The organism is Proteus sp. fly-1067 (genome assembly GCF_040139345.1).
Taxonomy (GTDB): domain Bacteria; phylum Pseudomonadota; class Gammaproteobacteria; order Enterobacterales; family Enterobacteriaceae; genus Proteus; species Proteus vulgaris_B.
Window position 1 is genome coordinate 57,672 of record NZ_JBEEUL010000014.1, and the last position, 43,332, is coordinate 101,003.

Consider the following 43,332-nt stretch of genomic DNA (forward strand, 5'->3'; position numbering starts at 1 on the left):
AAGAACTTCATTATATTCGATAAAATATAGTCAATATTGTTATTTTTTATCTTATTAGAACAAAGAAAAATCTATATTATCTCTGCCCGGCCTGCATAAAACATCGCATTATTCAGGGGTTGAATTTAAAGGAAATGGATATGAATCAAAACCAATTTAGACAATATACAGAAAAGAGAGGCTATCGTTGGTGCTCACTTGCTGTTGTATTGGCGTCTGCGTTGGCACTGAGTGGGTGTGATGACAAAGCTGATGAAAGCTTGTCATCAACAGACAAAGCGCAAAACGTACAAACAACTGAGCAAAAAAACACAGCTCAAAATACACCAGATACTGCCACTCAAAATAGCGAAAGATCAGCAGTTACAACAAAAACGAATAATGAAACTGCATTAAAAAGCAAAGAAGTTCGTGATGAATTGGCTATGCGTTTTGCAGGAAAAGATGTCACTGTATTAGATGCATCAGAACTGCAACGTGATGGTGCAAGTACTATGGTGGTGACTTTCTCTGTACCACTTGATCCAGACCAAAAGTTTGATAACGTTATTCATCTTGTTGATACCAAAAAAGGAAAACTAGAAGGTGCGTGGGAGTTATCAGACAACTTGATGGAGTTGCGTTTTCGTCATTTGCCACCATCAACAGAATTGAATTTAACCATTGATGATAAAATCAAAGGTATTAATGAACGTACATTAACAACGCCTTTTAGCCAGAAATTAACCACAGAAGAAATTTTCCCTTCAGTTGGATTTACCAGTAAAGGGTCGTTATTACCATTTGATGCTGCCGAAGGCTTACCTATTATTGCCTTAAATGTGGATCAAGTAGATGTTAACTTTTTCCGTGTAAAAGATGAGCAATTGGCTCAATTTTTAACGCAATGGGAAAGTCGTTCTAACATTAACTATTGGGAATCTGATGAATTTTTATCTCAAGCTGATTTGGTTTATACCGGTCGTTTTGAGTTAAATACAGAAAAAAATACCCGTGAAAACGTATTGTTACCATTAAAATCAATAGATGCTCTGAAAAAAGAAGGTGCCTATATTGCTGTAATGCAACAAGCTGGTAAATATTCTTATACGGTGCCAGCTACGGTATTCACTTTTAGTGATATCGGATTGTCGATGCATAGTTACCTTGATTCGTTAGATGTTTTCACCCAATCACTTAAAAATGGTTCTGCGTTAAATAAAGTAGAAATTCGTTTATTAGATGAAAAAGGTGGTTTAATCTCCAAAGCGCAAACAGATAGCCAAGGACATGCCACACTTGAGAAAAGTGATAAAGCGCGTTTATTAATGGCTATTCGTGATGGTCAAACTAGTATGATTGATTTGCGTAAACCTGCGCTTGATCTTTCTGAGTTTGATATCGGAGGCCCTCAAGGTTATAGCAAACAGTTTTTTGCTTTTGGCCCTCGTGATCTTTATCGTCCAGGTGAAACTTTAATTGTTAATGCGTTACTGCGCGATGGCGACGGTAATCCAATTAAAGAGCAACCCGTTAAAGTGGATTTACTCAAAACAGATGGCCAAGTGTCACGTAGTTTTGTATGGCAGCCTGAAAATGGACTCTATCAGTTAAAATTAGCTATTCCTGCCGATGAAAATACCGGTACACGTACTTTGCGTTTTGATATCGGTGATGGAACGCCTCGGTTCTATGAATTTCAGGTTGAAGACTTTATGCCAGAGCGAATGGCATTAGTCATCACGGGTAAAAAAGGCATTCTACTTAGTGGTAATGATGCTTATTTTGATCTTGAAGGGCGTTACCTTTATGGTGCACCAGCGGCTGATAATCGCTTACAAGGACAAGTCTTCTTAAAAGCCTCTCGTGAAGCGGTCAGTAAATTACCTGGCTATGAATTTGGTGCCGTAAAAGATGAAAATTTCAGCCGTTTATTGGATGAGTTTGAACTTAATTTAGACTCTGACGGACAAGGTGAATTAAGTGTTGATAGTGATCGCTATGCAGAACTGAAATCACCAATTAATATTATTTTACAAGCAAGCTTGCTCGAAGCTGGTGGGCGTCCGGTTACTCGCCGTTATCAGCAAGCTGTTTGGCCTGCCACTCATCTTGCTGGTATTCGTCCAGTCTTCCCTAAAAAAGAAGTTTATGACTACCGTACAGATAAATATAAATCAGGTTACAGTGTTGATGAAAACTCAATGGCTGAATTTGAAATTGTCTATACAGATCAAGACGGTAAAAAACTCCCTGCAAACGATCTTAAAGTGAAGTTTATCTATGAGCGCCATGATTATTATTGGCGTTGGTCTAGTTCGAATGGCTGGGAATCGGGCTATAACGAAAAAGATCTGCAAATGGATGAACAAACCATCAAAATAGCAAAAGATGGCACAGCAAAAGTGGCCTTCCCTGTTGAATGGGGTTCTTACCGTATTGAAGTGGTCGATCCTAAAACAGAATTAGTCAGTAGCTTACGATTCTGGGCGGGATATTCTTGGATGGATAACACTGGTGGAACAGGAGCTGTAAGACCAGACCAAGTTAAACTTAAACTGGATAAAGAAGGTTATTTACCAGGCGAGAAAGTGAAGTTAAACATTGTCGCACCTCATCCGGGCAAAGGTTATGTCTTATTAGAATCAAGTAATGGGCCTTTATGGTGGCAAGAAATTGATGTGCCAGAAAAAGGACTCGATGTTGAAGTGCCTATTAATAAAGAATGGGCAAGACACGATCTCTATCTGACATCTGTTGTTGTAAGGCCTGGTGATACGTCAAAACAAGCGACTGTAAAACGTGCTGTTGGTATTTTACATTTACCATTACAGGATAAAAACCGTCGGATTGATATTTCACTTGATGCACCTGAAAAAATTCGTCCAAATCAAGATTTAAAAATCCGCATTAAAGCGAATCCAGTTGCAGGCCAGCCATTACCTGAAAACATTAATGTTTTAGTTTCTGCGGTAGACACGGGTGTATTAAATATTACAGAGTATAAAACGCCAGATCCTTACGATGCCTTCTTTGGTCGTAAACGTTACAGCATCGATCAATATGATGTTTATGGGCAATTAATTGAAGGGCAAGGTCGTTTAGCGAATCTGCGCTTTGGTGGTGATGGTGGTGAAGCGGCTGCGCTATCTCGTGGTGGTAAAAAACCATTAACCGATGTGCAAATCATTGCTCAACAAACAGCACCTGTAAAATTAAATGCCCAAGGCGAGGGAGAAGTTTCTTTACCTATTCCTGAATTTAATGGCGAAGTTCGTTTAATGGCGCAAGCTTGGACAGCTGATAAATTCGGTAGTCAAGAAGGTAAAGTGGTTATTGCGGCACCTTTAGTGACTCAACTTTCATTGCCTCGATTTATGGCGGGTGGTGATAATGCACTGTTGTCTTTAGATTTAACCAATCTAACGGATGACGCACAATCTATCACGTTAAATTACACAGCTTCTGGTCTGGTAGGATTAGGTGGTGCAGAAAGTAAAACAGTATCGCTGACAAAAGGTGAACGTACCCAAGTTCAGATCCCAGTAAAAGCGAAACATGGCTTTGGTCAAGGCGAATTCTCGCTGTCTATTTATGGTATTAAAGTACCTGGTGAAGAAATTAAACCTTACCACAACACATGGAATATAGGTGTTCGTCCTGCTTATCCGGCAGAAACACTTCATTATGCAAGCACGTTACAAGATGGTGAGACGTGGAGTTTGCCAACAGACGTTTTAAATCGTTTTAATAACTCAACGCTTGAAGGTGAATTATTACTGACAAGCCGTCCTCCATTACAGATTGCACGTTATGTCAGAGAGTTGTTTGCTTACCCTTATGGTTGCTTAGAGCAAACTGTCAGCGGGCTTTATCCTTCTTTATACTCAACAGAAAAAGAGTTGAAGCAATTAGGGATCAAAACGCAAACTGATGCTGATAGAAAAGTGGCAATTGAAAAAGGTATCGCCCACCTGCTGACAATGCAAAAAGCAGAGGGAGGATTCTCCTTATGGAACCAAGATGGACGTGAAGAGTATTGGCTAACAGCCTATGCCACTGACTTTTTATTCCGTGCTTCACAACAAGGTTATGCTGTTCCAGCGGAACCATTAAAACGTGCCAACGATCGCTTATTACGTTATTTACAAGATAAAAGCTTGGTTAACTATGAATATGCGGTTAACCAAGATGCTGCCCGTTTCTCTGCCAGAGCATATGCAGCACTTGTATTAGCGAATCAACAAAAAGCACCTTTGGGTGAATTACGTCGCCTTTATCTTGAGCGAAATGATGCTGGTAGTGGTTTGGCGTTAGTTCAATTAGGCATTGCGTTAAAATTGATGGGTGATAACAGTCGTGCAGAAGGTTTAATTGCAGAAGGCGTGACAACAACTCGTAAATATAATTATGGGTTAGGTGATTACGGTAGCGTTATTCGTGACCAAGCGTTAATTATTGCTTTATTAAGTGAAAATAATCTTGAAACACAATCTCGTGATGCAAGTGTGATTACGTTATCAGATAACTTAACGAGTCGTGAGTGGTTCTCAACACAAGAAAGCAACTCTTTATATCTTGCGGGGCGCTTCTTTATTAATATGTCTGAGCAACCTTGGGAGGTCGCTGTAAATCGTCAAATCCCTGCAATCAGTAGTGATCGCGCGGTGAATGAAACATTAACATCAACGCAATTACAAGAAGGGTTGGAACTAAACAACCGTGGTGGTGCTGCGATTTATTCACGCATGAATATCGTAGGCTATCCGAAAGTGGCTCCAGCACCTTATAGTAATGTGTTAAATGTTCATCGTAGTTACTACGACTTGAAAGGAAATCGCGTTCATCCAAATCGTTTACAAAGTGGTGAAATGCTGGTGGTGAAACTAGAAGTTTCAGCAGATAGAGATGTTCCTGATGCTTTGGTTGTTGATTTATTACCTGCGGGTCTTGAAATTGAAAACCAAAACTTAGCATCAAGCAGTGCAAGCTTGAGTGATAGTGCGGCTGACTTACAGGAGTTTATCGACGATATGGGGCAAGCTAATATTAAACACCTTGAATATCGTGATGATCGATTTGTTGCTGCGGTTTCTGTAGACAGATATCGTCCTACAACATTACTCTATTTAGCAAGAGCAGTTACACCGGGTAGCTATCAAGTACCACCTCCACAAGTTGAATCAATGTATGTGCCTTATTGGCGAGCAATAGGTTCAACAGAAACCAAGATTGATATTGTTCCTTAAATCTTGTAGCCCTTTCTTTGGAAAGGGCTTCTTCCTTTGAGTGATTGAATGAAACTAGGATATAAACGGCTTATTGCTGTTATCATTATTTTTCTATTTGTAACCCCCATTTTAGTCTGGATCGCAGATAAAATTTGGCCTCTCCCTGATCCTGAACCCCAAATAGCAACTATTGTCACGGCGCAAGATGGCACGCCTCTTTGGCGTTTTGCTGATAAAGAGGGGGTGTGGCGTTATCATGTCAAACTTGCAGATGTTTCTCCTGAATATTTAGATGCTCTTATCACCTATGAAGACCGTTGGTTTTATCAACATCCCGGTGTTAATCCAATGGCAATATTACGAGCCGCATGGCAAGACTTAAGCTCAGGAAGAATTGTCTCAGGAGGAAGTACGTTATCGATGCAAGTGGCTCGATTGATTGATCCACATTCTCGAACTTTGAGCGGAAAAATCAAACAGCTTTGGCGCACCTTGCAATTAGAATGGTATTACTCAAAAGACGAAATTTTGGAAATTTACCTCAATAGAGCACCTTTTGGCGGTACTTTAGAAGGTATTGGTGCGGCAAGTTGGGCTTATTTAGGCAAATCACCTGCTGATTTGTCTGCTGGTGAAGCAACATTAATGGCGGTATTGCCACAAGCACCAAGTCGTTTGCGACCTGATAGATATCCTGAACGAGCTCAAGCTGCTCGCGATAAAGTGCTTGATAGGCTGGCAGAGTATCAAATATGGTCACAAGAAAAAGTTGATGAAATAAAAGAAGAACAGGTTTTATTAGCACCAAGACAAACGCCACAATTGGCGCCATTGCTTGCTCGTCGTATGTATAACGAAAAGCGAGCGCCTGTTATAACAACAACGATTGATATTAATATTCAACGACAACTTGAAGATATTGCCAATCAATGGAAATATCAGCTAGCGGATAAAACATCCTTAGCCATTTTAGTGGTTGATCATACAGATATGAGCGTAAAAGGGTATGTTGGCTCTGCGGATTTTAATGACAACTCGCGCTTTGGCCATGTCGATATGATTAGTGCATGGCGCTCGCCAGGTTCAACATTAAAACCTTTTATTTATGCACTTGCATTAGATGAAGGGCTTATTCATGCGGAATCACTCTTACAAGATGTACCTCGTCGATTTGATAATTATCGCCCCGGCAATTTTGACTCTGGTTTCAATGGTGCAGTCAGTGCCAGCGAAGCCTTAAGTCGTTCTTTGAATCTGCCAGCAGTACAACTTATTGAAGTGTATGGTGCCAAGAAATTTGCAGCAAAATTGCGACATAATCACCTTGAAATGCGCTTTCCTTATGGCTCAGAACCTAATTTAGCTCTGATTTTAGGGGGAACCGCAACACGTATGGATGAACTTGTTTCCGCCTTTAGTGCGCTGGCAAGGCAAGGAAAAACAGCACCTTTACGTTTTAAACCAGAACAGATAATCGAGAATCGGGTATTAATGTCACCAGGTTCCGCGTGGATCACAAGGCGTATTTTGGCAGGAGAAGCTAGGCCTCGTCCAGATAGTGCAATTTCGCCTGTAGTTCCTTTGGCTTGGAAAACAGGTACCAGTTATGGCTATCGAGATGCATGGTCTATTGGAGTGAACGCCCGTTATACCATTGGCGTTTGGGTAGGAAGGCCTGATGGTACTCCGGTTGCAGGACAATTTGGTTTTGCAACAGCTGTACCTATTATGAATCAAGTTAATAACTTACTAACAGGCTATTTCTACCAAAATAAACAGCGGCCACCGACAGATCTACGCCCTAGTAGTGTAACCGCTGCAACTATTTGTTGGCCAACAGGTAAGGCATTACCAAAAGAAGATAGCAATTGTAGAGTCAGTCGTCGAAGTTGGATCTTAGATAACACCATTCCACCAACTTTATTAAATGATAGCCAAGAAGGTATTTTGGGGATCAACGAAAAAATTTGGTTAGATAATGAAGGTAAACGCACAGGACCTAATTGCCTTAATGCAACGTTAAAAGATATCGCCTTATGGCCGATAGCATTAGAAGCATGGTTGCCTGAAAAAGAGCGTAGAGCAAAACGACTGCCACCGATTTCTGAAACTTGTCCACCAATTAAAGAGGATATTATTCCCTTGTTTATTTCAGGTATTCGTGCGGGTGATTTACTAAGACCATTACCCAGTGAAACTAATCTCGAAATAACCGTTTCTACGCAAGGTGGAAGTGGTATGCAATGGTGGTTTTTAAATGGTGAACAAATAGGAAAGACTGAAAATGGTGAAACGTTCTCTTATTTACTAGAGAAACGAGGTAAATACCAATTGTCAGTGCTTGATTTAAGTGGTCAAACGGATATGGTTAATTTTGTATTCCGTTAAACTGAAACGATGAGATAAACAAGAACCGAGAGATTTTTAACTAGAATACGCTTTTTAATAAAGATAAAAGAATTATTAATAGCATTTCATTACGGTTCTTTTTTATTCTCATTTTTCAGTTTGAGTATGGGAAACGTTAAAAATGTGATTAGATCGATAATTTATAACTTTTTTGCCACAGTTTTTTAAAAAAAAAGGTTATTCAATCTGTGCAATTCATTTTTATCCTCCTATAATCGAGCCCTTATTTTTTGCAGGGAATGCGGTTTTTGATTCGTTTTTCCATGATCTGCGATAAAAGAGATAACAAAAGTTATCATTAATAAAATAATTTAGAGGTAAGACATGGCTATTCAGCGCACATTTTCTATTATCAAACCAAACGCAGTGAAAAAAAATGTTATCGGTGCTATCTACCACCGTTTTGAAAGTGCAGGCTTTAGCATCATTGGTGCTAAAATGTTGCATTTGACTCGCGAACAAGCTGAAGGCTTTTATGAAGAGCACAAAGGCCGTCCATTTTTTGATGGCTTAGTTGAATTTATGACTTCGGGCCCAATTATGGTTCAAGTGTTAGAAGGTGAAAATGCGATCCAACGTCACCGTGATCTGATGGGTGCAACTAATCCAGACAACGCATTAGCAGGTACATTACGTGCTGATTACGCCGATAGCTTTACTGAAAATGCGGTACACGGTTCAGATTCAGAAGCTTCTGCTGCTCGCGAAATCGCCTACTTCTTTACCGAAAACGAAGTTTGCGCGCGCTAATTTATTAGCATCTCTACGCGAAAAACAGTACAATGCGACGCCCTGTTTGATTATTAACAGGGCGTTTTTTATTATTGTTTAATTATACAAATATATAAGTATCCCATTAGCATCAATGCTAATGCAGGCCGCATAGTGTAACAACGAGGCAATGTCATGACCCAATCTACCACCCCAGCGCCAAGCGCTTCTGTCGCTGTTTCTAAAGAAAATACTGTGAATCAAAAAACTAAAATTAATCTGTTGGATTTAAATCGTAAACAGATGCGAGAGCTTTTTGTCTCTATGGGCGAAAAACCTTTCCGTGCTGACCAAATTATGAAGTGGATGTATCACTACTGTTATGACGATTTTGATCAAATGACAGATATCAACAAGGTGTTACGCAACAAATTAAAAGAAATTGCTGAAATTAAAGCACCTGAAGTTTCTGAAGAACAACGTTCAACTGATGGCACGATTAAATGGGCAATTAAAGTTGGCGATCAACAAGTCGAAACGGTGTATATCCCAGAAGATGATCGTGCAACGTTATGTGTTTCCTCCCAAGTCGGTTGCGCTTTAGAGTGTAAATTCTGTTCAACTGCACAGCAAGGTTTTAACCGTAACCTAAAAGTATCTGAAATCATTGGGCAAGTGTGGCGTGCAGCTAAAATTATTGGTTCATTAAAAGAGACTGGCCGTCGTCCTATTACTAACGTAGTTATGATGGGGATGGGGGAGCCATTACTGAATTTAAATAATGTTATTCCAGCACTTGAAATCATGATGGATGATTTTGGTTTTGGTTTATCTAAACGTCGTGTCACTGTATCTACATCAGGTGTTGTGCCTGCATTAGATAAATTAGGTGATGCCGTTGATGTAGCGTTAGCTATTTCATTACATGCGCCAACTGATGACATTCGTGATGAAATCGTACCAATTAACAAGAAATATAATATTGAAATGTTTCTTGAAGGTGTTCGCCGTTATATTGCTAAATCAAATGCGAACCAAGGGCGAGTTACTATTGAATATGTCATGCTTGATCATATTAATGACAGCACTGAACAAGCTCACCAATTAGCCGAGCTTTTAAAAGATACGCCATGTAAAATTAACTTAATTCCATGGAACCCATTCCCGGGCGCACCCTATGGACGTAGTTCTAATAGTCGCATTGACCGTTTCTCTAAAGTATTAATGGAATATGGTTTTACAACAATTGTACGCAAAACGCGTGGTGATGATATTGATGCGGCGTGTGGACAATTAGCGGGTGATGTTATTGACCGCACAAAACGTACACTGAAAAAACGCCAACAAGGTGAACTAATTTCAGTAAAAGCAGTCTGATACAGTTGGATATCTCTTTCTTTGTGAAGTGTCTTACATAATTGCAAAGTAGAGAGAACAAGGATGAATATATTTAAGGAATATAAAGATGATAAGGATATCATCAGTAATTATAACTATTGGCTTGATGTTATTGACATTAGGTTGTCAATCATCAGCCAATCAAGAACGTGTTGCAGTATCGACACGTTTACAATTAGGTGATGCTTATTTAGCTGAAAGGCAATACCAAGCCGCACAATATCATTTCCAAAAAGTGTTATCGGTGATGCCAAATCACCTTGAAGCTAATTTAGGAATGGCATTAACATCGCAGTTATTGGGAAATTCTATTCAAGCGTTAGATTATTACAAATTAGCGATGAAGTCGAAGCCAGTAAATGTTAATGTATTAAGGCTTTATGGTAATTTCCTTTGTGAACAAAAACTATTAAACAATAATAGTGTGTCAATTGAGGATATACCGCCAGATTATTTGGTTTGCCAGCAAAGTAATAATGAAATATCAAAAAATTCGCGGTGATAACGTTAAGGTATTTGGTACTTTTTCGAGTTCATCAATGTTAAACATCCAATAGCCACAGTGCCTAGATTGCTAATGAATACTGAAAACAAAACCGAAGAAGTGAAATTAACAGCTGGTCAACTTTTACGTCAGGCACGAGAAAAAGTAGGGCTAACACAACAAACTGTTGCTGATCGACTTTGTTTGAAGTTATCGACAGTTCGCGAAATTGAAACAGATTCTGTTTCTTCTGATATTGCACCAACCTTCTTACGTGGATATATGCGCTCTTACGCCAAATTAGTTGGCGTTCCTGAAAAAGACATCCTTGGTTTTATCGACCAACAAGCGCCCGTTAAACAAATTAGGATGACAACCACACAAAATTACTCATTAGGTAAACGTCACAAAAAACGTGAGGGCTGGCTGATGAAAATCACATGGGTGATTGTCATTGTAATGGTCGCACTCGTTGGTGTTTGGTGGTGGCAAGGTCATCAGGCGGATCAACAAGAATTAGTCTCTATGGCATCACAAGACATAGGGCAAAATAGTACACAAGAAAACACTAATACGGTAGATTCTCCATTAGCAACCTTAGATAATACGTCAACATCTGAAGGTGATAATTTACAAGTACCTGCATCGCCATTAGTCGATACTCAGGGGAGTAATGTTGCTACGTCACCAACAATTGAAACGACGACACCTGCACCTACAGAAGTTAGAACAGTTCCATTACCGGTATCACCGTTAACAACATCGACAACTTCTCGTGCAAATTCAACACAAGAATCAACATCATCACAAGCGCCTGAGGTCGCAAACCAATTAGTGTTAATGTTTGATGGTGAATGTTGGTTAGAAATTCGTAATGCTCAAAATAAAATTTTATTTAATGGTATTAAGAAAGCGGGTGATCGTTTGGAATTTGATGGTGAGCAACCTTATAAACTAAAAATAGGCGCACCGTCTGTTACTCGCTTACAGTTTAATGGTGAATCAATTGATTTAAGTCGTTTTACTGGAAAAATAGCAAAAATAACAGTACCGAGCGCTTAATCTGACTACACATTTGAGCAAGCATGGAAGCATGGGAGAATTAATCAATGCATAAAGAATCACCTATTATTCGTCGTAAATCTACTCGAATTAATGTAGGTAATGTTCCTGTTGGCGATGGCGCACCTATCGCTGTACAGTCGATGACGAATACACGAACAACAGACGTAGAAGCGACTGTTCGCCAGATAAAATCTCTGGAGCGTGTTGGGGTGGATATTGTTCGGGTTTCTGTACCTACAATGGATGCTGCCGAAGCATTCAAATTAATTAAGCAACAGGTTAATGTGCCTTTAGTGGCTGATATTCATTTTGACTATCGTATTGCATTAAAAGTCGCTGAATATGGCGTTGATTGCCTGCGTATTAACCCAGGTAATATCGGAAGTGAAGAGCGAATTCGTCAAGTTGTTGACTGTGCTCGTCATTATAATATTCCTATTCGTATTGGCGTAAACGGTGGCTCACTTGAAAAAGACATTCAAGAGAAATACGGAGAGCCTACACCTGAAGCGTTAGTTGAATCAGCAATGCGCCATGTCAATATTCTCGAACGACTGAACTTTGAACAATTTAAAATTAGTGTAAAAGCCTCTGATGTTTTCCTCGCAGTAGATTCTTATCGCTTATTAGCAAAAAAAATTGATCAACCTTTACACCTTGGGATCACCGAAGCTGGTGGAGCAAGAGCTGGGTCAGTTAAATCAGCTATTGGTTTAGGGATTTTATTATCAGAAGGTATTGGCGACACATTAAGGATCTCATTAGCGGCTGATCCAGTTGAAGAGGTTAAAGTCGGATTTGATATTCTAAAATCATTACGTATTCGTTCTCGTGGTATTAACTTTATTGCTTGTCCAACGTGTTCGCGCCAAGAATTTGATGTCATTGGAACAGTTAATGAATTAGAACAACGGTTAGAAGATATTATCACTCCAATGGATGTCTCTATTATCGGTTGTGTTGTTAATGGCCCTGGTGAAGCAGAAGTATCAACGTTAGGCGTTACTGGTGCTAAAACACGCAGTGGTTTTTATGAAGATGGCGTAAGACAAAAAGAGCGCCTTGATAATGGCAATATGATTGATTTATTAGAAGCGAAGATCCGCGCTAAAGCATCAATGCTTGATGACAGCATGCGTATAAACATAAATCAATTGGATAAATAACACTCAAAAAACTGGCTCATTAATCAATGAGCCAGTTTTACTATTGATTTCACGTTGAATACTGATTGATTTCGCTTCTATAATCAGCCTAACAATCAACTAATAACTATTAGAGAAAAAAAGTGGCACAAAAAATCCAAGCCATTCGTGGTATGAACGACTATCTACCTGCTGACACTCGTGTATGGCAGAAAATTGAAAATACACTAAAACAAATTTTAGCGGGTTATGGTTTTAGTGAAATCAGAACACCTATCGTAGAGCATACCCCTCTATTTCAGCGAGCAATTGGTGAAGTCACTGATGTTGTTGAAAAAGAAATGTATACTTTTACCGATCGTGGTGAAGATACGCAAAGCCTGACGTTACGCCCAGAAAATACTGCGGGCTGTGTACGTGCAGGTATCGAACATGGTTTGCTTTATAACCAAGAACAACGTTTATGGTATCTAGGGCCAATGTTCCGTTATGAGCGCCCTCAAAAAGGTCGTTATCGTCAATTCCACCAGTTAGGTGCAGAAGTCTTTGGTCTACAAGGCCCAGATATTGATGCGGAGTTAATTATGTTAACTGCGCGCTGGTGGAAAGCGTTAGGTATTGCAGAACACGTAACATTAGAACTTAACTCTATTGGTTCATTAGAAGCACGAGCTAAATACCGTGAAGCGTTAGTCGCTTTCTTAGAGCAACATGTAGATAAGCTAGATGAAGACTGCAAACGTCGTATGTATTCTAACCCATTACGTGTTTTAGACTCGAAAAATCCAGAAATTCAGACTTTATTGAATGATGCGCCTGAACTTTTCGATTATCTTGATGACGAATCAAGAGCACACTTTGATGGTCTCTGTGCATTATTAGATGCTGTGGGTATCACCTATCGTGTTAATCAGCGCTTAGTGCGAGGTTTAGATTATTATAACCGTACTGTTTTTGAGTGGGTTACCAGCGCATTAGGATCACAAGGTACAGTTTGTGCAGGTGGGCGTTACGATGGTCTTGTGAAGCAACTTGGCGGACATCCAACCCCTGCGGTGGGTTTTGCTATGGGTATGGAGCGCATGATTTTATTAGTTCAAGCGGTTAACCCTGAATTTGTTGCAGATACTAATGTGGCTGATGTTTACCTTGCTTCTTTTGGTGAGAAGAGCCAAAGCGCAGCATTAATGCTTGCTGAAGAAATTCGTGACCAATTACCAACATTACGTCTAATGACGAATCATGGTAATGGTAACTTTAAAAAGCAATTAGGACGTGCCGATAAACAAGGCGCTAAAATTGCATTGATTTTAGGTGAAGATGAAATTAATGCAGGCACTGTTGCAGTGAAAGATTTGCGTTCAGGTGAACAAACAATCGTTGCTCGTAATGAGCTAGCTCAGCAATTGACTCTGTTATTAAGTTAAGGAGAGACTTGTGGAAGTTTATAGCACCGAAAACGAACAAGTTGATGCAATTAAACAGTTTATAAAAAATTACGGTTTAACTATTGTTTTAGCTGCTGTTATTGGTTTTGGTGGTGTGTTTGGTTGGAAATATTGGCAATCACATCAAACAAATCGCTTACAAGAAAGTGCAGAGGCTTTTGCAACTGTGAGTGAAGCACTTGCTAAACCAACCCCTGAAAATATTGCGTTAGCCGACAAATTTGTTACAGATACAAATGATGTTTATGGCGCACTAGCGTCATTAGAACTTGCACAGATTGCTATTGATGCTAATGACTTAGTTAATGGTGAGCGTCATCTGACAACCGCTATTGCAAAAGTAAAAAATGATGCATTTGCAGATATGCTAAATCTTCGTTTAGCTCGAGTACAATTAGCATTAGATAAAACTGATGCTGCTTTGATCTCGTTAGAGCAAGTGAAAGGCAAAGCATGGAATGGAATGAAAAATTATATCCGTGGTGATGTATTAGCGAAAAAAGGCGATAATACAGGTGCGGCAACTGCTTATCGTAGCGCATTAACTGATGAAAATGCGGGTGCTATTCGCTCACTGGTTGAACTTAAACTCAATAATTTATCCAATTAAAGGGATCTTCAGACATGCAACTGCGTAAAACTCTCCTGGTTGGTCTACTAGCATCTGCTTTATTGGCAGGCTGTTCTAGTGAACAGGATAATGTGACAATGTCTCCATTACCTGAGGTGCAGAGCCAATTTACACCTAGAGCTGTTTGGGATAAGTCAGTTGGAAATGGTATTGGTAAATACTATTCTCACTTGTCACCAACATGGGATGGCTCAGTTGTCTATGTCGCTGATCGCCATGGTTTAGTTAAAGCGTTAGATTTGGAAACAGGTAAAGAGCTTTGGTCACAAGATCTCTCTATTAAAACCGGTTTTCTTTCATCCAATGAATCCGCATTACTTTCTGGTGGATTGACTGTTTCAGGTACTCGGGTTTTTGTGGGAACTGAAAAAGCAAAAGTTTATGCGCTGAATACTGATGATGGTTCTATTGATTGGGAAACCGATGTTGCAGGTGAAGCCATTTCAAAACCTGTTGTTAGTGATGGATTAGTGCTTATCCATACTAGTAATGGCTTATTGCAAGGGTTGGATTTATTAACTGGCGAAATATCATGGACAGTTAATTTAGATACACCATCATTATCTCTTCGTGGTGAGTCTGCGCCAGCTGTTGCTTATGGTGCTGCAATTATTGGTGCAGATAATGGCCGTGTCAGTGCAGTTATCCTTTCTCAAGGACAGTTGATTTGGCAACAAAATATTTCACAAATTAAAGGCTCAACTGAAATTAGCCGATTAAATGATGTGGATATTACCCCAATTATTGATGAAAATACTGTTTATGCAATGGCGTATAACGGTAACTTAGTTAGCCTTGATATGCGTTCTGGACAAATTCTTTGGAAACGCGACCTAGGCTCAGTCAATGATATGGTATTGCTAGGTGATAATCTTTACCTTGTTGACCAAAATGACCGAGTTTTATCTGTTCGTAAATCGGATGGTGTGACATTATGGACACAAGAAGATTTATTGCATCGTAATTTAACTGCACCTGCTATTGTTGATGGTTATTTAGTCGTTGGTGATGCAGAAGGTTATCTCCATTGGATTGATACCAGTAATGGTAAATTCATTGCACAAAACCAAGTGAATAGCTCAGGTTTATTAAGTCGCCCTCAAGCGGTACAAGATAAATTGATGATCCAAGCTCGTGACGGTAAAGTTTATCTTTATAGTCGGTAATTTATTGCTGACAAATCTATTTATTTTACGGCTCCTTTAAAGGAGCCGTTTCGTCTTTTTAGTATTTACATGTAAAATACAATCAGAATTATGATTGTATTTTTATGAGGCATCAAAAAATGATACCCGTTATTGCCTTAGTAGGGCGCCCTAACGTGGGTAAATCCACGTTGTTTAATCGACTAACACGCACAAGAGACGCATTAGTTGCTGATTTTCCAGGCCTCACTCGTGATCGTAAATACGGTCGTGCGGAGTTAGAGGGCGAAGAGTTTATTATTATTGATACTGGTGGTATTGATGGTGCTGAAGAGGGTGTTGAAACCCATATGGCATCACAATCATTACAGGCAATTCAAGAAGCCGACGTTGTACTATTTTTAGTTGATGCTCGTGCCGGTTTAATGCCAGCAGACCAAGGCATTGCCAAACATCTTCGTGGTGTTGAGAAAAAAACATATTTAGTTGCGAATAAAACAGACGGTATTGATACTGATACTGCGTTAGCTGATTTCTATTCTTTAGGTTTAGGTGAGATTTTCCCAATTGCGGCCTCCCATGGTCGTGGTGTGGCTCAATTAATTGAACAAGCATTATTACCAATTACAGGAAAAGTGGTTGAAGAAGAAAAAGAGCTGACCGAAGAAGAAGAGAATGCAGCATATTGGGCTGCATTAGAAGCTGAGCAAGAAGCACAAGCATTAGAAGAGGAAGAAGATGACTTCGATCCTTCTACATTACCTGTCAAATTGGCGATCGTTGGTCGTCCTAATGTGGGTAAATCGACGCTGACAAATCGTATGCTTGGTGAAGATCGTGTAGTTGTTTACGATATGCCCGGTACAACACGCGACAGTATCTATATTCCTATGGAGCGTGATGATAAAGAATATATCATCATCGATACAGCCGGAGTTCGTAAGCGCGGTAAAGTGAAAGAAACAGTAGAAAAATTCTCTGTTATCAAAACACTGCAAGCGATTGAAGATTCTAATGTTGCATTGTTAGTTATTGATGCGCGTGAAGGCATCTCTGATCAAGATCTTTCATTGCTAGGTTATATCTTGAATGCGGGTCGTTCATTAGTGATTGCTGTTAATAAATGGGATGGCATGACACAAGACGATCGTGAACAAGTAAAAGCCATGCTTGATCTTAAACTGGGCTTTGTTGACTTTGCACGAGTTCACTTTATTTCTGCATTACATGGTAGTGGTGTGGGTAATCTTTTTGAATCTATTCAAGAAGCTTATGTCTGTGCAACGCGTCGTGTTGGCACATCAATGCTGACGCGTATCATGAAGATGGCAGAAGATGATCACCAGCCACCAATTGTTCGTGGACGCCGTGTAAAAATGAAGTATGCACATGCTGGTGGTTATAATCCACCTGTTGTGGTTATTCATGGTAATCAGGTAACTGATTTGCCAGATAGCTATAAGCGTTATTTGATGAACTATTTCCGTCGTACTCTGCAAGTTATGGGAACGCCAATTCGCATTCAATTTAAAGAGGGTGAAAACCCTTATGCGGATAAGAAAAATAAATTAACACAATCTCAAATGCGTAAACGTAAGCGTTTAATGTCACATTTGAAGAAATCTAAATAAGCTTATTCAAGCTTAAAAATAATAAAAAACGGCGTTCACAGTATGTTGAACGCCGTTTTTTATGCTCATGATTATTATTGTTCAGCTAACATTTTTTCTATCATCTGTTGAGCCACAATCGCTTGTTCACCGCTTGTTATCGGATGAGTATCGTTCATCACACATTGAATAAAATGCTCTACAGCACCAATAAACCCACGTTGTAATAAAATCGGATCCCAATTTTCGGGATGTTTTTCAGTGAGTATTTGTTTATTTTCACTACGCCACATATTCATATTGGTAATTTGATGGATCGCATTTTCATCAATAGCAATGAGTTGTTCTTGCTGACTACCCGCTTTTCTATGCATTGAGGTTGTTATCCAGCAGTCTTCTATTTTTAAATGATGTTCAGCATAAAATAACTCACTCTTTTCTGTTTGAATAATACTGCCACTTGATAATTTTGCATTAGAACCAGCAAACCAAAGTGCAGTATCGATAACATGTAAATAATCATCGAATAAGGTAAAGCGGGTATCTTTTGGTCCGATGCTATCACATCGATGTTTCTCTATTCTTAGTGAAGAGAGATGCGTTATCGTTTGTTTCAATGATTGGTAAAAAGGTGCAAAGCGACGGTTAAATCCCACCATTAATTTTTTATTTTTTTGCGTTGCGAGTTCAATGAGTATCTCAGATTGATGGATATGTTCTGTTAATGGTTTATCAACATAAACATGTACTCCCTCATTTAATAAATATTTTATGATTTCAAAATGGCTTGAAGTTGTACTGTGTACAAATATGGCATCACATTGTTTAGCAAGAGAGTGAAGGTTATTAAAATAGGAAATACGGTAAGCGGCACAAATTGCATTTCCTTTTTCTTGGTTTGGTGAAAATGCTCCCACAAATTCCCAATTAGCGGTTTTGCTCAAAATAGGGAGATAAACTTTCTGTGCAATTGCCCCTAACCCAACCATACCTATCCGTAATTTTTTCATTATTCGCCTTCTTTTTTCAATGTGATATCTAGTTAAGACAAGTAAAAAGTATATATATTGCTAATTAAAGAATAAAAAAGGGAAAATGATAATTATCTTTTTTAAATCAATAGCCTGATATTCTAAAGCTATTCGGTTAAGCGGAGTTGAGTTGCTAATGTCATTTATATTTCGATTTATTGATCGATTTTAGCTGTATGATTTTTTAATTACTTTCGTTATTCTCTGGTGATTGCGTAACTATTTTTTTCATACTTTTAAGGTAACTTGTATGCTTAGAGCCTTTATTCTCTTCACATTTTTGGGATATCAAAGCATTGCACTTAGTAGCAATAACTCGGATAATTTTTCTCTTGGTTTAGTTTCCAATAAAGAAGAAGGGCTTATTTTATATACAGATAAACCCACTTTAGCAGACCAACTTATTTACACCTGTTTTAATGACCCTACCAATAAAAATAACAATCAATGTTTATTACTTCAGGGGAAAGATTTTAATATCACTGATAAATACAATGTAGTTTATGACTCCGTCGATGACAAAATAACCTATACATACCTTTATAATAAAAAGCCAACTCAACTCGTAGACTTTATGGATGAGCTATCAATGTCTGTTATTTATCCTAATAATCCTAATCAGGAAAATAGCATTAAAATAACAGGAGCATTAAATCACTCTGAAATTATCTTTGATCATCAAAAAATCAATATAACAAATTGCTATAGTTCTGAAGGAATTCATATCTTTAATAAAGATGATATAAGCAAATACCACTTATATTATTATTTAGGATTTGATGTTATTTCTGATTGTCCTGATAAGTTATTCGAAGAATAAAAACGCCATCATTCAAATAAGGCGTTACCCCTCATTTTATATTGATTTCATTGATTTTTTTAATTTAATTATCATATAACGATATTGTTTTCATAAAAACTTAATTTAATTTTTCAAATAATAATTTAAAATGTAATTGATTCCTATTCGTCTTAATGAGCTGTTATTTTGAAAAAAACGATTATCATTACATCAATTTTTATGCTTTCTGCTTGTGCAACACCTGAAAAATGGGAAGCAAACACCTGCACACCATCTCCTTTAGATATCGCTAAAAATATGTGTATGCAAGAAGCTAATACGCGATATCCCGCGAGATATGTGGCTTCAAGTCAACCTTCTTTTGCTCCAATGAGAATAAATGGTAAAGATATTCCAAATTCAGGGGCAGGAACATCTTTTCCTTCAGATGCGAATGAATGGCAGCGTAGGGATTATTTTAATACCTGTATGAGAGGGGAAGGCTGGGAAAATAAAAATAAAGTTACCGGATTACTGTCCTTTTTGTTTAATTAATCTTGCCAAAAAGAAAAGTTCGCTTTTTCGTTGATTTAAAAAAAGCCACTTTAAAAAGTGGCTATCATTGAGAGATAGAGCTTGTGCTATACCCACTCTTTTTGGATCAAAAAGTCACTGTATAGCTTTGCTTCAGGAGTATCCGGTTCGGGTGAATAATCATATTCAAAACGGACTAAAGGTGGCATAGACATTAAAATTGACTCTGTTCTTCCTCCGCTTTGTAGCCCAAATAAGGTTCCTCTATCCCACACTAAATTAAACTCAACATAGCGACCACGGCGATAGAGCTGGAATTGGCGCTCATGCTCTCCCCAGGGCATTGATTTACGTTTTTCAACTATAGGTAAGTAAGCATCAAGATAACCAAGGCCGACACATTGAACAAACTCGAAACAATGGTCAAAATCTGGTGTATTTAAATCATCAAAGAAAAGCCCACCGACACCACGGGGCTCGTTGCGGTGTTTAATATAAAAATAATCATCACACCATTTTTTATAACGCGGGTAATAATCTTTGCTAAAAGGGATACAAACAGATTTGGCAACCTTATGCCAATGGATAACGTCTTCTTCAAATCCATAGTAAGGTGTTAAATCAAAGCCGCCGCCAAACCACCAAATGGGATCTTCACCTTCTTTTTCTGCAATAAAAAAGCGCACATTAGCATGAGAGGTTGGAATATAAGGATTAAGAGGGTGAATAACTAATGAAACACCCATTGCTTGAAAACGACGTCCGGCTAATTCAGGGCGATGTGCTGTTGCCGATTGAGGGAGTGACTCACCATAGACATGTGAAAAATTAACTCCTGCTTGTTCGAAAAGTGCGCCATGGGTTAATACACGAGTACGGCCACCACCACCTTCTTTTCTTTCCCAATTATCTTGCTGAAAAGTGGCTTTTTGGTCTATGTTTTCAAGAGAGTGACAAATCGTATCTTGTAGTGATAAGAAAAATTCTTTAACACGATGAATATCAGGTAAATTCATAATAACCTACAATTTTTATCATATTTATTAAAAATAGAACTCCATATCGCCTATGTTCTCATTTTCAAGTTGATTCATAAACCAAACAAGCGATAATAAATTTAGATTTATATGAACAATAACAGGCAAAACCATGGAAATACGTGTATTTCGCCAAGATGATTTTGAGGCAATTATTACACTTTGGGAACGTTGCGATTTAATCTCGCCAGAAAACGATCCTGAAATTGATATTGAAAGAAAAATAAACCATTCACCTGATTTATTTCTGATTGCAGAAGTGGCCGGTGAACTAGTGGGGAGTGTGATGGGGGGCTACGATGGTCATCGTGGATCTTTATATTATTTAGGGGTTCACCCAGACTTTCGTGGCAGAGGCATTGCGAATGCATTGATCTCTCGATTAGAAAAAAAACTGATCGCAAAAGGATGCCCACAAATTACATTAGTTATACCAGAAGAAAATGATGCAACGATTTTTATGTTTGAAAAGCTATTGTATGAAGATCAAAACCAAGAAAGTACAACTTATACTAAACGGTTAATTATCGATCAGGATTTTGATCTCTAACATGTCATAAGCCCTCAATATTTTGAGGGTTATTCTTACTTCTGTATTTGTCCTTTCTGTTTCTCTATTTTTATCCTTACACGTTATTCCCTTATTTTATACGTAAAATCTGATATTGCTTTTTCTGTGGAACAAATCGTGATGTAAAAGGTCGTAACTAGGCCTTCTTTTTCATGAGGTTATTCAGCGTTAAATTAAGCAATACTTTTTTATGCTAATTTATTGTGCGTGTTTTAGTCGGATGATTGAGGTGGGGTAAAGAGTAAGATAAGGTGTGCTTAATAACATCAATATCTATTTTAATGAGTGATGTAAAAGTTTAACGGAGAAATAAATGATACCTAAGTTTTGGTTACCCTTGTGTTTAAGCACAAGCGTTTTGCTATTAAGTGGCTGTTCATCCATGGGAGGAATGTCTTTTTCTGCACTAAATCCGATGAATTGGTTCTCAAATGATACGCTAACCGTTTCTGCTAATGGATTAGGTAATATTACAAGCTCAACAAAAATCACAGAAAATGATATTAAGAATGAATTAGGAAGTCGCTTTCATTATCGTGAAGGCATGGAAATGCAAGGCAATGATATTATCGTTGTTGTTCAAGGTTTAGATGATAATAAAACTCAAGTGGCTTTCTACGGCAAAGAAAAAGGCACAGTAGAGAAAATAGAAGTCTTTGATGCCAAGGCGACGACAGATTGGGGCACAACTATTGGTACACCATTTAAAGATATCTATAAAAAAGCCTTTGGTGCATGTAGTAAAGGCCCTAAAGATGAAAAGCAAAGAACAATTTTATGCCAATCAGAACAAGCTAAATCAGTGAGCTATGTCTTTAGTGGACAATGGGACGGCCCTGATGGATTAATGCCACCAGATGAAGTTTTATCAAATTGGACGTTAACGCAAATTATTTGGCAGAACAAAACACCTGCACGCTATTCCTTATAATATATGGAAGATTTTATAATCAGACTGTCTGATATTTGTTAAAAGGCAAATCTTCGGAAAAAAATATTCGATATAATTAACATTATTCCGAGCGTTTTGATTATTGATTAGGGAAGCAATATGTCTCATGCACAAAGTGGCATTTTAGTCGCACATAGTAAATTTGGTCTTTTTATCGAAGCAATGGTCGTGGGTGAATTAGAATTTCTGCGTCAAGGATGTCAGAAATTTATGCAATCATTATCTGATTTACAAAAGCAATTTCCTGATGCGTCATTAGGCGCAGTTGTTGCATTTGGCTCCGATCTTTGGAAAAAATTATCAGATGAAAACAGTGCCCCTGAGCTAAAACCTTTTCGCCCATTAGGTAAAGGTTTAGCGCCGGCGACACAACGTGACCTACTTATTCATATTCAATCTATGCGCCATGATGTTAACTTTTCATTGGCTCAAGCAGCAATAGCGGCTTTTGGTGATGTGATTAAAGTTGAAGAAGAAATTCATGGTTTCCGTTGGATAGAAGAGCGTGATTTAAGTGGTTTTATTGATGGTACTGAAAACCCACAAGATGATGAACGCTACGGTGTTGCATTGATTAATGATGGTGTAGATGCTGGTGGTAGTTATGTTTTAGTTCAGCGTTATGAGCATAACCTAAAAAAATGGGCTCGTTTTAGTGAATCAGATCAAGAGAAAATGATCGGTCGTACTAAAAAAGACAGTGTTGAACTTGATGAATCAGAACGTAATGTCACTTCTCATGTTTCTCGTGTTGTGATTGAAGAAGATGGTGAAGAGTTGGCTATTTTACGTCACAGCCTGCCTTACGGTACTGCAAGTGGTAAACATGGTTTATATTTCTTAGCTTATTGTGGTCGTTTATATAATATTGAACAGCAATTACTAAGTATGTTTGGTGAATTAGATGGCAAACACGATGACTTATTACGTATGAGTAAGCCTGTTACAGGAAGTTACTACTTTGCTCCATCTTATGAAGCCTTAAAAGCACTGTAAATTGCCGAGTATTAAATAAGTTTTTATTGATGAAATGCCTGCTTTAATCGCAGGCATTTTTGTCTGAATTTTTTTCATATTAATATCAATCGATGTTAATTTAATTAATTAGCTTGTATTTTATTCAATTTTAATAGCTTTCAGTTATATCAAATAACAAAAGCTAACTACACTGTTATAAATAAAGCCGATAAAGTAACCATTAGAATAAAACTTACAATGATGGGTACTTTTGATGAAGAAAAACATAATCAGAACCTTTGCATTACAAGCAACTACGGCATTGTCTTTGGTTGCCAGTAGTTATGCAGGGGCAGCTCAATTACTTAATAGCTCTTATGATATTGCGCGAGAGTTATTCACACAGCTAAATAGTGATTTTAAAACTCAGTGGGATGCACAGCATCCTGATGACAAAGTAACTATCAAACAATCTCATGCTGGCTCTTCTAAGCAAGCACTTGCGATATTGCAAGGGCTACCTGCGGATGTGGTGACATACAACCAAGTGACCGATGTACAAATTCTGCATGATAAAGGCAAGCTTGTTCCAGCAGATTGGCAACAACGTTTGCCTAACAATAGCTCACCTTATTATTCCACTATGGCGTATTTAGTTCGCAAAGGTAATCCTAAAAATATTACGACATGGGAGGATTTAACCCGCGAAGATGTCAAAGTGGTTTTCCCGAATCCCAAAACATCAGGTAATGGTCGCTATACCTATTTAGCTGCTTGGGGGGCTTTTGAAAAAGCCTATGGTAATGATGCAAAAACCCAAGAAGCAATGAAAAAGTTCCTTAAAAATGTTGAAGTATTTGATACCGGAGGTCGTGGTGCGACAACCTCTTTTATTGAGCGTGGACTTGGGGATGTGCTGATCAGTTTTGAATCTGAAGTTAATAATATTCGTCAGCAATATGGTGAAGATGAATATCAAGTTATTGTGCCACCCGTAGATATTCTAGCTGAGTTTCCAGTCGCTTGGATTGATAAAAATGTGCAACGTAATGACACAGAAGCACTGGCAAAAGCTTACCTCAATTACTTATACAGTCCTCAAGCACAAGAGATCATCACGCAATTTAACTATCGCGTAAATGATAAAGCTGTTATGGCGCAAAAAGCAGCACAATTTCCAGCAACGTCTCTATTTACCGTTGAAGAGATATTTGGCGACTGGAATAACGTGATGAAAACACATTTCACAACAGATGGCATGCTTGACAAGTTATTAGCACAAGGACGTCAATAATGTTTACCACAACCAGTAAACGGGTATTACCGGGATTTGGATTAAGCTTAGGCGGAACACTGTTTTATACCTGCTTGATCTTACTATTACCAATGAGTGCACTGGTTGTGCAACTTTCTGATATGAGCTGGGCGCAATATTGGGCAGTCATAACACATCCTCAAATTGTTGCCGCGTATAAAGTCACACTACTTGCAGCTGCGGTTGCTAGTATTTTTAATGCTATTTTTGGCATGTTGCTTGCGTGGATCATTACACGTTATCGTTTTCCGGGTAGACAACTACTTGATGGTTTAATGGACTTACCTTTTGCTTTACCTACTGCGGTTGCTGGATTAACGCTCGCTACGCTGTTCTCAACACAAGGCTGGTATGGCTTTGTGCTAGATAAATTTGATATCAAAGTCATTAACACATGGATTGGGATTGCTGTTGCTATGGCTTTTACCAGTTTGCCTTTTGTAGTAAGAACGGTTCAGCCAGTGCTTGAAGAGTTAGGCCCAGAGTATGAAGAGGCCGCTGAAACTCTAGGAGCGAGCCGTTGGCAAACATTTCGTAAAGTTGTATTGCCTGAATTATCACCTGCATTAATTGCTGGAACCGCGCTTTCTTTTACACGCAGTTTGGGGGAGTTTGGGGCTGTTATTTTTATTGCCGGTAATATTGCATGGCAAACAGAAGTGGTTTCCTTGATGATTTTTATTCGATTACAAGAGTTTGATTATCCTGCGGCTAGTGCTGTGGCTTCTGTGATTTTACTTGTTTCTTTAGTCTTACTGTTTTCAATTAATGGCTTACAAAGCCGATTTGGTCAACGGTTGAGGGGGCATTGATGTCAGATATTATGCAACAAGGCTCTATTTATCGTCGGCAAATTGATTGGGTTAAGTGGGGATTGATCCTTACAGGGGTTGCGTTATCCATTTTATTTTTAGTTGTGCCTATTGCGTGGATCTTTATGACCGCGTTTTCAAAAGGTGTTGAAATATTTACTGAGAACTTATTAGACAGCGATATGTTACATGCTGTCTGGTTAACAGTATTAATCGCGTTAATCACAGTACCTGTCAATATGTTGTTTGGTGTCAGTATGGCATGGCTGGTTACTCGCTTTCGTTTTCCGGGACGCCAATTATTAATGACACTCATTGATATCCCTTTTGCGGTATCACCTGTTGTCGCCGGACTGCTCTACTTGCTTTTTTACGGTAGTAATGGCTGGGCTGGTCAATGGTTATCTCAGTTTGATATCCAGCTTATGTTTTCATGGCCGGGGATGGTTTTAGTTACCGTATTTGTCACTTGTCCTTTTGTTGTTAGAGAACTGGTACCAGTGATGATGAGCCAAGGTAGTCAAGAAGATGAAGCGGCAGTGTTATTAGGGGCGAGTGGTTGGAAAATGTTTTGGCGTGTGACATTACCTAATATCCGTTGGGCATTACTCTATGGTGTGGTATTAACCAATGCCAGAGCTATTGGTGAATTTGGCGCGGTTTCAGTGGTATCCGGTGCCATTCGTGGTGAAACCTATTCATTGCCGTTACAAGTTGAATTGTTGCATCAAGATTACAATACCGTTGGTGCCTTTACGGCTGCCGCATTACTCGCGATGATGGCGATATTCACCTTAATGTTTAAAAGTGCATTGCAATGGCATTTAGCACGTCAGCAATGACATCATTATTGACACAAAAGTAGAGGCAAAATATGAGTATTGAAATTAATAATGTCACAAAATATTTTGATCGCACCGAAGTGTTGCATGATGTCAGCCTTGATGTCGCTTCAGGTGAAATGGTGGCATTGTTAGGACCTTCAGGATCAGGAAAAACAACGCTTTTACGTATTATAGCGGGATTAGAACATCAAACCCAAGGAAACATCTGTTTTGAAGGACAAGATGTTAGTCAATTACATGCTCGTTCACGTAAAGTCGGTTTTGTTTTTCAGCATTATGCACTGTTTCGCCATATGACCGTATTTGAGAACATTGCATTTGGCTTAACCGTATTACCACGTCGTGAACGTCCTAGTAAGGCTGAGATTAATAAAAAAGTTGAGCAATTGTTAGAGATGATCCAATTACCTCACTTAGCTCAACGTTATCCGGCACAATTATCGGGTGGGCAAAAACAGCGGGTGGCTTTAGCAAGGGCTTTGGCTGTAGAGCCTCAAATTTTATTATTAGATGAGCCTTTTGGTGCTTTAGACGCCAAAGTAAGAACAGAATTACGCCGTTGGTTACGTGAATTGCATGAAGAACTTAAATTTACTAGCGTCTTTGTGACTCATGATCAACAAGAAGCGATGGAAGTGGCCGATCGTATTGTGATAATGGGGAATGGAAAAATAGAACAAGTAGGTACACCACAAGAAGTGTGGCAATCGCCTTCAAGCCGCTTTGTACTCGAATTTTTAGGTGATGTTAATCATCTACAAGGTGAGATTAATGGCGCACAATTACATATTGGGGGCTATCACTTACCATTATCGGTGACACCGCTTTATCAAGGTGAAGTAGATGTATTTTTACGCCCTTGGGAAATCGCATTAAGTACATATGAAAATAGTGTCTGTCGATTACCTGTTAAAGTTATTGAGGTTTCACCTAAAGGACATTATTGGCAATTAATTTTACAACCCATAGGATGGAGTAAAACACCAATTACGGCAGTATGGAATGAGATGTCTTTAACACCAGCAAAAGGAAACACCTATTATATGGGAGGTGCCCAAGCCCGTTTATATTCGGGAGATACTCCCTTAAAAACTGTATCGTTGGCGTATACCGCGTAATTATATTTATCACTGTACTCTCTAATTTTCACCCATGCCTATTTTTAAGCATGGGTGTTTTGGTTTTGACAACAGCTTAAGGTTATCTAAAAACATTAATGCTATTGCGTTAATAAGTTAAATGTGATTTCTTCATTAATACAGACAAATAAATGAGCAGGGACTTATTGTGGCAGGGTTAGAACAATTTATTGGTAATACACCATTAGTAAAACTACAACGACTTACACAAGAGGTAGACGCTGAAATTTGGGTTAAGCTTGAAGGTAATAACCCCGCAGGTTCAGTGAAAGACAGAGCTGCATTATCTATGATTGAACAAGCAGAATTACGTGGTGAAATAAAGCCAGGTGATACGCTTATTGAGGCAACCAGTGGTAATACTGGGATTGCCTTAGCTATGATTGCAGCAGTAAAAGGCTATCACTTAAAACTATTAATGCCAGAAAATATGAGTAAAGAGCGTCAAGCTTCTATGCAAGCCTATGGTGCAGAGCTTATTTTGGTAAGTCGAGAAATAGGAATGGAAGGGGCTAGGGATCTCGCACAACAAATGGAACAGCAGGGAGAGGGAAAAGTATTAGATCAATTTAATAACCCAGATAACCCAAGAGCCCATTTTATGTCAACAGGCCCTGAAATTTGGCAACAGACACAAGGTCGTATTACCCATTTTGTATCAAGTATGGGCACAACAGGCACCATTACAGGTGTAGGCAGTTATTTAAAAACACAATCTGACCAAGTGCAAATCATTGGACTTCAACCAGAAGAAAAAAGCCAAATTCCAGGCATTCGTCGCTGGTCGCCCGCTTACTTACCAGGGATCTTTAAAAAAGAGCTGGTGGATAGTGTGATTGATATGTCTCAAACCGAAGCAGAATCAACGATGCGCCTTTTAGCAAGACAGGAAGGTATCTTCTGCGGTGTGAGTTCTGGGGGCGCTGTTGCTGGCGCTCTGCGCGTTGCAAAAGAAAATCCCGGTGCGGTGATTGTTGCGATTGTGTGTGATAGGGGTGATCGTTATCTGTCAACGGGCGTTTACTCGTCATAATTCTTACTCGTCATAATTCAAGTTGTAGCGTTGTTGACTGCGTTCACTCACCCTAGTCACATACTAATGTATGCTCCTAGGGGCTTATTCACTTGTCGCCTAGCTATAGCTTGAATTATTTAGAGTATTTACTCGTCATACTTCAAGCCGTAGCGTTGTTGACTGCGTTCATTCGCACTAGTCACATACTTATGTATGTTCCTAGTGACTCATTTACTTGTCGCCTAGCTACACCTTGAATTATTTAGAGTATTTTTTATTTTTTATTTTTTATTTTTGTAATATAAAAAAACCGCCACATTACTGGTGGCGGTTTAAATCATCTAGAGTGCAAATAGAAAATAATTAGAAATTATTTTTTAATCTGAATAATAACGGTTTCACCAACAGTAACTGGGCCTGTCATTTTGGTTAAACCTTGAATTTCATCCATATTAGAAATGACAACTGGTGTCAGAACTGATTTTGCTTTTTCTTCTAATACAGCCAAGTCAAATTCTAAAATAGTATCACCAACTTTTACTTGCTGACCTTCTTCAGCGATACGTTTAAACCCTTCACCTTTCAGTTCAACAGTGTCGATACCGAAGTGGACAAATAACTCGATACCGTTGTCAGACTCAATAGAGAAAGCATGGTTAGTCTCGAAAATTTTACCGATAGTACCATCGACTGGCGCAACAATTTTATTACCAGCAGGTTTGATAGCAATACCGTCACCTACGATTTTTTCAGCGAAAACAACATCAGGAACATCTTCGATATTGACGATTTCACCTGAAAGTGGTGCAACAATATCAATCGTGCCACTGCCTTTCTTTTCCTCTGAAACCAGTGATTTTAATTTATCAAACAGACCCATGAATCTTCTCCTAATTATTGTAGTTGGGACCGGGCTCTGGCTAATGCGATTAGCACAGTGTCTTCTCTTTAGTAAAAGTTTCTACTAAGTCCATCAATTCTTTCGCAGTTGGCTGAGCAAGTGCTTGCTCTGCTAGTGCTCTTGCGTCATCGTAATTCGCATTGCGGATCACTTTTTTGATGCGAGGAATTGAAATAGCACTCATACTAAACTCATCTAATCCCATGCCTAGAAGGAGCAATGTTGCTCGTTCATCTCCAGCAAGTTCACCACACATTCCAGTCCATTTACCTTCAGCATGTGATGCATCAATCACCTGTTTTATCAGGTTGAGTACGGCAGGTGACATTGGATTATATAGATGAGATATCAGCTCATTTCCACGGTCTACAGCCAGAGTATATTGTGTTAGATCGTTAGTCCCAATACTGAAAAAGTCAACTTCTTTTGCCATATGACGAGCCATCACTGCGGCAGCTGGTGTTTCTACCATCACACCGACTTCAATAGACTCATCAAAAGCTTTATTTTCTTCACGAAGTTGGTTTTTCAATATTTCAAGTTCTGCTTTCAATGCTCTGATCTCTTCAACAGAGATAATCATTGGAAACATAATGCGTAGTTTACCAAAAGCAGATGCTCTTAAGATAGCACGTAATTGTGAATGAAGGATCTCTTTACGGTCAAGACAAATACGAATTGCACGCCAGCCTAAGAATGGGTTCTCTTCTTTAGGTAGATTCATGTAAGGTAAGTCTTTATCACCACCAATATCCATAGTACGAATAATGACCGCAGGACTTCCAACTGCTTCTGCTACCGCTTTATAGGCTTGGAATTGCTCATCTTCTGTTGGTAAAGAGTCTCTATCCATAAATAAAAACTCAGTACGATAGAGACCAACACCTTCAGCACCGTTACGTTCAGCACCAGCAACATCACGAACTGTACCAATATTAGCGCAAACTTCGACCTGGTGCCCATCAAGTGTAATGGCAGGTAAATCTTTGAGCTTGGCTAATTCTTCCTTTTCGTGCAGATACTCTTCTTTGATGGCTTTTAATGCTTCGAGTTCTTCGTCAGATGGATTAATAATAATTTTGTTATTAATCGCATCAAGAACAAGATAATCGTCTTTTTTAATGGTTTGTGTTGCATTAGATGTGCCCACAATAGCTGGGATTTCTAATGAACGAGCCATGATAGAAGTATGAGACGTTCTACCCCCTAAGTCAGTGATAAAGCCTAATACGTTATCTAGGCTTAATTGAGCAGTTTCGGAAGGGGTGAGGTCAGTTGCTACTAGAATAACTTTTTCTGAAATAGCACTTAAATCGATAATTGGCATTTCTAAAATATTACGCATCAAGCGTTTACCAATATCACGAACGTCAGCAGCGCGCTCTTTTAAGTATTCGTCATCTAATGCTTCTAATGCGGTGGCTTGATCTTCAATAACAGATTGAACAGCAGCTTCGGCAGTCTTTTTGTCGCTTTTGATGAGAGTAACAATTTCTTGTTCTAACTCTTCATCTTCTAATAACATGATATGGCCTTCAAAGATTTCGGCTTTATCTGCACCGAGATTTTTTTCAGCACGCTCTTTAATGATTTCTAGTTGTTGTGCAGATTTATTGCGGCCATCTTTAAAGCGCTCGATTTGATTCTCAATTTCATCACTTTGGATCTTACGTTGGCTAATGATGATGGGTTCTTCTTTGAGGAGAAGGGTTTGACCAAATGCGATACCGGGTGATGCTAAAATTCCTGAAATCATAATTTATCCTACGACTTGCTGGTGATAATCTTAAAAGAATAGGATTGCAAAATACTGTTGTTTTAAAATCATCATTAGAGGTTAACTCCCCTGAATGGTTTCAGGGGAATAAATACTGTGCTAATGCTTAATCGCGAATTATTCTAATTCCGCCATTAATTTTACCAATGCTTCAACGGCTTGCTTTTCGTCTTCACCTTCAGCAGAGATAGTTACTACAGTACCTTGGGTCAAACCTAAGGTTTGTAATTTGAAAAGGCTCTTAGCACTAGCAGATTTACCACTAGAGATAAGGGTGATATCAGAAGAGAACGTTTTGGCTTCTTTTACAAATTGTGCAGCAGGACGAGTATGTAAGCCGTTTGGTGCTGTAATAGTAACTTCTTGCTGGTACATAGGATTTTTTTCCTTTTATAACTCAATTGTTCACATTAAGTCAGGACTTAGTAAGTGTAGATGAAATTGTCCTGCTTTGCGTAGCAATATCAGATAATATTAAGTCGTAAAGCGTCATCTGATAAAAATAGTGTTCAAGAAAATAAAAGAGTGTGATTTTATCATCTCGGTTATTTTCTGATTAATTTCGACCTTCGAAATAATTAATTGATTAAATACTAAACTCGAAGGAATAAATCACCTATCTGGATGACAAAGTTTGATCTCCACCACAAAAAAAGCACCTTTAAGGTGCTTTTTTAATAAATATTTTACAATTGAGATGATGCGATTTAGCTATCAGAAATGTCAGCAAAAAGTGGGGTGCTTAAATAACGCTCACCTGAAGAAGGTAAAATTACTACAATTTCTTTGTTTGCAAATTCAGGTTCTTTTGACAGTTTTACGGCTGCCGCAATCGCTGCTCCAGAAGAAATACCCGCTAAAATACCTTCTTTGGTCATTAATTCTCGCGCAGTATCAAAAGCTTCTTCGTTTGTTATCTGAATAACGCGATCCAGCAATGATAAATCTAGGTTTTCAGGGATAAAACCAGCACCAATACCTTGAATTTTATGAGGGCCTGGTTTAATTTCTTCACCAGCTAAGGCTTGTGTAATAACAGGAGAACCTGTTGGTTCAACAGCAACCATTGTCACTGCTTTGCCTTTTGTTTTTTTCAAGTAACGGCCAATACCCGTGATAGTACCACCAGTACCAACACCTGCAATTACAGCACCGACTTCACCATCAGTGTCATTCCAAATTTCTGGGCCTGTGGTTTTTTCATGAATTTCAGGGTTAGCTGGATTACTAAATTGCTGTAGTAAAAGATAGCGGCTAGGATCGCTGTCACGAATTTCATTGGCTTTATCGATAGCCCCTTTCATGCCTTTTGCGCCATCAGTTAGCACTAAGTTGGCACCTAGAGCTTTGAGTAGTTTTCGGCGTTCAACGCTCATGGTGTCAGGCATGGTTAGTGTCAATCTGTATCCGCGTGCAGCTGCAACGTAGGCAAGTGCAATCCCTGTATTACCACTTGTCGGCTCTACAAGTTCAACACCTTCTTTTAGGATACCTTTCTTTTCAGCATCCCAAATCATGTTGGCACCGATACGGCATTTCACACTAAAGCTTGGGTTACGAGATTCCACTTTAGCCAGAATGTTGCCATTTCCGAAATGCTTTAAGCGAATTAAGGGAGTGTGTCCAATAGTTTGCGAGTTGTCTTCGAAAATCTTGCTCATTTTTATCCTCGGTACATGATTTTTTATAAGGTCAGATGAAATTACCATACGCCATCAAGACAAAGATGGAAATAAGCTTTATGAATAACCTTATAACTTTTTCTTATTTTTATTCCAAAAGGTTCTAATCAAGAGTGAGTGAGAAGATTCACAAATTAATAAATCAAGAGATGTGCAGTATATTGATGGCTGATAATCTATTTTTTTAACTATATCTATTGTAAATGCAGGGGTCATAATGGAAACGATCGAAGAGTTGATTACAGCACTTGAACTCGCTGTACCTGAATTAGATGCACAAGCGTTGCGTGAGAACTTACCTGAATCTGATGCTCAAGAAGATGTACTTAATTGGTTATACGAATCACTCTCTGCTCAAGGATTAATGGATTATGTAGAATGGACAGAATATTTTGGTGATATTCCTGATTTGAAATCGTTAGAACAAATCTCTTTTTCTGAATCACCTAGCGCACTGATTTTATCTCAAGTAGAGAATATTGATTGGGATGAGGTAAGTGTTGATCCTTATATGTTGCCTTACGAATTACCTTATCTGGAATATATTAACCACTTTTTGGCAGAAAAAGGGTTACGGCTAGTGGATCTCACTCCGTTTGAAAATGCGTATATTTTCTGTATTCGAGATGATGAAGAGCTGATTGAAAAATTAGATGGTGCTTTAAATATCTTTGAAATGGGCATCAATGAACGTGAGCCGATGGATAGAGAAGAAACAAAAGATTATATTCGTTCACTCATTGAGTAATATGTTCAATAGCTAAATAAATCAATCAGTGTTTTAAATATAATCTATAAAATAAACCCCCGTTTTGATAAAACGGGGGTTTTCAACATTATCGATAAGCGGCGAAATAATGCTTACCACTGTCCTTCTTGTGTATGTTGTTTGCGATAACGATCGCACCACATTGCTGTTGCACCACAAATAGCAACAGGCATGATGACTAAATTTAGAATAGGGATCATGGTAAAAATATTAATAATCATACCAAATTGAAGATTATTCCATTTGTCTTGTTTGAGTGAGGATTTCATCGTTGCAAATGAAATTTTATGGTTATCAAACGGGAAGTCATTATATTGAATTGCCATCATCCAAGCACCAAAAGCAAACCATAAAATAGGAGCAACGGTTTGTCCGACAACAGGGATAAAATAAAGTAATAACAAGACAATAGCACGAGGTAAATAATAAGCTATTTTGGTTAATTCACGTTTTAAAATACGTGGAACATCTTTTAATATACCTGTAACTCCCGTATCTGGTGGGGTAATGCCAGTTATTTGACCTTCTAATTTTTCAGCCAACAGGCCATTAAAAGGAGAGGCAATAATATTAGCTAAGGTACTAAAGAAATAAGTGAACACCAATAAAATAAAAATAACGGATAATGGCCAAATTAAATAGCTTAGCCATTGTAACCAATCAGGGACTTTTTCCATCATCCAATTGACCATATCGCCAATTTGACCATATAACCACCAAAAGGCGCTTCCGAGAATAATAATATTGGCAAGTAACGGCAAGATAACAAAACGTTTTAGCCCTTTGCGTGTAATTAAACGCCAACCAAGAGCAAAATAATGAAATCCATTTAAATTTTTATTCGTTTCTGTCAAATTTGTCATACTTCCTATTCTCTCCAATGAGGGCAAGCTAGTATCATATAGGGAGATAATCAGCCTTACTAGTCTTGAATTGTCTAAAAAATGCGCATAAGAGATTGAAGTGTGTATCTTTGTGACAAGAAAATTAAGTATTGGCTTGCACTTATGAGCATTGGCAAATACTCTTAGTAAAAAGTAATATTCGCCAACGTGGCTATTAAACCTCAAGACAACAGAGATAGAAATGATGCAGCAAAATTTGCGTCTGATATTAATCGTTGTTGGTGCGATTTTAATCATAGCTTTGTTATTACACGGCTTATGGATTGGTCGAAAAGAGCGTTCTAAGCTTTTCCGTAATCGCCCAGTAAAACGTCAGAAACAGAATTATCAGTCAGATGAGAACGATGACGAACCACAATATGCTGAGGCTAGTCATCAGACATCAACTTTATCCTCTACTGAAAAGCGGGAGAGTGAGCCACCGATAAAATCGGAGTCTCTACATGAACCTGAGTTTTCGGTGGTAGATAGAGATCCATTAATGTCTGAAAACCAAGCAAAAGGGCATTCTAACGAAACATCGCTACAACAAGAGCCGACCCTTGGAGTATTTGATGTTATTGAAAAAGAATCTGCACCTGTTGTCAGGGATGAGCCAAGACAAGCTCCTGTGGTCAATGTAGCGGGTGAAATAAAATCACACGTTAATACAAGCCCGTCGGTGAGTTCAGAGCCTTCGATTTCAGAGACAACGGCTCATGTGACTCCTGTTGAAACTGAAGCTTCGCATCATGCTCCGGCTGTAGAGCCCAAAACGGGACCTACGCCAGTTGTAGAACCTGTAGAAGAAGCGGAGAAAGAGCTGGTTATTGTGTTAAACGTAAGCGCACACCATGGCCAAATGTTGGATGGTGAAATATTGATGCAAAGTATTATTCAAACTGGATTCCAGTTTGGAGAAATGAATATTTTCCATCGTCACCTAAATCCAACGGCTAATGGTCCGGTTTTATTTAGCTTAGCCAATATGGTGAAGCCAGGCACCTTTGATATAGATACTATGGCTGAATTAACCACACCCGGTGTCTCTATGTTTATGATGGTGCCGTCTTATGGTGATGCTAACCAAAACTTTAAATTGATGTTGCTTGCAGCTCAACGTATTGCATCTGATGTGGGAGGGGTTGTACTTGATGATGAGCGCAAACTCTTAACACCACAAAAAATCGAGCTTTATAAATCTAGAATTCGCAGGACGCTGGATTTAAATCAATAGTTTCTATCTGTAAAAAAGCCCCCGCTTGCGGGGGTTTTTCTTCTTTGGTGATAAATCATGAATAAAAATACTCAACAAAAAATTGATAAACTTCGCGTTACCTTACGTCACCATGAATATCTTTATCATGTCATGGACGCACCTGAAATACCTGATGCTGAATACGACCGCTTAATGAATGAGCTAAAAGCATTAGAAGCCCAACACCCTGAATTAATTACCTCAGATTCACCCACACAACGTGTAGGTGCATTACCACTCACTGCATTTGAGCAAGTGAGACATGAAATACCCATGTTGTCTTTAGATAATGCTTTTGATGAAACTAGTTATCAGGCATTTGATAAGCGTTTGCGAGATCGTTTAAAAAACAGTGAAGAAATAACTTTTTGCTGTGAATTAAAGCTTGATGGACTTGCAGTTAGCTTACTTTATGAAAATGGAGTTTTAGTACAAGCTGCAACACGTGGGGATGGTACAACAGGAGAGAACATCACTGAAAACGTAAGAACCATTAAAGCGATTCCATTGCGTTTATATGGTGAAAATATCCCTGCACGTATCGAGATCCGTGGTGAAGTCTTTATGAATGAAAAAGGCTTTGAATATTTAAATGAAGAAGCTCGTCGTACAGGGGGAAAAGTATTTGCTAACCCCCGTAACGCAGCTGCGGGATCTTTACGACAACTTGATCCGCGTATCACAGCGAAACGCCCATTAACCTTTTTCTGTTATGGCGTTGGTGTGCTCGAAGGTGGACAATTACCTACAAGCCACTATGCCCGTTTACAACTATTTAAAGAATGGGGATTACCTGTCAGTGATGCGGTAAAATTGTGTACTGGTAGTAATGCTGTTCTTGAGTTTTATCATCATGTAGAAGAAATTCGCCCTAATTTAGGCTTTGATATCGATGGTGTCGTTATTAAGGTGGATGATATTACTCTGCAAGAAGAATTGGGTTTTGTTTCAAGAGCGCCACGTTGGGCTATTGCTTATAAATTCCAAGCACAAGAGCAAATAACGATTATCAAAGATGTTGAATTCCAAGTAGGGCGTACTGGTGCAATTACCCCTGTTGCCCGTTTAGAGCCTGTGCAGGTTGCTGGTGTTGTTGTGAGTAATGCCACATTACACAATGCTGATGAAATTGAGCGCTTGGGACTGCGTATTGGCGATACCGTGGTTATTCGTCGTGCGGGTGATGTTATTCCTCAGGTTGTTAGTGTGATTGAAGAGAAGCGTCCTGCTAATGCACAAGAGATTGTTTTTCCAACGCAATGTCCAATTTGCCAATCTGATATAGAGCGTATTGAAGGCGAAGCGGTAGCGCGTTGTACTGGGGGATTAATTTGTGGTGCGCAACGTAAAGAAGCGCTTAAGCATTTTGTTTCTCGTCGTGCGATGGATGTTGATGGTATGGGCGATAAAATTATCGACCAACTGGTTGAAAAAGAGTATGTCAAAACGCCAGCAGACCTTTTTCGTTTAGATGAAAAAATCCTATCTGGTTTAGAGCGAATGGGCGAAAAATCAGCAAAAAAATTAATTGCTGCATTAGATAAATCTAAATCAACAACATTTGCGCGTTTTATTTATGCTCTCGGAATTAGAGAAGTTGGTGAAGCAACGGCAAGTGGTTTAACTGCCCATTTTTCTACGCTTGAAGCATTACGAAATGCAGATGTTGAAGCATTAAAATCAGTCCCAGATGTGGGAGATATTGTGGCTAAGCATGTTGTTAACTTCTTCCAAGAAGAACACAACAAAACGGTTATTGATCAGCTAATTAATGATGCAGGCATTACATGGCAAGCACCCGTGATTGTCACTCATGAAGCGGGAGATAATCCTTTTGCAGGTAAAACCGTAGTGTTAACTGGCTCATTATCACAATTAACACGTGATGAAGCAAAAGATAGATTAGTAGCTTTAGGGGCAAAAGTGAGTGGAAGTGTCTCTAAAAAAACCGATATGGTGATTGCAGGTGAAGCTGCAGGTTCTAAGTTAGTGAAAGCTAACGAGTTAGGGATAGACGTTATTGATGAAGATGAAATGATAAGATTACTTGATCAATCTAAATAATCACTCTATTATTTAGTAAATGCTACTGAGAAACGCTCTCAGTAGCATTTTTTTACTTAAGTGAAATTTAAGTGAAATTTGCATTTAATGTTTCTTTAGTAACTTCCAAAGTGTGATCAACCTATCTTATTTAATAAATAGTGTGTATGCGGTTTCATGATATTGTGACAATAGTCACATCCTAATGTTACGCGTTACATAAAATGCTCCTCAAGATTTATTTTTATTTTTGGAGCATGCATGTCTTCTATCATTCACTTCGTTTTAGCACTCGCCGTTATTGGCGCATTAGCATTCATTGCGAGTAATAATCGCAAAGGGATCCGTCTGCGTTATATCGTGCAGTTATTAGTTATTGAAATCGCATTAGCATGGTTCTTCCTCAACTCTGATGTTGGTGAAGGCTTTGTTCGAGGTTTTGCTGGATTATTTGATCACTTATTAGGTTACGCTGCCCAAGGTACTGAATTTGTATTCGGTGGCATGATGAAAGGTGGTTTGGCATTCTTCTTCCTGAATGTATTATGTCCAATTATCTTTATTTCTGCATTAATTGGTATTCTTCAACACATTAAAGTATTACCTTTCGTGATCCGCATTATCGGTACAGTGCTTTCTAAAGTGAATGGTATGGGGAAACTGGAATCATTCAACGCAGTTAGCTCATTAGTTCTTGGTCAATCAGAGAACTTTATTGCCTACAAAGATGTTTTAGGCAAAATGTCTCAGCGTCGTATGTACACCATGGCTGCAACAGCAATGTCGACAGTATCAATGTCAATTGTTGGTGCATACATGACAATGTTAGATCCAAAATACGTTGTTGCTGCTCTAGTATTGAATATGTTCAGTACCTTTATCGTCCTTTCTGTGATTAACCCATATTCTGTTGAGAATGAAGAAGATATTCAAATGGGTAATCTACATGAAGGTCAAAGCTTCTTTGAAATGTTAGGTGAATACATTTTAGCTGGTTTCAAAGTTGCATTAATCGTAGCTGCAATGCTGATTGGTTTCATAGCTTTAATTGCTGCAGTGAATGCAATTTTCAGCATGATTTTTGGTATTAGCTTCCAAGATTGCTTAGGTTACGTTTTCTATCCATTAGCATGGGTAATTGGTGTACCAGAACAAGATGCATTACGTGTTGGTAGTGTAATGGCAACAAAATTAGTGTCTAACGAATTTGTTGCAATGGGTAGTTTACAAGATATCGCGGCCGATATTTCACCACGCTCAGTGGGTATTTTATCAGTATTCTTAGTTTCATTTGCTAACTTCTCTTCAATCGGGATTGTAGCAGGTGCGATTAAAGGTCTAAATGAAATGCAAGGCAACGTTGTTTCTCGTTTCGGTCTGAAATTACTGTTTGGTTCTACATTAGTGAGCTTCTTATCAGCGGCTATTGCAGGCTTGTTTGTTTAATCGCTCAAGATAAAACAGATAGCATGTGAATAAAATAACAATGTAAACCATATTACTTGTTTATCAGGTAATAAAAAATCAAGCAGTACCTCGGGTACTGCTTTTTTTATCTTTAAATTACCCTATAATCGTGTCATCCCTTTCGATGATAAAGCGACAAAAACCATGCTAGAGAAACAGCATCTTATTGATATAGCAAACACACAAATGCCATTTGGTAAGTACAAAGGGCGAATGTTGGTTGATTTACCTGAAGAGTATCTATTATGGTTTGCTAAGAAAGGAGAGTTCCCAGAAGGAAAACTAGGGCAACTCATGGAGATGACCCTTGCAATTAAAATCGAAGGCTTAGAAGGACTATTAAAGCCCTTAAAGCGGTGATATTAATTATTATCTAGTTCTGATTTTTCAGATGCTAATGCATTAATAATTTTCTGACTTAATTCAATAAATAATGTTTGTTCTCCCAATGTCAAACATTCACTTATTTTTTCAGCATTTTGTTTTCGACCTAATGCAGCTCTTGTTAAAAAAGCGTGGCCATTATCAGTTAAATGGGTAATGAACTCACGTTTATCTTTTTCTGAACGATATTGTGCAATAAATCCTAAGGCTTTTAATCCCCTCATAAACTTCGATAAATTTTGTCTTGAAATCGCTAATGAATGACTTAATTGGGATGGAGTTAAATCACCTCGTAAGCGCAATAATTCTAAAATATCATATTGACCCCAAGTGACTTGTTCAGGGGTATAGCGAGTTCGTTGCGCGACTAATGTGCATTGTAATAATGACAATGCATTTTCTAATTCACACTTTTCCATAAATACGTCATCTCATGAATAATATTAACTAAAGTTAATATTATCAGGTCATTCCGTGTGAAGAAACTTTATATTGATTAACTAAGGTTAATCAAATATTATAATTTATAGTTAACTTTAGTTAACTACTTTTTGTTCGCACGATAAAACATGGTGCTATTGATAATAGGTGAAATAGATATGAAAGATTATTTTAAAGATAAGGTAATTTTAGTCACTGGTGCAAGTACAGGTGTAGGCGAAGGTATTGCACAATTGCTATTTCGACGTGGTGCGACGGTTTTTATTACAGGTAGGCATTTAGATCAAGTAATAAAAGCAGCATATTCTATTGATACAACGGGGAAAAAAGTCATTGCTTTGCAGGCTGATATGACCTCACCTTCTCAAGTCGAAAAAATGATTGAGGCTGTTATTTCGCAGGCTGGAGCATTACATGGCTTGGTTAATAATGCAGGGCTCACGGGGCCTCATAATATATCAATTGTGGATTATGAAATTGAAGATTGGAAAGCAGTAATAGATACCGATATTAATGGCGTATTTTATGGCTTGAAATATGGTATACCCGCAATATTAAAAAGTGGAGGAGGGAGTATTGTTAATCTTTCTTCATCTAATGGTATTGTCGGTATTGCGGGTATTTCAGCATATACGGCAGCTAAACATGCCGTATTAGGGATCACTCGTTCAGCTGCTCTTGAATTTGCAGATAAAGGAATAAGGATTAATGCGATAGGTCCTGGTTATGTCGATACACCAAGAATACAAATGCTATCCAACGAAGTACGTGAATGGATGGCAGATACACACCCAATGAAACGTATGGCAACTAGAGAAGAAGTCGCTAAAACTGTTGCTTTTTTACTTTCAGATGAGAGTAGTTTCACAACAGGGGCATTTTATGCCGTTGATGGTGGTTACACTGCACAATAGAAATAAATAAGAAGGAGTAGAAAACAAAAAATCCCGAAGATTTATCTTCAGGATCTTGAAATTCTGGTGGAGCTAAACGGGATCGAACCGTTGACCTCTTGCATGCCATGCAAGCGCTCTCCCAACTGAGCTATAACCCCACAATGTAGATTGTTCGATAAGTATATTGGTGGAGCTAAGCGGGATCGAACCGCTGACCTCTTGCATGCCATGCAAGCGCTCTCCCAACTGAGCTATAGCCCCAACATACTGGAACGGGCTTGATAATAGGCAACAAGCACAATACTGTCAATCAGTTAATCTCACATTATTTGTTGATTGCTGAAAAAGAATACAAAAAAAAGATACATTCCCTAATTTAGGAATGTATCTCTCTTGGTCAGCAAGTTTAATGTATAAATTAAGCTTGATTTTCTCTTTCTGTAATAAAGTCTAATGCTTTATTAATACGCGCAATACTACGTGTTTTACCAATAGCATGAACAGTAACATCTAAACCAGGAGATTGGCCTGCACCCGTTACAGCAACGCGTAATGGCATACCGACTTTGCCCATACCAATTTCTAATTCATCAGCGGTATCTTGAATAGCTTGGTGAACATTTTCAGCAGTCCAATTAGCAATAGCAGATAATTTATCACGAACCACTTCTAATGGCTGGCGAGCGACTGGGCGTAAATGTTTTTTTGCTGCTGTTTCTTCAAAGGTTTCGAAATCAACATAGAAGTAATGGCAACTTTCAGCCATCTCTTTTAATGTTTTACAGCGTTCGCCTAATAATTTGATCAGCTCGACTAATGATGGGCCATTGCTGGTATCAATATTTTGTTGTTTGATATGCCAATCTAAATGAACAGCGACTTTTTCTGCTGGTAATGTATTGATGTAATGATGATTTAACCAAAGTAATTTATCAGTGTTAAATGCACTGGCTGATTTGCTGATAGCTTCTAAAGTGAAGTGCTCGATCATTTCATCAATAGTAAAGATCTCTTGGTCACCATGAGACCAGCCCAAACGCACTAAGTAGTTTAATAATGCTTCCGGTAAATAGCCGTCATCGCGGTATTGCATCACACTTACAGCATTATAACGCTTAGACAGTTTCTTACCGTCATCACCGAGGATCATCGATACGTGAGCATATTCAGGCACAGGAGCACCCAATGCTTTGAGAATATTGATTTGGCGAGGTGTGTTATTGATATGATCTTCACCACGAATAACGTGAGTAATCTCCATATCCCAGTCATCAATAACAACGCAGAAGTTATAAGTTGGAGAACCATCAGTACGACGAATAATGAGGTCATCCAATTCTTGGTTGCTAAATTCAATCGGGCCACGAATTTTATCATCAAAAACGACAGAGCCTTCTTGTGGGTTTAAGAAACGCACAACATGAGGTTCATCAGCACTGTGATTATGATTACCACCGCGGCAACAACCGTCGTAACGAGGTTTTTCGCCTTTCGCCATTTGATCTTCGCGTAATTGTTCTAAACGTTCTTTAGAGCAGTAGCAACGGTACGCGGTGCCAGCAGATAACATCTGATCGATAACTTGGTTATAGCGATCGAAGCGTTTAGTCTGATAATAAGGACCTTCATCCCAATTCAGATTTAACCAATTCATACCGTCCATGATTGCATCGATAGCTGGCTGAGTAGAACGTTCTAAGTCGGTGTCTTCAATACGCAGTACAAATTCACCCTTATTGTGACGGCTATATAACCAGGAATAAAGTGCGGTACGCGCACCACCAACATGTAGATAGCCAGTAGGGCTTGGTGCAAAACGGGTTTTTATTTTACTCATTGGGATTGCCTTAGTACGTCTTACTTATATATAGATAAGTAATCGTGATTATCAAAAAAACGAAATGGTTGCCTTATTTTATCACTGGATGCTAATTCCTCAATGGCATTAAGCTTTTAACAGAGATAAAAATTTCAAATTGATGACTTTTTGTTTGACGATGGCTACACATAAGATTATTTTGGTTAATTGCTGTGTCACTTATGGTGCTAAAAAAAGCATCTTGACTAAAAATAAAACGAACAGTCATTTTCACGATAAAAATCTGATAAAAATCGTTGACTCATAGCGCAGTATCCCTATAATGCACCCCATCACGACGGGCGGTTAGCTCAGTTGGTAGAGCATCTCCCTTACAAGGAGGAGGTCGTTGGTTCGAGCCCAATACCGCCCACCATTATTGTTGTGATACGTTGTATGATTTAATGTAATTGGGCGGTTAGCTCAGTTGGTAGAGCATCTCCCTTACAAGGAGGAGGTCGTTGGTTCGAGCCCAATACCGCCCACCAATTACATTAAAGCGTGGTAGTGAGAATTTAGTCATTATGAAGTGGGCGGTTAGCTCAGTTGGTAGAGCATCTCCCTTACAAGGAGGAGGTCGTTGGTTCGAGCCCAATACCGCCCACCAATTACATTAAAGCGTGGTAGTGAGAATTTAGTCATTATGAAGTGGGCGGTTAGCTCAGTTGGTAGAGCATCTCCCTTACAAGGAGGAGGTCGTTGGTTCGAGCCCAATACCGCCCACCAC

Annotated in this window: 36 protein-coding genes and 6 tRNA genes; 31 read left to right on the forward strand and 11 right to left on the reverse strand. The window is 38.7% G+C overall.

Going from position 1 to position 43,332, the window contains the following annotated elements:
- Positions 1–140: 140 nt before the first annotated feature.
- The 11 genes from ABN217_RS16265 (at position 141) to der (ending at position 17,277) form a co-directional block, all read left to right on the forward strand.
- Positions 141–5,228, forward strand: a complete 5,088-nt coding sequence (locus ABN217_RS16265) for an alpha-2-macroglobulin family protein (RefSeq protein ID WP_502929691.1) — start codon at positions 141–143, stop codon at positions 5,226–5,228.
- Between the two features lie 48 nt (positions 5,229–5,276).
- A complete protein-coding gene (gene pbpC / locus ABN217_RS16270; protein WP_349459628.1) occupies positions 5,277–7,598 on the forward strand; it encodes a peptidoglycan glycosyltransferase PbpC in 2,322 nt (773 codons plus the stop codon).
- 345 nt (positions 7,599–7,943) lie between these two features.
- Positions 7,944–8,369, forward strand: a complete 426-nt coding sequence (gene ndk, locus ABN217_RS16275) for a nucleoside-diphosphate kinase (RefSeq protein ID WP_023581630.1) — start codon at positions 7,944–7,946, stop codon at positions 8,367–8,369.
- 156 nt (positions 8,370–8,525) lie between these two features.
- On the forward strand, positions 8,526–9,707 hold the full coding sequence (rlmN, locus tag ABN217_RS16280) for a dual-specificity RNA methyltransferase RlmN (protein ID WP_109407318.1): 1,182 nt from the start codon (positions 8,526–8,528) through the stop codon (positions 9,705–9,707).
- 88 nt (positions 9,708–9,795) lie between these two features.
- Entirely contained in the window at positions 9,796–10,230 is a 435-nt protein-coding gene (locus ABN217_RS16285; RefSeq protein WP_072068692.1) for a hypothetical protein, read from the forward strand.
- 75 nt (positions 10,231–10,305) lie between these two features.
- Positions 10,306–11,274, forward strand: a complete 969-nt coding sequence (gene rodZ, locus ABN217_RS16290) for a cytoskeleton protein RodZ (RefSeq protein ID WP_115350060.1) — start codon at positions 10,306–10,308, stop codon at positions 11,272–11,274.
- 47 nt (positions 11,275–11,321) lie between these two features.
- On the forward strand, positions 11,322–12,443 hold the full coding sequence (ispG, locus tag ABN217_RS16295) for a flavodoxin-dependent (E)-4-hydroxy-3-methylbut-2-enyl-diphosphate synthase (RefSeq protein ID WP_072068690.1): 1,122 nt from the start codon (positions 11,322–11,324) through the stop codon (positions 12,441–12,443).
- 122 nt (positions 12,444–12,565) lie between these two features.
- Entirely contained in the window at positions 12,566–13,849 is a 1,284-nt protein-coding gene (gene hisS / locus ABN217_RS16300; protein ID WP_349459629.1) for a histidine--tRNA ligase, read from the forward strand.
- A 10-nt stretch (positions 13,850–13,859) separates the two neighbouring features.
- Positions 13,860–14,480, forward strand: coding sequence for a YfgM family protein (locus tag ABN217_RS16305; protein WP_072068689.1), 621 nt, complete (start codon positions 13,860–13,862; stop codon positions 14,478–14,480).
- A 14-nt stretch (positions 14,481–14,494) separates the two neighbouring features.
- Positions 14,495–15,667, forward strand: coding sequence for an outer membrane protein assembly factor BamB (bamB, locus tag ABN217_RS16310; protein ID WP_196553800.1), 1,173 nt, complete (start codon positions 14,495–14,497; stop codon positions 15,665–15,667).
- Between the two features lie 119 nt (positions 15,668–15,786).
- The gene (gene der, locus ABN217_RS16315; RefSeq protein WP_115350059.1) at positions 15,787–17,277 is read left to right on the forward strand and encodes a ribosome biogenesis GTPase Der; all 1,491 of its coding nucleotides are present in this window, start codon (positions 15,787–15,789) and stop codon (positions 17,275–17,277) included.
- Positions 17,278–17,351: 74 nt separating this feature from the next.
- On the opposite strand, the gene ABN217_RS16320 is transcribed toward der, so the two are convergent.
- Positions 17,352–18,266: a Gfo/Idh/MocA family protein gene (locus tag ABN217_RS16320; RefSeq protein WP_196553799.1), complete on the reverse strand. Its 915-nt coding sequence runs from the start codon at positions 18,264–18,266 to the stop codon at positions 17,352–17,354.
- Positions 18,267–18,537: 271 nt separating this feature from the next.
- Between ABN217_RS16320 and ABN217_RS16325 the strand changes: the two genes are divergently transcribed.
- Complete coding sequence (locus ABN217_RS16325; RefSeq protein WP_197269002.1) at positions 18,538–19,107, forward strand: hypothetical protein; 570 nt, start codon at positions 18,538–18,540, stop codon at positions 19,105–19,107.
- Positions 19,108–19,275: 168 nt separating this feature from the next.
- Entirely contained in the window at positions 19,276–19,623 is a 348-nt protein-coding gene (locus ABN217_RS16330) for a hypothetical protein (RefSeq protein WP_349459630.1), read from the forward strand.
- 86 nt (positions 19,624–19,709) lie between these two features.
- Here ABN217_RS16330 and hemF read toward each other — a convergent pair whose 3' ends face one another.
- Complete coding sequence (gene hemF / locus ABN217_RS16335; RefSeq protein ID WP_072068685.1) at positions 19,710–20,618, reverse strand: oxygen-dependent coproporphyrinogen oxidase; 909 nt, start codon at positions 20,616–20,618, stop codon at positions 19,710–19,712.
- 133 nt (positions 20,619–20,751) lie between these two features.
- Here hemF and ABN217_RS16340 point away from each other — a divergent pair, with 133 nt between their 5' ends.
- The 8 genes from ABN217_RS16340 to cysM all read left to right on the forward strand — a co-directional run bounded on the left by ABN217_RS16340 (position 20,752) and on the right by cysM (position 28,263).
- Positions 20,752–21,189 carry a GNAT family acetyltransferase gene (locus ABN217_RS16340; protein WP_072068684.1) on the forward strand — a complete coding sequence of 146 codons (438 nt, stop codon included), beginning with the start codon at positions 20,752–20,754 and terminating at the stop codon, positions 21,187–21,189.
- A gap of 334 nt (positions 21,190–21,523) precedes the next feature.
- A complete protein-coding gene (locus ABN217_RS16345; protein WP_349459631.1) occupies positions 21,524–22,141 on the forward strand; it encodes an RpoE-regulated lipoprotein in 618 nt (205 codons plus the stop codon).
- 120 nt (positions 22,142–22,261) lie between these two features.
- Positions 22,262–23,158, forward strand: coding sequence for a Dyp-type peroxidase (locus ABN217_RS16350; RefSeq protein WP_196553797.1), 897 nt, complete (start codon positions 22,262–22,264; stop codon positions 23,156–23,158).
- Positions 23,159–23,393: 235 nt separating this feature from the next.
- Positions 23,394–24,413: a thiosulfate ABC transporter substrate-binding protein CysP gene (gene cysP, locus ABN217_RS16355; protein WP_196553796.1), complete on the forward strand. Its 1,020-nt coding sequence runs from the start codon at positions 23,394–23,396 to the stop codon at positions 24,411–24,413.
- A complete protein-coding gene (gene cysT, locus ABN217_RS16360; protein WP_072068681.1) occupies positions 24,413–25,246 on the forward strand; it encodes a sulfate/thiosulfate ABC transporter permease CysT in 834 nt (277 codons plus the stop codon). Before cysP ends, cysT begins: the two co-directional genes overlap by 1 nt.
- Positions 25,246–26,088 (forward strand): sulfate/thiosulfate ABC transporter permease CysW, encoded by an 843-nt coding sequence (cysW, locus tag ABN217_RS16365; RefSeq protein ID WP_196553795.1) that lies wholly within the window; start codon positions 25,246–25,248, stop codon positions 26,086–26,088. Before cysT ends, cysW begins: the two co-directional genes overlap by 1 nt.
- A 32-nt stretch (positions 26,089–26,120) precedes the next feature.
- Positions 26,121–27,209 (forward strand): sulfate/thiosulfate ABC transporter ATP-binding protein CysA, encoded by a 1,089-nt coding sequence (cysA, locus tag ABN217_RS16370; RefSeq protein WP_196553794.1) that lies wholly within the window; start codon positions 26,121–26,123, stop codon positions 27,207–27,209.
- Positions 27,210–27,378: 169 nt separating this feature from the next.
- Positions 27,379–28,263, forward strand: a complete 885-nt coding sequence (gene cysM / locus ABN217_RS16375) for a cysteine synthase CysM (protein WP_164526490.1) — start codon at positions 27,379–27,381, stop codon at positions 28,261–28,263.
- A gap of 352 nt (positions 28,264–28,615) precedes the next feature.
- Here the strand turns inward: cysM and crr are convergent, their stop codons facing one another.
- The 4 genes from crr to cysK all read right to left on the reverse strand — a co-directional run bounded on the left by crr (position 28,616) and on the right by cysK (position 32,584).
- A complete protein-coding gene (crr, locus tag ABN217_RS16380; protein ID WP_036935451.1) occupies positions 28,616–29,125 on the reverse strand; it encodes a PTS glucose transporter subunit IIA in 510 nt (169 codons plus the stop codon).
- 49 nt (positions 29,126–29,174) lie between these two features.
- A complete protein-coding gene (gene ptsI, locus ABN217_RS16385) occupies positions 29,175–30,902 on the reverse strand; it encodes a phosphoenolpyruvate-protein phosphotransferase PtsI (RefSeq protein ID WP_196553793.1) in 1,728 nt (575 codons plus the stop codon).
- 138 nt (positions 30,903–31,040) lie between these two features.
- Entirely contained in the window at positions 31,041–31,298 is a 258-nt protein-coding gene (gene ptsH / locus ABN217_RS16390; protein WP_006533407.1) for a phosphocarrier protein Hpr, read from the reverse strand.
- Positions 31,299–31,630: 332 nt separating this feature from the next.
- On the reverse strand, positions 31,631–32,584 hold the full coding sequence (gene cysK / locus ABN217_RS16395) for a cysteine synthase A (protein WP_197269003.1): 954 nt from the start codon (positions 32,582–32,584) through the stop codon (positions 31,631–31,633).
- A gap of 238 nt (positions 32,585–32,822) precedes the next feature.
- Between cysK and ABN217_RS16400 the strand changes: the two genes are divergently transcribed.
- A complete protein-coding gene (locus ABN217_RS16400) occupies positions 32,823–33,353 on the forward strand; it encodes a hypothetical protein (RefSeq protein ID WP_072068676.1) in 531 nt (176 codons plus the stop codon).
- Positions 33,354–33,466: 113 nt separating this feature from the next.
- On the opposite strand, the gene cysZ is transcribed toward ABN217_RS16400, so the two are convergent.
- Positions 33,467–34,237, reverse strand: coding sequence for a sulfate transporter CysZ (gene cysZ / locus ABN217_RS16405; RefSeq protein WP_196553791.1), 771 nt, complete (start codon positions 34,235–34,237; stop codon positions 33,467–33,469).
- A gap of 226 nt (positions 34,238–34,463) precedes the next feature.
- On the opposite strand from cysZ, the gene zipA reads away from it, so the two are divergent.
- The 4 genes from zipA (at position 34,464) to ABN217_RS16425 (ending at position 39,386) form a co-directional block, all read left to right on the forward strand.
- Positions 34,464–35,495, forward strand: coding sequence for a cell division protein ZipA (gene zipA / locus ABN217_RS16410; protein ID WP_502935129.1), 1,032 nt, complete (start codon positions 34,464–34,466; stop codon positions 35,493–35,495).
- Between the two features lie 57 nt (positions 35,496–35,552).
- The gene (gene ligA / locus ABN217_RS16415; RefSeq protein ID WP_196553790.1) at positions 35,553–37,580 is read left to right on the forward strand and encodes an NAD-dependent DNA ligase LigA; all 2,028 of its coding nucleotides are present in this window, start codon (positions 35,553–35,555) and stop codon (positions 37,578–37,580) included.
- Between the two features lie 240 nt (positions 37,581–37,820).
- A complete protein-coding gene (locus ABN217_RS16420) occupies positions 37,821–39,005 on the forward strand; it encodes a NupC/NupG family nucleoside CNT transporter (RefSeq protein WP_036935465.1) in 1,185 nt (394 codons plus the stop codon).
- A 165-nt stretch (positions 39,006–39,170) separates the two neighbouring features.
- On the forward strand, positions 39,171–39,386 hold the full coding sequence (locus ABN217_RS16425; protein ID WP_023581656.1) for a DUF3820 family protein: 216 nt from the start codon (positions 39,171–39,173) through the stop codon (positions 39,384–39,386).
- Positions 39,387–39,388: 2 nt separating this feature from the next.
- Here the strand turns inward: ABN217_RS16425 and ABN217_RS16430 are convergent, their stop codons facing one another.
- On the reverse strand, positions 39,389–39,829 hold the full coding sequence (locus tag ABN217_RS16430; protein ID WP_072068672.1) for a MarR family winged helix-turn-helix transcriptional regulator: 441 nt from the start codon (positions 39,827–39,829) through the stop codon (positions 39,389–39,391).
- Positions 39,830–40,009: 180 nt separating this feature from the next.
- Here ABN217_RS16430 and ABN217_RS16435 point away from each other — a divergent pair, with 180 nt between their 5' ends.
- Positions 40,010–40,765: an SDR family NAD(P)-dependent oxidoreductase gene (locus ABN217_RS16435; protein ID WP_197269005.1), complete on the forward strand. Its 756-nt coding sequence runs from the start codon at positions 40,010–40,012 to the stop codon at positions 40,763–40,765.
- Between the two features lie 64 nt (positions 40,766–40,829).
- Here the strand turns inward: ABN217_RS16435 and ABN217_RS16440 are convergent.
- The 3 genes from ABN217_RS16440 to gltX all read right to left on the reverse strand — a co-directional run bounded on the left by ABN217_RS16440 (position 40,830) and on the right by gltX (position 42,584).
- Positions 40,830–40,905, reverse strand: a tRNA-Ala gene (locus ABN217_RS16440).
- Positions 40,906–40,932: 27 nt separating this feature from the next.
- Positions 40,933–41,008, reverse strand: a tRNA-Ala gene (locus ABN217_RS16445).
- A gap of 157 nt (positions 41,009–41,165) precedes the next feature.
- Positions 41,166–42,584 carry a glutamate--tRNA ligase gene (gltX, locus tag ABN217_RS16450; protein WP_196553788.1) on the reverse strand — a complete coding sequence of 473 codons (1,419 nt, stop codon included), beginning with the start codon at positions 42,582–42,584 and terminating at the stop codon, positions 41,166–41,168.
- A 321-nt stretch (positions 42,585–42,905) separates the two neighbouring features.
- On the opposite strand from gltX, the gene ABN217_RS16455 reads away from it, so the two are divergent.
- The 4 genes from ABN217_RS16455 to ABN217_RS16470 all read left to right on the forward strand — a co-directional run bounded on the left by ABN217_RS16455 (position 42,906) and on the right by ABN217_RS16470 (position 43,331).
- Positions 42,906–42,981: transfer RNA gene (locus ABN217_RS16455), tRNA-Val, on the forward strand.
- A gap of 36 nt (positions 42,982–43,017) precedes the next feature.
- Positions 43,018–43,093, forward strand: a tRNA-Val gene (locus tag ABN217_RS16460).
- 43 nt (positions 43,094–43,136) lie between these two features.
- Positions 43,137–43,212, forward strand: a tRNA-Val gene (locus ABN217_RS16465).
- Positions 43,213–43,255: 43 nt separating this feature from the next.
- A tRNA-Val gene (locus tag ABN217_RS16470) sits at positions 43,256–43,331 on the forward strand.
- Position 43,332 lies beyond the last annotated feature (1 nt).

Excerpts from the sequence above, each read along its gene's own strand:
- ABN217_RS16265 (WP_502929691.1), top strand. The coding sequence starts at position 141 with ATGAATCAAAACCAATTTAGACAATATACAGAAAAGAGAGGCTATCGT.
- ABN217_RS16420 (WP_036935465.1), top strand. The coding sequence starts at position 37,821 with ATGTCTTCTATCATTCACTTCGTTTTAGCACTCGCCGTTATTGGCGCA.
- cysP (WP_196553796.1), top strand. The coding sequence starts at position 23,394 with ATGAAGAAAAACATAATCAGAACCTTTGCATTACAAGCAACTACGGCA.
- zipA (WP_502935129.1), top strand. The coding sequence starts at position 34,464 with ATGCAGCAAAATTTGCGTCTGATATTAATCGTTGTTGGTGCGATTTTA.
- ABN217_RS16345 (WP_349459631.1), top strand. The coding sequence starts at position 21,524 with ATGATACCTAAGTTTTGGTTACCCTTGTGTTTAAGCACAAGCGTTTTG.
- cysW (WP_196553795.1), top strand. The coding sequence starts at position 25,246 with ATGTCAGATATTATGCAACAAGGCTCTATTTATCGTCGGCAAATTGAT.
- der (WP_115350059.1), top strand. The coding sequence starts at position 15,787 with ATGATACCCGTTATTGCCTTAGTAGGGCGCCCTAACGTGGGTAAATCC.
- ABN217_RS16425 (WP_023581656.1), top strand. The coding sequence starts at position 39,171 with ATGCTAGAGAAACAGCATCTTATTGATATAGCAAACACACAAATGCCA.
- ligA (WP_196553790.1), top strand. The coding sequence starts at position 35,553 with ATGAATAAAAATACTCAACAAAAAATTGATAAACTTCGCGTTACCTTA.
- rodZ (WP_115350060.1), top strand. The coding sequence starts at position 10,306 with ATGAATACTGAAAACAAAACCGAAGAAGTGAAATTAACAGCTGGTCAA.
- ptsI (WP_196553793.1), bottom strand. The coding sequence starts at position 30,902 with ATGATTTCAGGAATTTTAGCATCACCCGGTATCGCATTTGGTCAAACC.
- ABN217_RS16350 (WP_196553797.1), top strand. The coding sequence starts at position 22,262 with ATGTCTCATGCACAAAGTGGCATTTTAGTCGCACATAGTAAATTTGGT.
- ABN217_RS16435 (WP_197269005.1), top strand. The coding sequence starts at position 40,010 with ATGAAAGATTATTTTAAAGATAAGGTAATTTTAGTCACTGGTGCAAGT.
- bamB (WP_196553800.1), top strand. The coding sequence starts at position 14,495 with ATGCAACTGCGTAAAACTCTCCTGGTTGGTCTACTAGCATCTGCTTTA.
- ABN217_RS16340 (WP_072068684.1), top strand. The coding sequence starts at position 20,752 with ATGGAAATACGTGTATTTCGCCAAGATGATTTTGAGGCAATTATTACA.
- cysZ (WP_196553791.1), bottom strand. The coding sequence starts at position 34,237 with ATGACAAATTTGACAGAAACGAATAAAAATTTAAATGGATTTCATTAT.
- ABN217_RS16285 (WP_072068692.1), top strand. The coding sequence starts at position 9,796 with ATGATAAGGATATCATCAGTAATTATAACTATTGGCTTGATGTTATTG.
- gltX (WP_196553788.1), bottom strand. The coding sequence starts at position 42,584 with ATGAGTAAAATAAAAACCCGTTTTGCACCAAGCCCTACTGGCTATCTA.
- crr (WP_036935451.1), bottom strand. The coding sequence starts at position 29,125 with ATGGGTCTGTTTGATAAATTAAAATCACTGGTTTCAGAGGAAAAGAAA.
- ABN217_RS16400 (WP_072068676.1), top strand. The coding sequence starts at position 32,823 with ATGGAAACGATCGAAGAGTTGATTACAGCACTTGAACTCGCTGTACCT.
- ABN217_RS16325 (WP_197269002.1), top strand. The coding sequence starts at position 18,538 with ATGCTTAGAGCCTTTATTCTCTTCACATTTTTGGGATATCAAAGCATT.
- cysK (WP_197269003.1), bottom strand. The coding sequence starts at position 32,584 with ATGAGCAAGATTTTCGAAGACAACTCGCAAACTATTGGACACACTCCC.
- pbpC (WP_349459628.1), top strand. The coding sequence starts at position 5,277 with ATGAAACTAGGATATAAACGGCTTATTGCTGTTATCATTATTTTTCTA.
- cysT (WP_072068681.1), top strand. The coding sequence starts at position 24,413 with ATGTTTACCACAACCAGTAAACGGGTATTACCGGGATTTGGATTAAGC.
- ABN217_RS16430 (WP_072068672.1), bottom strand. The coding sequence starts at position 39,829 with ATGGAAAAGTGTGAATTAGAAAATGCATTGTCATTATTACAATGCACA.
- ptsH (WP_006533407.1), bottom strand. The coding sequence starts at position 31,298 with ATGTACCAGCAAGAAGTTACTATTACAGCACCAAACGGCTTACATACT.
- ispG (WP_072068690.1), top strand. The coding sequence starts at position 11,322 with ATGCATAAAGAATCACCTATTATTCGTCGTAAATCTACTCGAATTAAT.
- ndk (WP_023581630.1), top strand. The coding sequence starts at position 7,944 with ATGGCTATTCAGCGCACATTTTCTATTATCAAACCAAACGCAGTGAAA.
- hemF (WP_072068685.1), bottom strand. The coding sequence starts at position 20,618 with ATGAATTTACCTGATATTCATCGTGTTAAAGAATTTTTCTTATCACTA.
- ABN217_RS16320 (WP_196553799.1), bottom strand. The coding sequence starts at position 18,266 with ATGAAAAAATTACGGATAGGTATGGTTGGGTTAGGGGCAATTGCACAG.
- cysA (WP_196553794.1), top strand. The coding sequence starts at position 26,121 with ATGAGTATTGAAATTAATAATGTCACAAAATATTTTGATCGCACCGAA.
- rlmN (WP_109407318.1), top strand. The coding sequence starts at position 8,526 with ATGACCCAATCTACCACCCCAGCGCCAAGCGCTTCTGTCGCTGTTTCT.